The 54674-nt window shown below is 55.8% G+C and carries 62 protein-coding genes and 1 other RNA gene (2 of these 63 running past the window's edge); 28 read left to right on the forward strand and 35 right to left on the reverse strand.

Annotated elements, in window-relative coordinates:
• From Yoon_RS14420 to Yoon_RS14435, 4 genes are all read right to left on the reverse strand, one after another.
• Nucleotides 1-1878 carry the 5' portion of an acetyl/propionyl/methylcrotonyl-CoA carboxylase subunit alpha gene (locus Yoon_RS14420; protein WP_238113105.1) on the reverse strand. 120 nt of this gene lie to the left of the window's left edge, so only the first 1878 of its 1998 coding nucleotides appear in the window; it begins with the start codon at nucleotides 1876-1878; its stop codon lies off the left edge, out of view.
• Nucleotides 1879-1974: 96 nt separating this feature from the next.
• Complete coding sequence (locus Yoon_RS14425) at nucleotides 1975-2175, reverse strand: hypothetical protein (protein WP_113775617.1); 201 nt, start codon at nucleotides 2173-2175, stop codon at nucleotides 1975-1977.
• A 331-nt stretch (nucleotides 2176-2506) separates the two neighbouring features.
• Nucleotides 2507-2869 (reverse strand): hypothetical protein, encoded by a 363-nt coding sequence (locus Yoon_RS14430; protein WP_238113106.1) that lies wholly within the window; start codon nucleotides 2867-2869, stop codon nucleotides 2507-2509.
• A gap of 78 nt (nucleotides 2870-2947) precedes the next feature.
• Nucleotides 2948-4474 carry an acyl-CoA carboxylase subunit beta gene (locus Yoon_RS14435; RefSeq protein ID WP_238113238.1) on the reverse strand — a complete coding sequence of 509 codons (1527 nt, stop codon included), beginning with the start codon at nucleotides 4472-4474 and terminating at the stop codon, nucleotides 2948-2950.
• A gap of 178 nt (nucleotides 4475-4652) precedes the next feature.
• On the opposite strand from Yoon_RS14435, the gene Yoon_RS14440 reads away from it, so the two are divergent.
• Nucleotides 4653-5864: a multidrug effflux MFS transporter gene (locus Yoon_RS14440; RefSeq protein WP_238113108.1), complete on the forward strand. Its 1212-nt coding sequence runs from the start codon at nucleotides 4653-4655 to the stop codon at nucleotides 5862-5864.
• A gap of 52 nt (nucleotides 5865-5916) precedes the next feature.
• A complete protein-coding gene (locus Yoon_RS14445) occupies nucleotides 5917-7317 on the forward strand; it encodes a short-chain fatty acyl-CoA regulator family protein (protein WP_238113109.1) in 1401 nt (466 codons plus the stop codon).
• A 36-nt stretch (nucleotides 7318-7353) separates the two neighbouring features.
• On the opposite strand, the gene Yoon_RS14450 is transcribed toward Yoon_RS14445, so the two are convergent.
• The 5 genes from Yoon_RS14450 to betI all read right to left on the reverse strand — a co-directional run bounded on the left by Yoon_RS14450 (nucleotide 7354) and on the right by betI (nucleotide 12929).
• On the reverse strand, nucleotides 7354-7596 hold the full coding sequence (locus Yoon_RS14450) for a YdcH family protein (protein WP_238113110.1): 243 nt from the start codon (nucleotides 7594-7596) through the stop codon (nucleotides 7354-7356).
• A 93-nt stretch (nucleotides 7597-7689) separates the two neighbouring features.
• Nucleotides 7690-9348 carry a choline dehydrogenase gene (gene betA, locus Yoon_RS14455; RefSeq protein WP_238113111.1) on the reverse strand — a complete coding sequence of 553 codons (1659 nt, stop codon included), beginning with the start codon at nucleotides 9346-9348 and terminating at the stop codon, nucleotides 7690-7692.
• Nucleotides 9348-10799, reverse strand: a complete 1452-nt coding sequence (gene betB / locus Yoon_RS14460; protein ID WP_238113112.1) for a betaine-aldehyde dehydrogenase — start codon at nucleotides 10797-10799, stop codon at nucleotides 9348-9350. The genes betA and betB overlap by 1 nt, the downstream gene beginning before the upstream one ends.
• A 43-nt stretch (nucleotides 10800-10842) precedes the next feature.
• Complete coding sequence (gene betC / locus Yoon_RS14465; protein WP_238113113.1) at nucleotides 10843-12351, reverse strand: choline-sulfatase; 1509 nt, start codon at nucleotides 12349-12351, stop codon at nucleotides 10843-10845.
• Nucleotides 12348-12929, reverse strand: coding sequence for a transcriptional regulator BetI (betI, locus tag Yoon_RS14470; RefSeq protein ID WP_238113114.1), 582 nt, complete (start codon nucleotides 12927-12929; stop codon nucleotides 12348-12350). Before betI ends, betC begins: the two co-directional genes overlap by 4 nt.
• 90 nt (nucleotides 12930-13019) lie before the next feature.
• Here betI and choX point away from each other — a divergent pair, with 90 nt between their 5' ends.
• The 3 genes from choX to choV all read left to right on the forward strand — a co-directional run bounded on the left by choX (nucleotide 13020) and on the right by choV (nucleotide 15862).
• Nucleotides 13020-13943, forward strand: a complete 924-nt coding sequence (choX, locus tag Yoon_RS14475) for a choline ABC transporter substrate-binding protein (protein ID WP_238113116.1) — start codon at nucleotides 13020-13022, stop codon at nucleotides 13941-13943.
• Nucleotides 13944-14015: 72 nt separating this feature from the next.
• Nucleotides 14016-14852: a choline ABC transporter permease subunit gene (gene choW / locus Yoon_RS14480; protein ID WP_238113118.1), complete on the forward strand. Its 837-nt coding sequence runs from the start codon at nucleotides 14016-14018 to the stop codon at nucleotides 14850-14852.
• Nucleotides 14849-15862: a choline ABC transporter ATP-binding protein gene (gene choV / locus Yoon_RS14485; RefSeq protein WP_238113120.1), complete on the forward strand. Its 1014-nt coding sequence runs from the start codon at nucleotides 14849-14851 to the stop codon at nucleotides 15860-15862. The genes choW and choV overlap by 4 nt, the downstream gene beginning before the upstream one ends.
• A 1-nt stretch (nucleotide 15863) precedes the next feature.
• Here choV and Yoon_RS14490 read toward each other — a convergent pair whose 3' ends face one another.
• Nucleotides 15864-16766 (reverse strand): DMT family transporter, encoded by a 903-nt coding sequence (locus tag Yoon_RS14490; RefSeq protein WP_238113122.1) that lies wholly within the window; start codon nucleotides 16764-16766, stop codon nucleotides 15864-15866.
• A 106-nt stretch (nucleotides 16767-16872) separates the two neighbouring features.
• Here Yoon_RS14490 and Yoon_RS14495 point away from each other — a divergent pair, with 106 nt between their 5' ends.
• From Yoon_RS14495 to Yoon_RS14505, 3 genes are all read left to right on the forward strand, one after another.
• On the forward strand, nucleotides 16873-17688 hold the full coding sequence (locus tag Yoon_RS14495; protein WP_238113125.1) for a TIGR00282 family metallophosphoesterase: 816 nt from the start codon (nucleotides 16873-16875) through the stop codon (nucleotides 17686-17688).
• A gap of 48 nt (nucleotides 17689-17736) precedes the next feature.
• Nucleotides 17737-19518, forward strand: a complete 1782-nt coding sequence (locus tag Yoon_RS14500) for an SLC13 family permease (protein ID WP_238113127.1) — start codon at nucleotides 17737-17739, stop codon at nucleotides 19516-19518.
• Nucleotides 19519-19590: 72 nt separating this feature from the next.
• Complete coding sequence (locus Yoon_RS14505) at nucleotides 19591-20340, forward strand: YebC/PmpR family DNA-binding transcriptional regulator (protein ID WP_238113129.1); 750 nt, start codon at nucleotides 19591-19593, stop codon at nucleotides 20338-20340.
• A 3-nt stretch (nucleotides 20341-20343) separates the two neighbouring features.
• On the opposite strand, the gene Yoon_RS14510 is transcribed toward Yoon_RS14505, so the two are convergent.
• Genes Yoon_RS14510 through mgtE form a run of 3 tightly spaced genes read right to left on the reverse strand, consistent with a single transcriptional unit; the run spans nucleotide 20344 to nucleotide 23009 of the window.
• Nucleotides 20344-21054 (reverse strand): leucine-rich repeat domain-containing protein, encoded by a 711-nt coding sequence (locus tag Yoon_RS14510; RefSeq protein ID WP_238113130.1) that lies wholly within the window; start codon nucleotides 21052-21054, stop codon nucleotides 20344-20346.
• A gap of 33 nt (nucleotides 21055-21087) precedes the next feature.
• Nucleotides 21088-21639, reverse strand: a complete 552-nt coding sequence (locus Yoon_RS14515; RefSeq protein WP_238113132.1) for a 5-formyltetrahydrofolate cyclo-ligase — start codon at nucleotides 21637-21639, stop codon at nucleotides 21088-21090.
• Complete coding sequence (gene mgtE / locus Yoon_RS14520) at nucleotides 21636-23009, reverse strand: magnesium transporter (RefSeq protein ID WP_238113134.1); 1374 nt, start codon at nucleotides 23007-23009, stop codon at nucleotides 21636-21638. Before mgtE ends, Yoon_RS14515 begins: the two co-directional genes overlap by 4 nt.
• A 100-nt stretch (nucleotides 23010-23109) precedes the next feature.
• Between mgtE and guaD the strand changes: the two genes are divergently transcribed.
• Nucleotides 23110-24399, forward strand: a complete 1290-nt coding sequence (gene guaD, locus Yoon_RS14525; protein ID WP_238113135.1) for a guanine deaminase — start codon at nucleotides 23110-23112, stop codon at nucleotides 24397-24399.
• On the opposite strand, the gene Yoon_RS14530 is transcribed toward guaD, so the two are convergent.
• The 4 genes from Yoon_RS14530 to Yoon_RS14545 form a co-directional block, all read right to left on the reverse strand.
• Entirely contained in the window at nucleotides 24396-24869 is a 474-nt protein-coding gene (locus Yoon_RS14530; protein ID WP_238113136.1) for a CAP domain-containing protein, read from the reverse strand. The genes guaD and Yoon_RS14530 overlap by 4 nt on opposite strands.
• 9 nt (nucleotides 24870-24878) lie before the next feature.
• Nucleotides 24879-26213 carry an 8-oxoguanine deaminase gene (locus Yoon_RS14535; protein WP_238113137.1) on the reverse strand — a complete coding sequence of 445 codons (1335 nt, stop codon included), beginning with the start codon at nucleotides 26211-26213 and terminating at the stop codon, nucleotides 24879-24881.
• A complete protein-coding gene (locus Yoon_RS14540; protein WP_238113138.1) occupies nucleotides 26206-27015 on the reverse strand; it encodes an inositol monophosphatase family protein in 810 nt (269 codons plus the stop codon). Before Yoon_RS14540 ends, Yoon_RS14535 begins: the two co-directional genes overlap by 8 nt.
• Nucleotides 27016-27086: 71 nt before the next feature.
• On the reverse strand, nucleotides 27087-27458 hold the full coding sequence (locus Yoon_RS14545; protein WP_238113139.1) for a helix-turn-helix domain-containing protein: 372 nt from the start codon (nucleotides 27456-27458) through the stop codon (nucleotides 27087-27089).
• Between the two features lie 278 nt (nucleotides 27459-27736).
• Here Yoon_RS14545 and Yoon_RS14550 point away from each other — a divergent pair, with 278 nt between their 5' ends.
• The gene (locus Yoon_RS14550) at nucleotides 27737-28696 is read left to right on the forward strand and encodes an NADPH:quinone oxidoreductase family protein (protein WP_238113140.1); all 960 of its coding nucleotides are present in this window, start codon (nucleotides 27737-27739) and stop codon (nucleotides 28694-28696) included.
• Here Yoon_RS14550 and Yoon_RS14555 read toward each other — a convergent pair.
• Nucleotides 28686-29558, reverse strand: coding sequence for a LysR family transcriptional regulator (locus Yoon_RS14555; RefSeq protein ID WP_238113141.1), 873 nt, complete (start codon nucleotides 29556-29558; stop codon nucleotides 28686-28688). The genes Yoon_RS14550 and Yoon_RS14555 overlap by 11 nt on opposite strands.
• A gap of 111 nt (nucleotides 29559-29669) precedes the next feature.
• Between Yoon_RS14555 and Yoon_RS14560 the strand changes: the two genes are divergently transcribed.
• The 5 genes from Yoon_RS14560 to Yoon_RS14580 all read left to right on the forward strand — a co-directional run bounded on the left by Yoon_RS14560 (nucleotide 29670) and on the right by Yoon_RS14580 (nucleotide 32977).
• Entirely contained in the window at nucleotides 29670-29897 is a 228-nt protein-coding gene (locus tag Yoon_RS14560) for a DUF1127 domain-containing protein (RefSeq protein WP_238113143.1), read from the forward strand.
• Between the two features lie 103 nt (nucleotides 29898-30000).
• Nucleotides 30001-30777, forward strand: coding sequence for a Bax inhibitor-1/YccA family protein (locus Yoon_RS14565; protein WP_238113145.1), 777 nt, complete (start codon nucleotides 30001-30003; stop codon nucleotides 30775-30777).
• Nucleotides 30778-30913: 136 nt separating this feature from the next.
• Nucleotides 30914-31693 (forward strand): 2OG-Fe(II) oxygenase, encoded by a 780-nt coding sequence (locus Yoon_RS14570; protein WP_238113147.1) that lies wholly within the window; start codon nucleotides 30914-30916, stop codon nucleotides 31691-31693.
• Between the two features lie 115 nt (nucleotides 31694-31808).
• The gene (locus Yoon_RS14575) at nucleotides 31809-32273 is read left to right on the forward strand and encodes a cupin domain-containing protein (protein ID WP_238113149.1); all 465 of its coding nucleotides are present in this window, start codon (nucleotides 31809-31811) and stop codon (nucleotides 32271-32273) included.
• A gap of 194 nt (nucleotides 32274-32467) precedes the next feature.
• Nucleotides 32468-32977, forward strand: coding sequence for a DUF6714 family protein (locus Yoon_RS14580; RefSeq protein WP_238113151.1), 510 nt, complete (start codon nucleotides 32468-32470; stop codon nucleotides 32975-32977).
• Between the two features lie 167 nt (nucleotides 32978-33144).
• Here the strand turns inward: Yoon_RS14580 and rpmG are convergent, their stop codons facing one another.
• The 7 genes from rpmG to Yoon_RS14615 form a co-directional block, all read right to left on the reverse strand.
• Nucleotides 33145-33312, reverse strand: a complete 168-nt coding sequence (gene rpmG / locus Yoon_RS14585) for a 50S ribosomal protein L33 (protein WP_107890459.1) — start codon at nucleotides 33310-33312, stop codon at nucleotides 33145-33147.
• A gap of 117 nt (nucleotides 33313-33429) precedes the next feature.
• An RNA gene (gene rnpB / locus Yoon_RS14590) (RNase P RNA component class A) lies at nucleotides 33430-33824 on the reverse strand.
• A gap of 12 nt (nucleotides 33825-33836) precedes the next feature.
• Nucleotides 33837-34457, reverse strand: a complete 621-nt coding sequence (locus Yoon_RS14595; protein ID WP_238113153.1) for an N-acetylmuramoyl-L-alanine amidase — start codon at nucleotides 34455-34457, stop codon at nucleotides 33837-33839.
• Nucleotides 34458-34516: 59 nt separating this feature from the next.
• Nucleotides 34517-35254 (reverse strand): hypothetical protein, encoded by a 738-nt coding sequence (locus tag Yoon_RS14600; RefSeq protein WP_238113155.1) that lies wholly within the window; start codon nucleotides 35252-35254, stop codon nucleotides 34517-34519.
• A gap of 40 nt (nucleotides 35255-35294) precedes the next feature.
• Complete coding sequence (gene gatA / locus Yoon_RS14605) at nucleotides 35295-36776, reverse strand: Asp-tRNA(Asn)/Glu-tRNA(Gln) amidotransferase subunit GatA (protein ID WP_238113156.1); 1482 nt, start codon at nucleotides 36774-36776, stop codon at nucleotides 35295-35297.
• Nucleotides 36776-37063, reverse strand: a complete 288-nt coding sequence (gene gatC, locus Yoon_RS14610) for an Asp-tRNA(Asn)/Glu-tRNA(Gln) amidotransferase subunit GatC (protein WP_238113157.1) — start codon at nucleotides 37061-37063, stop codon at nucleotides 36776-36778. Before gatC ends, gatA begins: the two co-directional genes overlap by 1 nt.
• A 105-nt stretch (nucleotides 37064-37168) precedes the next feature.
• Entirely contained in the window at nucleotides 37169-37615 is a 447-nt protein-coding gene (locus Yoon_RS14615; RefSeq protein WP_238113158.1) for a nucleoside deaminase, read from the reverse strand.
• A gap of 66 nt (nucleotides 37616-37681) precedes the next feature.
• Between Yoon_RS14615 and Yoon_RS14620 the strand changes: the two genes are divergently transcribed.
• From Yoon_RS14620 to dtd, 9 genes are all read left to right on the forward strand, one after another.
• Nucleotides 37682-38482: a pseudouridine synthase gene (locus Yoon_RS14620; protein ID WP_238113159.1), complete on the forward strand. Its 801-nt coding sequence runs from the start codon at nucleotides 37682-37684 to the stop codon at nucleotides 38480-38482.
• 64 nt (nucleotides 38483-38546) lie between these two features.
• Nucleotides 38547-39365, forward strand: a complete 819-nt coding sequence (locus tag Yoon_RS14625) for a TerC family protein (protein ID WP_238113160.1) — start codon at nucleotides 38547-38549, stop codon at nucleotides 39363-39365.
• A 104-nt stretch (nucleotides 39366-39469) separates the two neighbouring features.
• Complete coding sequence (locus Yoon_RS14630) at nucleotides 39470-40366, forward strand: 5-bromo-4-chloroindolyl phosphate hydrolysis family protein (protein WP_238113162.1); 897 nt, start codon at nucleotides 39470-39472, stop codon at nucleotides 40364-40366.
• A complete protein-coding gene (locus Yoon_RS14635) occupies nucleotides 40363-41553 on the forward strand; it encodes a toxic anion resistance protein (RefSeq protein WP_238113164.1) in 1191 nt (396 codons plus the stop codon). Before Yoon_RS14630 ends, Yoon_RS14635 begins: the two co-directional genes overlap by 4 nt.
• 23 nt (nucleotides 41554-41576) lie before the next feature.
• Nucleotides 41577-42512, forward strand: coding sequence for a DUF2927 domain-containing protein (locus tag Yoon_RS14640; RefSeq protein WP_238113166.1), 936 nt, complete (start codon nucleotides 41577-41579; stop codon nucleotides 42510-42512).
• Between the two features lie 27 nt (nucleotides 42513-42539).
• Nucleotides 42540-43652, forward strand: a complete 1113-nt coding sequence (locus Yoon_RS14645; protein WP_238113168.1) for an SPFH domain-containing protein — start codon at nucleotides 42540-42542, stop codon at nucleotides 43650-43652.
• 66 nt (nucleotides 43653-43718) lie between these two features.
• Entirely contained in the window at nucleotides 43719-44822 is a 1104-nt protein-coding gene (locus tag Yoon_RS14650; protein WP_238113170.1) for a TFIIB-type zinc finger domain-containing protein, read from the forward strand.
• Nucleotides 44823-44840: 18 nt separating this feature from the next.
• Nucleotides 44841-45746 (forward strand): carbohydrate kinase, encoded by a 906-nt coding sequence (locus Yoon_RS14655; protein ID WP_238113171.1) that lies wholly within the window; start codon nucleotides 44841-44843, stop codon nucleotides 45744-45746.
• On the forward strand, nucleotides 45743-46180 hold the full coding sequence (gene dtd / locus Yoon_RS14660) for a D-aminoacyl-tRNA deacylase (protein WP_238113172.1): 438 nt from the start codon (nucleotides 45743-45745) through the stop codon (nucleotides 46178-46180). Before Yoon_RS14655 ends, dtd begins: the two co-directional genes overlap by 4 nt.
• On the opposite strand, the gene Yoon_RS14665 is transcribed toward dtd, so the two are convergent.
• From Yoon_RS14665 to Yoon_RS14675, 3 genes are all read right to left on the reverse strand, one after another.
• Entirely contained in the window at nucleotides 46177-46653 is a 477-nt protein-coding gene (locus tag Yoon_RS14665) for a CAP domain-containing protein (protein WP_238113173.1), read from the reverse strand. The two genes, dtd and Yoon_RS14665, sit on opposite strands and share 4 nt — an antisense overlap.
• 115 nt (nucleotides 46654-46768) lie before the next feature.
• Nucleotides 46769-47467: an HAD family hydrolase gene (locus Yoon_RS14670; protein WP_238113174.1), complete on the reverse strand. Its 699-nt coding sequence runs from the start codon at nucleotides 47465-47467 to the stop codon at nucleotides 46769-46771.
• 63 nt (nucleotides 47468-47530) lie between these two features.
• Nucleotides 47531-47809: a DUF3572 domain-containing protein gene (locus tag Yoon_RS14675; protein WP_238113175.1), complete on the reverse strand. Its 279-nt coding sequence runs from the start codon at nucleotides 47807-47809 to the stop codon at nucleotides 47531-47533.
• A 90-nt stretch (nucleotides 47810-47899) separates the two neighbouring features.
• Here Yoon_RS14675 and Yoon_RS14680 point away from each other — a divergent pair, with 90 nt between their 5' ends.
• Complete coding sequence (locus Yoon_RS14680; RefSeq protein WP_238113176.1) at nucleotides 47900-49282, forward strand: diguanylate cyclase; 1383 nt, start codon at nucleotides 47900-47902, stop codon at nucleotides 49280-49282.
• Here the strand turns inward: Yoon_RS14680 and Yoon_RS14685 are convergent.
• The 4 genes from Yoon_RS14685 to Yoon_RS14700 all read right to left on the reverse strand — a co-directional run bounded on the left by Yoon_RS14685 (nucleotide 49279) and on the right by Yoon_RS14700 (nucleotide 51239).
• On the reverse strand, nucleotides 49279-49752 hold the full coding sequence (locus Yoon_RS14685; RefSeq protein WP_238113177.1) for a periplasmic heavy metal sensor: 474 nt from the start codon (nucleotides 49750-49752) through the stop codon (nucleotides 49279-49281). The genes Yoon_RS14680 and Yoon_RS14685 overlap by 4 nt on opposite strands.
• On the reverse strand, nucleotides 49745-50101 hold the full coding sequence (locus Yoon_RS14690) for a hypothetical protein (protein WP_238113178.1): 357 nt from the start codon (nucleotides 50099-50101) through the stop codon (nucleotides 49745-49747). Before Yoon_RS14690 ends, Yoon_RS14685 begins: the two co-directional genes overlap by 8 nt.
• The gene (locus Yoon_RS14695) at nucleotides 50088-50675 is read right to left on the reverse strand and encodes an RNA polymerase sigma factor (RefSeq protein ID WP_238113180.1); all 588 of its coding nucleotides are present in this window, start codon (nucleotides 50673-50675) and stop codon (nucleotides 50088-50090) included. The genes Yoon_RS14690 and Yoon_RS14695 overlap by 14 nt, the downstream gene beginning before the upstream one ends.
• Before the next feature lie 72 nt (nucleotides 50676-50747).
• Entirely contained in the window at nucleotides 50748-51239 is a 492-nt protein-coding gene (locus tag Yoon_RS14700; protein ID WP_238113182.1) for an EF-hand domain-containing protein, read from the reverse strand.
• 199 nt (nucleotides 51240-51438) lie between these two features.
• On the opposite strand from Yoon_RS14700, the gene Yoon_RS14705 reads away from it, so the two are divergent.
• On the forward strand, nucleotides 51439-51828 hold the full coding sequence (locus Yoon_RS14705) for a DUF983 domain-containing protein (protein ID WP_238113184.1): 390 nt from the start codon (nucleotides 51439-51441) through the stop codon (nucleotides 51826-51828).
• Nucleotides 51829-51850: 22 nt separating this feature from the next.
• Nucleotides 51851-52525, forward strand: coding sequence for an NUDIX hydrolase (locus Yoon_RS14710; RefSeq protein ID WP_238113186.1), 675 nt, complete (start codon nucleotides 51851-51853; stop codon nucleotides 52523-52525).
• Here the strand turns inward: Yoon_RS14710 and Yoon_RS14715 are convergent.
• The 3 genes from Yoon_RS14715 to Yoon_RS14725 are packed head-to-tail and all read right to left on the reverse strand — an operon-like array spanning nucleotide 52522 to nucleotide 54233.
• Nucleotides 52522-53424: an EamA family transporter gene (locus tag Yoon_RS14715; RefSeq protein WP_238113188.1), complete on the reverse strand. Its 903-nt coding sequence runs from the start codon at nucleotides 53422-53424 to the stop codon at nucleotides 52522-52524. The genes Yoon_RS14710 and Yoon_RS14715 overlap by 4 nt on opposite strands.
• Before the next feature lie 18 nt (nucleotides 53425-53442).
• On the reverse strand, nucleotides 53443-53688 hold the full coding sequence (locus tag Yoon_RS14720) for a hypothetical protein (RefSeq protein WP_238113190.1): 246 nt from the start codon (nucleotides 53686-53688) through the stop codon (nucleotides 53443-53445).
• Entirely contained in the window at nucleotides 53685-54233 is a 549-nt protein-coding gene (locus tag Yoon_RS14725) for a lipocalin family protein (RefSeq protein ID WP_238113192.1), read from the reverse strand. Before Yoon_RS14725 ends, Yoon_RS14720 begins: the two co-directional genes overlap by 4 nt.
• 247 nt (nucleotides 54234-54480) lie before the next feature.
• Between Yoon_RS14725 and Yoon_RS14730 the strand changes: the two genes are divergently transcribed.
• Nucleotides 54481-54674 carry the beginning of a GNAT family N-acetyltransferase gene (locus Yoon_RS14730; RefSeq protein WP_238113194.1) on the forward strand. Its footprint extends 250 nt past the window's final position, so 194 of the gene's 444 nt are visible here — the first part of the coding sequence; it begins with the start codon at nucleotides 54481-54483; its stop codon lies beyond the right edge, outside the window.

Here is a 54674-nt window from a genome sequence, read left to right on the forward strand (position 1 = left end):
GGTGCATAGTGCCTGACCTTCTTGGACCTCATCACCGGCAACGACGTCGACTTTGACGATCAATCCCGGCATTGGGCATAGCAGGAATTTCGACGTATCCGGCGGCAGTTTTTCTGGCATCAATTCGGCCAGTTCAGCCTGACGCGGGCTGCGCACATGCACTTTGATATCCGCGCCACGATAACGCACCCGGAACCCGCCCGAGATTTTCGCAACTTTGATCACAAGCGGTGAGCCATCGACGCTTAGGCGCGCAAGCGGATCACCCGGCGTCCAATCGCTTTCAACGCGCAGGGTTTTATCGCCGATAGTGACGTTCGCACCCTCTTGATCTGCATCAATTGTCACCACGTGTGACGCGCCCTGTAAGTTCACGACCCAATCGGTCCCAACCCGGCGTTCATGGTTCCCCATCGTGCCAGAAATACGCGTGCGCCGAATTTCACCAACCCGGTGCATCGCCGAGGCCGCCGCCGCAATGCGCACGCAAGTGTTGTCGTCCAGCGTCACACCGTCGAACCCGTCGGGGAACTCTTCTTCGATAAAAGCGGTGGTCATATTGCCACTGGTGAATTTCGGGTGGTCATAGACTGCAGCGAGGAACGGCAGGTTGTGGCCAATGCCTTCCAGCTCAAACCCATCCAGCGCAAGCCGCATTTCCTCAATCGCGGTGGCGCGGTCAGGTGCCCATGTACATAGCTTTGCGATCATTGGATCGTAGAACATGCTGATCTCACCGCCCTCAACGACGCCCGTGTCATTACGTACGGCGCGGTTTTCAAACGCTTCTTCGGCAGGCGGACGGTAACGGGTCAAACGGCCAATAGACGGCAAGAAGTTGCGATAAGGGTCTTCGGCATAAAGGCGGCTTTCCATCGCCCAACCGTTGATTTCCAAATCACCTTGGGCAAAAGGCAGTTTTTCACCTGCGGCCACGCGGATCATCTGTTCAACCAAATCAACACCGGTGATCAATTCGGTGACCGGGTGTTCAACCTGCAAACGGGTGTTCATTTCCAAGAAGTAAAAGTTGCGGTCGCCATCCACGATGAATTCGACGGTGCCTGCGCTGGTGTAGCCAACAGCCTGCGCGAGCGCGACAGATTGTTCACCCATCGCTTTGCGGGTGGCCTCGTCCAAGAACGGGCTTGGCGCTTCTTCCACGACTTTTTGGTTACGGCGCTGGATCGAACATTCGCGTTCATGCAGATAGACGGCATTGCCATGCCCATCGGCCAAGACCTGAATTTCGATGTGGCGGGGTTGGGTGACAAATTTTTCGATGAAAATCCGGTCGTCACCAAAGGAATTGGCCGCCTCGTTCTTGGATGATTGGAACCCCTCGCGGGCCTCTTGGTCATTCCACGCGATGCGCATGCCCTTACCGCCACCACCGGCGGATGCTTTGATCATGACCGGATAGCCGACTTCGTTGGAAATCTTGACCGCTTCTTCGGCGTCTTCAATCAGCCCCATATAGCCAGGTACGGTAGATACATCAGCGTCTTGGGCGATTTTCTTGGACGTGATCTTATCGCCCATCTTTTCAATCGCGCCTTTTGGCGGCCCGATAAAGGCGACACCAGCTTCGGCCAGCGCCTCAGCGAATTTTGAATTCTCCGATAAGAACCCATAGCCCGGATGCACGGCTTCGGCACCGGTTTGTTTGATGGCGTCCATCACCTTGTCGATCACGATATAGGATTGGTTCGCCGGGGGCGGGCCGATGTGGACGGCCTCATCTGCCATTTTGACATGCAGTGCATTACGGTCGGCATCCGAATAGATTGCAACCGTTTTGATCCCCATCTTGCGGGCAGTCTTGATAACCCGACAGGCAATTTCGCCACGGTTAGCAATAAGGATTTTCTTGAACATTAGCTTTCGCCCCCCAAACAAAAAATCGCCGCCGGGGTTCTGCCCCAGCGACGATCCAAAGATTTTAGACGCACCGGAATGGCACGTGAATTTGTATTAGTTGCAGATGCCCGCGTCATCGCAGAACACGCCTGCGGCTGCGCCGACAGCAGCCGTGCCAACTGGGTCTGTGCCCAGAATTTCAGCTGCGACAAGACCTGCGCCCGCACCTGCAACAGCGCGTTCCCCGTCGGTGTCGATACAGCCTGCAAGGCCAAAAGCTGCGACCGCAGCCAGAAGAAGAGATGATTTTTGCATTTTTTACTGCCCTTTAGAATTGTGTTGTGCGGCCAAGAATTGGCCTCTTTCACAGGTAAAGCAATATGCACAATCGCGTGATATGCAATAACAGACATTTTTTCGCCGATCCTCGGTTTCGGTCCGCCCTGTGAGAAGGCGAACCGAGAAGGGGAAGGATCAGTATGATAAGGTGGGTCGGCGACATCAAAAGAAGTCTGGCTTATCGCACAGCTTATGATGTCGCCAAAAACTGTTGTTGCATACCCGCGTGTTTGATCCCCCCATTTTTGGGAGGATATCCGCTGCCCTTGCCGCGGAGCTAACCTATGATGAGCAACAAGTGTCATATCTACTTTGCAAAAAGCTCTGGGAAACTAACCCGCGCGACATCGATATCGACACGCAGCATGGCTTCGTAATCAGCCGGGTCAAACGGGTCTTCGGCGGGGATCACTTCGCGCCCAAACAGCCAGCTGAGACGCCCCGCATCAAGATTGCCGCGCACGAATGGTTCATCGCCAAAATTTTCTAGCAAAGCCTGCATAAACCCGACATCTGCGCGTTTGTCTGGCGGCCGGCGATCTGGGTAGCGTTCCCGTTCGGTCAGCGCAGTCGCACCGTCTTTATTGGCGCGCCGCAGAACGAATTGAAAATCAGTTCCCGGCAAGCGCCCCGGAAAGCCGCGATGTTTATCCATATATGGCAGGGCCATGTCATACCTCGGTTATTGTGATCCATCGGGTCGCGATAGATCACGCCAGACGCCGTGCGGCCAGCGTGAACACTCCTATTACAGCGGAATATTGTCGTGTTTTTTCCACGGATTTTGCAGTTGTTTACCGCGCAGGCTTGCGAAGGCACGGCAAACCCGTTTGCGTGTCGATTGCGGGCGGATGATTTCATCAATGAAACCTTTCTGCGCAGCCACAAACGGGTTGGCAAAGCGGTCTTCGTATTCTTTGGTGCGTTCCGCGATTTCCTCTGGTGATTTGCCACGGTGGATAATCTCGGTCGCGCCTTTGGCGCCCATCACAGCAATTTCTGCAGTTGGCCACGCATAGTTAAAATCACCGCGCAGATGCTTGGACGCCATCACGTCATACGCGCCACCGTAGGCCTTGCGCGTGATCACTGTCACCTTGGGCACGGTGGCTTCGCCATAGGCAAACAGCAGTTTCGCACCGTGTTTGATCACGCCGCCGTATTCTTGGCTGGTGCCGGGCAAAAAGCCGGGGACATCCACAAGCGTCAGGATCGGGATTTCGAACGCATCGCAAAAACGCACAAACCGCGCTGCCTTGCGCGAGCTGTCGATATCAAGACAACCGGCCAGCACCATCGGTTGGTTGGCAACAACGCCAACTGTCGATCCCTCAAGACGGATAAACCCGGTCAAGATATTCTTTGCGAACTCTTCTTGGATTTCATAAAAATCGCCCTCATCCGCGAGCTTATGAATCAGCTCTTTCATGTCATAAGGCGCGTTGGGATTGTCTGGGATCAGCGTATCAAGGCTGTCCTCAATCCGATCCACATCGTCAAAGAACGGGCGCACGGGCGGTTTTTCGCGGTTATTGAGCGGTAAGAAATCGATCAGGCGGCGGGCCTCGGCCAATGCCTCAACGTCATTTTCAAACGCGCCATCCGCAACGCTTGATTTCTTTGAATGGGTCGATGCCCCGCCCAATTCTTCGGCTGTGACAACTTCGTTCGTGACAGTTTTCACAACGTCAGGCCCCGTCACGAACATATAGCTGCTGTCTTTAACCATAAAGATAAAGTCGGTCATCGCAGGGCTATAGACAGCACCGCCCGCACATGGGCCCATGATCAGGCTGATCTGCGGGACCACGCCCGAAGCCATGATATTGCGCTGAAACACTTCGGCATAACCCGCGAGCGAGGCAACACCCTCTTGAATACGGGCGCCACCAGAATCGTTGATCCCGATCACGGGCGCGCCGTTTTTCATCGCCATATCCATGATTTTGCAAATCTTTTGCGCATGGGTTTCGGAGAGTGAACCGCCGAAGACTGTGAAATCTTGTGAAAACACATAGACCATGCGGCCATTCACTGTGCCCCACCCGGTCACAACGCCGTCGCCTGCGGGGCGCTCTGCCTCCATGCCGAAATCAGTGCAGCGGTGGGCGACAAACATGTCGAATTCTTCAAACGATCCTTCGTCAAGCAGCAGCTCAATACGTTCGCGTGCGGTCAGCTTGCCTTTGCTGTGCTGCGCGGCAATCCGGCGTTCGCCACCACCAAGACGCGCGGCTTCGCGTTGCGCTTCTAGCTCTTGTAATACATCCATCAGATCGCCCCCCAATTCGGTTCTTTGACTACTCCTAGCGCAAAGAAGCTGTTTCACGAAGCACGAATAGGAATATTTGCAAATATTTACATTAGCAAAATATCATTTTTGCAATACTGCAAATCGTATCCATACAATCACAGGGATAGACAACACCAGAGTTGCGCCCTACCCCTAACCCATGAGCAACTTACCCTTCATCCGCTTCCTTGATCGCAGCACCCCGCCACACATCATGACGCTGGTGCTGATCACAGGTATGTCTGCCCTTAGCATGACCATCTTTTTGCCGTCATTGGCCAAGATGACTGCCGATTTCGAAACAGATTATGCGATTATGCAGATCGCGCTTTCGGGGTATTTGGCAGCAACCGCGGTGTTGCAAATTTTCGTTGGGCCAATTTCGGATCGCTACGGGCGGCGGATCATGATCCTCGGCGCACTTTCGATTTTTGTCTTCGCGTCCATCGGCGCAATGCTGTCTCAATCGGTAGAGCTATTTCTATTTTTCCGCATCCTTCAGGCCGCGGTCGCCACAAATATGGCGCTCAGCCGTGCGATTGTACGCGATATCGTTTCGCAAGAAGAGGCCGCATCCTTAATGGGATATGTCACCATGGGCACCGCATTGGTGCCGATGTTTGGCCCGACGATCGGCGGGGTGCTTGACGAAGCATTTAGCTGGCACGCGACCTTTGCATTTCTTGCACTTGCCGGGTCCGCCACGTTGGTCCTCGTCTATTTGGACCTGGGCGAAACCGTCGCCAAGGGCGGCATCAGCTTTCGCGACCAGATCAAAGGCTACCCAGAATTGTTTCGCTCGCCGCGGTTTTGGGGCTATGCGCTTTGCAGCGCCTTTTCATCAGGCACGTTCTTTGCGTTGCTAGGCGGCGCGTCCTTTGTTGGCAGCACAATCTTTGGTCTTTCCCCAATGTGGAGCGGGGTCGCACTTGGCGCGCCCGCCGTTGGCTATGCTGTCGGCAACTACCTGTCGGGTCGGTTTTCGGTCCGCATGGGTATCAATAAAATGGCCATCATCGGCACGGGGGTGACTATCGTCGGGCTTAGCACATCCGCCATCCTTACCATGTCAGGTGTCGCACATCCGCTCAACTTTTTCGGATTTTGCGTGTTTTTGGGCCTTGGCAACGGGATCGCATTGCCAAACGTCATGGCAGGGTCCATTTCAGTACGCCCACATTTGGCAGGCACCGCAAGCGGGCTGAGCGGTGCGATTATGATCGGAGGCGGCGCGGCGCTGTCGCAGTTTGCGGGCGGCATGCTGACGGTTGAAACGGGCACCTTGCCGCTACAACTGCTGATGCTGGGCACCGGCGTGCTTGCGTTGATTTCAGTCCTGTTTGTGGTGTGGCGCGAATCCCGCATCACTTGACCGTAGGTTTGCAGCAGCTAATCTAACCTAGCTAAGTTGCAAAAGGTGCGTGATGGCCGTTCAAAAACTTTATGCGGGGGCTAAGCTGCGCGAATTGCGCGGGCGGCTGTCACTGACCCAAAAGGATTTCGCCGCTAAGCTGGGCGTGTCCTTGCCCTATTTGAACCAAATGGAAAACAACAACCGCCCCGTATCGACAGCTGTGGTGTTGGGACTAGCCCAAGAGTTCGGCTTTGATGTCACCGAATTACAAGCCGGGGACGAGGCCCGATTGGTGAGTGACATGCGCGAGGCGATGGCCGATCCAGTACTGGCGGGCCCTGCCCCCGCGCTTGCTGATTTGCGGTTGGTCGCGGCCAACGCCCCTGCCATAGCCCGCGCGTTTTTAGATTTACATAGCGCCTATCGCCAAACCCATGAACGGCTTGCATCACTGGACGAGGCACTGGGCCGCGAGGATGTCCGCCTGCAACCTAGCCCTTGGGAAGAGGTGCGTGATTTCTTTCATTATTGCGACAACTATATCGACCCGGTTGACCGCAGCGCGGAACGATTTGCGGTCCAGCGCCAACCGGATGAAACAATAGCCCAAGCCGCCATGCGCGCGCTATCCGCGCACAATATCACCGTCACTTTTACCAATAGCAAAACGCTAAGGCATTATGATCCTGCCAGCCGTACCCTGTCGATGTCGCGCGACAGCCACCCTGCGACCCAATGCTTTCAATTGCTATTGCAGCTGGCCTTGATCACCCAAAGCGATCTATTGGACGCGACGTTAGATCTGGCCCGGTTTCAATCACCCGAGGCCCGCAGCATCGCCAAGGTTGGGCTGGCCAACTATTTTGCAGGGGCCGCGCTGATGCCTTATGGCGCGTTCCTAGAAGCCGCCCAATCCGACCGCCATGATCTAGAGCTGCTGGCGACCCGGTTTGGTGCCTCGATTGAACAGGTCGCGCACCGCCTCTCCACGTTGCAACGCCCCGGTGCAAAGGGCATCCCGTTCTTTTTTGTGCGGGTCGATCAGGCCGGAACGATTACCAAACGCCATTCAGCAACCACGCTGCAATTTGCCCGATTTGGCGGCGCTTGCCCGCTTTGGAACGTGCATCAGGCCTTTGCTAACCCCGGACAGTTTTTACGCCAGCTTGCCGAAACGCCTGACGGGGCGCAGTATTTCTGTCTGGCGCGCGATGTCAGTAAATCCGGCGGCGCCTACAATGTCCCGACGCGGCGCTACGCAATTGGGCTTGGCTGCGAGGTCAAACATGCGCCCGCCCTTGTCTACGCCGATCATATGGATTTGGGCGCGCCAAGCGCCTATGCGCCAATTGGGATTTCATGCCGCATTTGCGAACGGCGCGATTGTCATCAGCGCTCTGTCCCGCCGCTTGAACGCCAGCTTAGCGTGGACCCGAACACCCGTGGTGTCCTGCCCTACCAACTGGATTGAACGGCAAGGGCGCGCACGCCCCTGCCAAACTGCCGCTTAGGCCGCTTTGGCCAAAAGTCCGGCAATTTCATCCTTGAGCACCATGCGCTGTTTGCGCATTTCAGCCATATGCACATCATCGGTCGGTTCAACATCGGTTTCGGCACGGTGAACCGCCCGGTTCACAACGTGATACTCTTCATACAACTTCGCAAAATGGGCATCGTTGGCCTTAAGCGCAAGCATCGCATCATGCTGATCTGGAAATTCTTCGAGCAGTTCGTGCGGGGTATGTGACATCTTTGTTATCCTTAATTTGCTGTCTTGGCCAAAGCTTAGGATGCAGGGAATCGCACCGCATTGATCCCGATCAACAAATGGATTTTCATGTTCCTATCGCTGCGCAGTTTCCCAATTTGGATTGATCCACGGCTCCACGTTTTCAGCAGGCAGTGGATGACGTTGCAGCACAAAATCCGCAACTTTTTCACCGACCATGATCGAAGGGCCATTCAGATTACCATTTGTAATCCGTGGAAAAATCGAACTATCGGCCACACGCAGACCTTCGACCCCGATTACCCGCGCCTGTGGATCAACCACGGCCATCGGATCATCGGCCGCGCCCATTTTACATGTGCCGCATGGGTGATAGGCGCTTTCGGCATGGTCCCGAATGAAATCATCCAAGGCCTCATCTGTTTGCGCGGCCTCACCCGGCTGAATTTCATGCCCACGATATTCGTCAAACGCCGCCTGGCCAAAGATTTCACGGGTCAAGCGGATGCATTTGCGGAAATCCTCCCAGTCGCTGGGATCAGACATATAGTTGAACGCGATTTTCGGGTCTTCGTTGGGATCACTCGATTTCAAAGTCACGGCACCACGCGACACAGACCGCATCGGGCCAACATGAGCCTGAAACCCGTGCCCTTCGGGCGCGACTTTACCATCATAGCTGACCGCGATGGGCAAGAAGTGGAACTGAATATCGGGATATTTCACCCCTTTATCAGAGCGAATAAACCCGGCGCTTTCGAACTGGTTGGACGATCCTAAACCGGTCTTCCAAAGCAACCATTCGAGCCCAATTTTTGCCTTGCCGCGCAGATTCCAATAGGAAAACAGCGTGACCGGTTTTGTCGCAGCTTGTTGGATATAAAGCTCAAGATGGTCTTGCAGGTTTTGCCCGACCCCCGGACGGTCCGCGACCACATCAATACCGTGTTCTGCCAAGTGATCTGCCGGGCCAACCCCCGAAAGCATCAATAGCTTTGGCGAGTTGAGCGAAGAGGCAGCCACGATCACTTCGACGTTTGCCTTGATGATTTCGACCTTATTGCCGCGGCTGATCTCTACACCAACAGCGCGCCCATTTTCGATCACAATGCGCCGCGCAAAGGCACGGATGATATTGCAATTAGGCCGTTTAAGCGCCGGACGTAAATAGGCCGATGCCGCAGACCAGCGGTGCCCCTTGTATATCGTCGCATCAAACGGGCCAAAGCCTTCTTGTTGCTGACCGTTATAGTCACCGGTGACCGGATACCCGGCTTCTTCGCCTGCTTTGACAAAGGCGCGGGTCAGCGGGTTTTTGCGCGGGCCGCGCGTGATATGCAGCGGGCCGTCTTTGCCACGCCAATCGGCATCGCCGCCATGGCCACCTTCGTGCCAATGTTCCATCCGTTTGAAATAGGGCAGCACATCGGCATAGGACCAGCCCTGTGCGCCGCTTTCGGCCCAGTGATCGTAATCACAGGCATGACCGCGCACATAAATCATCCCATTGATCGAAGAGGACCCCCCGATCACCTTGCCGCGCGGGGTTACCAGCGAACGCCCCCCAAGATGCGGTTCAGGTTCGGTCTTGAGCCCCCAATCATACATTTTCATGTTCATTGGATAGGACAAGGCCGCGGGCATCTGAATGAACGGCCCCCGGTCTGACCCACCGTGTTCGATAATCAGCACTTGCTTGCCAGCTTCGGCCAGACGGTAGGCCATTGCACACCCTGCTGATCCGGCCCCAACGATGACATAATCTGCCTCCATTAAAACGGTGCCTCCACATCGCTCATCGCGACATAAACACCTTTGATTTGGCTATAGTGTTCGATGGCGGCTTTTGAATTTTCACGCCCGACGCCTGACATTTTAGAGCCGCCAAAAGGCGCTTCGACAGGTGCAAGGTTATAGGTGTTGATATAGCAGGTGCCTGCTTCGAACCCTGCGGCCATCCGGTGCGCGCGGGTCAGGTCAGCGGTGAACACGCCCGCAGCAAGGCCAAAATCAGTGGCATTTGCACGCGTCAGCGCCTCTTCTTCTGTTTCAAAATCAAGCACCGACATAACCGGGCCAAAGATTTCATCACGCGCGATCGTCATATCATCGGTCACATCCGCAAAGACGGTCGCTTCGAGGAAAAACCCGTCACCATCCACGCGTTTACCGCCCGCGACCAGCGTGGCCCCTTCTTCCATGCCTTTCGCGATGAAACCTTCGACAATATCGCGTTGGCGTTCTGACACCATCGGGCCGTAGTTCACGTCGGGGTCTTGCGGATCACCCATTTTGATCCCGGCAAGCCGTTCTGTCAGGCGCTTGAGAAAAGCGTCTTTGATACCTTTTTGGACGAACACACGGGTGCCGTTTGAACAAACTTGGCCAGACGAATAGAAGTTGCCCAAGATCGCGCCAGACACAGCGTTTTCCAAATCCGCATCATCAAAGACAACCATTGGGGATTTGCCGCCCAATTCCATTGTCACGTGACGCAGCCCTTCGGCTGCGGCGGCATAGACTTTTTGCCCTGTCGGCACAGACCCGGTCAGTGATACCTTGTCGACCCGCGCATCTGTGATCAGCGAGGCACCTACGGCACCGTAGCCTTGAATGACGTTATAGACACCGGCGGGTGCGCCTGCCTCTATCAATATTTCTGCGACTTTCAACGCGCACAGCGGCGTGGTTTCTGACGGTTTAAACACCATCGCATTGCCACAGGCCAAAGCGGGTGCGCCTTTCCAGCAGGCGATTTGTGTCGGGTAATTCCATGCGCCGATCCCGACACACACACCCAAAGGTTCGCGACGGGTATAGACAAAATCATCACCTAACTGGATGTGTTCGCCCGTGATGCTCGCGGCCAGACCACCGAAATATTCCAACGCATCGGCACCCGAGGTCGCATCTGCCACAGATGTTTCTTGATAGGGTTTTCCCGTGTCATATGTTTCCAAGACCGACAGGTCATGGTTACGCGTCCGCATGATGTCAGCCGCTTTGCGCAACACGCGGCCACGATCCGTGGCGGTCCAGGCGGCCCATTCTTTTTGCGCGCGCGCGGCTGACGCAATTGCACGGTCCACAATCGCAGGTGTGGCAGCGTGCAAGGTCGCGACAACCTTACCTGTGTACGGGTAGATCACCTCGATCGGCTCTCCGGCGGTATCTTCGACATATTGGCCATCGATGAAATGGCTAGCTTTGGGTTGTGTGGTCATGGCGGCGCCTCCGGCGGGAGTATTTTGTGGAAAAAAGAAAGGGTTATTCGCCACGCGGAAAGCGTTGGCCGTCTTCAAGGATGTTCAGGTCCATGTGATTACGCATATAGCGTTCAGACGCTTTTTGGAGCGGCTGGTAATCCCACGGGTAATAGTTGCCGTTGCGCAGGGCCTCGTACACGACCCAACGGCAGGCTTGGGAATGGCGCACATCAGCGTCGAATTTGTCCAAATCCCAGCGCGCTTCGGATTTGGCGCGCAGTTGAGTGACAGTGCCTTGGTGGGCGGGAACGTCAGCAAGGTTGGTAAGCTCGTGCGGGTCCGCATCCATATCAAACAGCTGATCCGCATCCAGCGCGCAGCGGTTATATTTCCATTTGCCATAGCGCAGGGACACGAGCGGGGCATAGGACCCTTCGGCGGCGTATTCCATCGCCACGGGTGTATCACGCGTGCCACCCTGCCCCAAAGGCACAAGGCTTTCGCCGCTGGTCCACGGCATCACATCCGACATATCAACCTCCGCCAAATCGCAAAGCGTCGGTGTCAGGTTAATGGTGCTGACAGGTACCTGAACCAGCCCAGGTTCCATATCCGGGCTCGCGATCATCAACGGCACGCGCGCAGACCCTTCAAAGAACGACATCTTGAACCACATGCCACGTTCGCCCAGCATATCGCCGTGGTCAGATACGAACACGATTGTCGCCTCTTGGCGGCTGTCCTTGAGCGTTTGCAGAATTTCGCCAATCTTATCATCAAGATAGCTGATGTTCGCAAAATATGCCTGACGCGCCCGGCGGATATGGTCGGGGGTTATATCAAATTTCCGGGCATCCATCGCATCATAGAGACGCTTGGAATGCGGATCGAGATCATCATAAGCGATCTCATCCACGACCGGATCAAGATGGGCGCAGTCGTTGTATAAATCCCAATACTTCTTGCGGGCGACATAGGGGTCATGCGGATGCGTAAAGCTGACGGTCAAACACCAAGGCCGCGCATCATGGCCACGTGACAGGTCATAGATTTTGCGGGTCGCATGATAGGCGACCTCGTCATCATATTCCATTTGGTTGGAAATCTCGGCCACGCCAGCGCCAGTCACCGACCCCATGTTATGATACCACCAATCAATCCGTTCACCGGGTTTGCGATAGTCTGGAGTCCAGCCGAAATCAGCCGGGTAAATATCCGTGGTCAACCGTTCTTCGAAGCCGTGCAACTGGTCTGGACCGACGAAATGCATCTTTCCCGACAGGCAGGTTTGATACCCCGCCCGGCGCAGATGATGCGCATAGGTTGGGATGCTTGAAGCGAATTCAGCGGCATTATCATAAACGCCATTGCGGCTTGGCAATTGGCCGGACATGAATGCCGCCCGCGCAGGCGCGCAAAGTGGCGAGGCCGTGTAGCTGTTTTGGAAGCGCGTGGACCGCGCAGCCAGTGATTTCAGGTTGGGCGCGTGCAGCCAATCAGCAGGACCATCAGGGAACAATGTGCCGTTCAATTGATCGACCATGATTATCAGGATATTGGGCTGGCTCATGATTGTCCCCGCAGTTCAGCGCGTAACAACGCAAGCACATGTTTAGTGGCGTCGCGCCCTGCGTCGTCGCTTTGGTCCAGCCCCCGCCGCAAGTAAAGCCCGTCGATAAGACCCGCGATTCGTTCCGCCGCACCTGCTGCACGATCAGCGATCAACGGGCGTAAATTGTAGATCAGATTACTGCGCAAGCGGCTTTGATACACTGTCAGAAGGCGGCGGGCTTGTGGGCTGGATTGCGCGAGAACATAGAAATTCAGCCACGCCGCAACAATCTCGCGGCGGAAGTTAGAGGTCGTAAAGCCCGCACGAATAATCGCCTCTAGGCGCGATTCGGGATTGTCTGCCATGATTAGCGCACCGCGCACCTCTGCCCCATAAACCGTAAGCGTATGGCGCATTGCAGCCAAGAAAATCTGATCCTTACCACCAAAGTAATGGTGCGCCAGCGCCGATGACATGCCCGCCCGCTTTGCGATCTTACTGACCGTGATATCCAACGTCCCCGATGCCCCGATTTCATCAATCGTTGCTTTCACTAGGGCCGCGCGGCGGATAGGTTCCATCCCAAGCTTTGGCATCAAAATCTCACTGTAAGGTTGCCAAAGCAGATTAGATCGTTCTTTATTGACTCGTCAATCAAGAAAAACGCGACCAACACGGAGATTACCATGAAACTCAGATCTACTCTTTCTGCCCTCGCCCTATGCGCGGCATCACCAGCATTGGCTGACTGCGACGATGTTACCTTTTCCGATGTGGGCTGGACCGACATCACGGCAACCACCGCCGCAACCAGCGTTGTGCTAGATGCGCTTGGCTATGAAACCGATATCAAAGTCCTGTCAGTTCCGGTCACTTATATTTCGCTTGCCGAAGGCGACGTTGACGTCTTCTTGGGCAACTGGATGCCAACAATGGAAGCCGACATCGCACCATACCGCGAAGCAGGCACAGTTGATATCGTGCGCACCAACCTTGAAGGCGCAAAATACACATTGGCTGTGAACAAAGCGGCAATGGAACTGGGCATCAATGACTTTGCGGATATCGCGGCCCACGCAGACGCGCTTGATGGCGAAATCTACGGGATTGAGCCAGGCAATGATGGCAACCGCCTGATCCAAGACATGATCGACAGTGATGCGTTTGGCCTGTCCGGTTTCGAAGTTGTCGAAAGTTCTGAGCAAGGCATGTTGGCGCAAGTTGACCGCAACTCATCACGCGATGAGCCAATTGTCTTCTTGGGCTGGGAACCGCACCCAATGAACGCCAACTTTGAAATGGGTTACCTGTCAGGCGGCGATGATTATTTCGGCCCTAACTTTGGCGGCGCGGTTGTCGATACGAACACGCGTGCGGGTTATGTCGCGGAATGTCCAAATGTCGGCAAACTACTGACAAACCTCGAATTCTCATTGTCGATGGAAAATGAAATCATGGCAGCGATCCTTGACGATGGCGAAGATGCAGACGTCGCGGCGACAGCTTGGCTTGCCCAAAACGCAGATGCGTATACCGCATGGCTTGATGGCGTGACGACCAAAGACGGTGGCGACGCTGTCGCGGCGGTGACCGCAGCTGTCGCTGAATAATCAGCGCCCAAAAGACGTATCGCCCGGCGCAAACCGTCGGGCGATGCCACGCCCTACAAGGAACCTGCCGCGATGCTAGACTGGCTAACTGAAACCAAAATCCCTGTCGGGAAAACCGCGAAAGCCGCGTTTGAGTGGTTGCGCGACAATGCGCAGTGGCTTTTTGACGGCGTCGAGAACGGGGCAAACGTTATGATCGACAGTGTCCTAGCCGTGTTTCAATACCCGCACCCGTTGATTGTGATCGCTGTTTTTGTCGCGATCACATGGGGATTGCAGCGCAATTGGAAAACCTGCGCCCTTGTCGCGCTCGGATTTCTATTCGTCGTGAACCAAGGCTATTGGGAAGAAACCACCGAAAGCCTGACCCTGATCTTTTTTGCCTGTGTCAGCTGTATGGCCATTGGCGTGCCCATTGGCATCGCTGCGGCCCATCGGCCCAAATTATACCGCGCGATCAGCCCTGTGCTGGATTTGATGCAAACCCTGCCCACCTTCGTCTATTTGATACCAATGATCGTACTCTTTGGGATCGGCATGGTCCCCGGCCTTGTGGCGACCGTGATTTTTGTGCTGCCTGCGCCGATCCGGCTAACCCATTTGGGGGTTTCATCAACCCCGCAAGCCTTACTTGAGGCGGCTGAGAGCTTCGGTGCCACGCCGCGTCAGACCCTTTTCAAAGTCGAATTGCCCTATGCATTGCCGCAGATCATGACCGGGCTGAACCAGACGATCATGCTGTCGCTATCGATGGTCGTGATTGCAGGCCTCGTCGGTGCAGACGGGCTGGGTGTGCCAGTTGTGCGCGCGCTTCAGCAGGTCAATGCGGCCAAAGGGTTTGAAAGCGGATTGGTGATCGTGGTTGTCGCGATCATTCTGGACCGTATGTTGCGGGTGAAAACACAATGAGCGCTGTAGAATTTGACAATGTATCCATCGTTTTTGGTGACAAACCGGAGACCGCCCTGCCCCTGATGGACGTGGGCCAAGACCGGGCCGAGGTGCGCGCAGCCACCGGCCAGATCCTTGGCGTTCACAATTGTTCGCTCAATGTCGAAGAAGGCGAGATTCTGGTTCTCATGGGGCTGTCGGGGTCTGGGAAATCGACGCTATTGCGGGCGGTGAACGGGCTGAACCCTGTGGCGCGCGGTGATGTGCGCATCAAAACCTCTGAAGGCATGACCTCTGTCACAAATGCCGACAAAGGCACGCTGCGTGCCTTGCGTCTACGCGATGTGGCGATGGTATTTCAACAATTTGGCCTGCTGCCGTGGCGCACCGTGCGCGACAATGTTGGGCTGGGTTTGGAGCTAGCCGGACAAAACAATGCGACACGTAATCAACGCGTCACTGAAGAACTAGCGCTTGTGGGCCTTGATGACCGTGCGGATGCGATGGTTGGTGAATTATCGGGCGGGATGCAACAGCGTGTCGGGCTTGCGCGCGCCTTTGCCACGGATGCGCCCATCTTGCTGATGGACGAACCGTTTTCGGCACTTGACCCATTGATCCGCACCAAGCTGCAAGACGAGTTGCTGGACCTGCAACGCGACCGCAACCGCACGATTGTCTTTGTGAGCCATGATCTTGATGAGGCCTTTAAGATCGGAAATCGCATTGCGATTATGGAGGGCGGGCGCATTGTGCAATGCGGCACACCGCGTGATATTTTCACAAACCCGGTCAATGACTATGTTGCGGAATTTGTCGCCCATATGAACCCGCTTGGGGTACTGACGGCCCGCGACGTAATGGTGGATGGGGTCTGCGACGGCCCGCAGGTTGATATCGAAACCCCCGTCAGCGAGATAATCGCGCAGATCGACGCAAGCGCGCTTCAGGTCATGCAAGATGGCACGCCTGTTGGGCAGGTCACGCAGGCCTCTCTCTTGGCAAGACTGGCACCGCAGGCGGCTTAGGCTAAACTTTGGTGGCGAGCGGCGTAGGCGTGACTTGTCTGCGCGCGACTGCCTCGCGCCATGTAATAAAGCTGACTGAGGCCATAATCACAGCGCCGCCAAAGACGACCCAGCCGTCTACGGCCTCTCCAAAGACGACGGCCCCCAAAATCACAGCCCAAACGAGCTGCAAGAAGGTGACAGGCTGGGTCACTGTCAGCGGAGCGGCTGCAAAGGCGAGCGTCATCGCGTAGTGCCCAGCCGTCGCAAAACAAGCGACCAAAAACAACCAACCAAGCTGCGCCAACGTCGGTGTTACCCACACAGCCAAGGCCGCAGGCGCAAGCCCAATTGTCACTGTGATAGATAACATGCCCACCACCACGGCAGCAGAGACCTCACCCGAAAGCTGCTTCGCGATAAGATAGCCAATTGCAAAAAAGACCGCCGTGCCAAGCATCGCAATATGCCCCGGCTCAATTTCTCTAATCCCCGGACGCAAGATAATAAGCGCGCCGATCAAGGCAATAATCACAGCGGCCAAGCGGCGCGGCGGCAAACGTTCCCCCAAGAACAATGCAGCCCCGATTGAGACATAGATTGGCGACAGGTAATTCATCGCGGTCACTTCGGCGATGGGAATGCGGGCCATCGCAAAAAACCATAGGATCGTCGCAAAGGTATGAACCAGACCGCGCAGCGCAAAAAACTTGATCTGTCGGCGTGTCAAATGCGCGTCCAAAATCGGCTTGATCATCGGTATCAGAAACACGGAACCCAAAAGGAACCGCAAAAATGCCGTTTGGGCCGCGGGCAAATCGCTGCCCACGTGTTTGACCACGGCCGTGACGCAGACAAACATCACCCCGGTAAACATCATCCAGCCAACCCCGATCAAAGGGCGCGATTGCGTCTGTTTTTCCATTGCAACTGCGTCGCAGCTTGGCGGGGTAATGGCAATAAGGGTCAGCGATGATTTTTAGCTAAAAATTATCTGGTGGAACCGTCGCGATCCGCATAACAACGTGTGCATGAAAATACTTTTCCTTGGCGACGTCATGGGCCGCGCTGGCCGTGCCGCAATTACCAGAGACCTTCCGCGCTTGCGGGCGGAGTGGCAGATCGATTTTGTCATTGTAAACGGCGAGAATGCGACCGCAGGGATGGGGCTTTCAGGCGATCACGCCAAGATCATCCTTGATGCCGGGGCCGACGTGGTGACACTTGGGGATCATGCGTTTGACCAAAAAGACATGCTCACGTTCATCGCAAATGAGCCGCGCATCATCCGCCCGCTGAATTTCTCCAAATCGGCGCCCGGCGTTGGTGCACGTGTGTTCAACGCACCGGGTGGACGCAAGATTTTGATCGCGCAGGTCTTGGGTCAAGTCTTTATGAAGCGCCCTTTTGACGATCCATTCTCGGCGCTTGATGGCGTGCTCAAACAATTTCCGATGGGCGGTCAAGTCAACGCCAGCCTCGTTGATATCCACTGCGAAGCCACGTCTGAAAAAATGGCTACTGGGCATTTTTGTGATGGGCGTGCAAGCATCGTGGTCGGAACCCACACACATGTGCCCACGGGCGACGCAATGATTTTACCCGGCGGCACGGCTTATCTGTCTGACGCGGGCATGTGCGGCGATTACAATTCGGTGATTGGCATGGATAAGGCCGAACCGATGCGCCGCTTTATCACTGGCATGCCGAAGGCCCGGTTCACCCCTGCAGCAGGCGATGCTACCCTATCCGGGCTGTATGTCGAAACAGATGATCGTACGGGCAAGGCAACCCGCGTAGAAATGGTGCGCCAAGGCGGGCGGCTAGCACAATCTGGACCTGCATGAATGCGCAAACGCTTGCGCCCCGCGCGTTAACCCGCAAGACTGTAGTGTATGGGTAATTTTATTCTTCTCAGCCAAGGGCAATCTGCGGTTTTAACAATGCTCGTCGTCGTGGGCATGTTCATCATGTTCCTGCGCGAGGCTTATCCGACCGAAGTTGTCGCGATGATTGGCGTCTCAATCCTGTTGATTTCAGGGGTGCTTCCTTATGAAAACGCGGTCGCGGTTTTGGCGAACCCTGCGCCTTGGACCATCGCGGCTATGTTTATTATCGTGGGCGCGCTCGTACGCACGGGTGCGCTGAATGCAATGACCCAAGTAGTTGAAAAACAGGCCAAGATCAGCCCAGCCCGCGCCATTGGCGGCAGCCTGATTTTCGTAGCCTTTGCCAGCGCGATCATGAACAACACGCCCTTGGTCGTCGTTATGATCCCGGTTTTTGTGCAGCTCGCACGCACCTTGGGGACATCGGCATCAAAATTGCTAATCCCGCTGTCATATGCCGCCATTGTCGGCGGCACGATGACCCTGCTGGGTACATCAACCAACCTTTTGGTTGATGGGGTCGCCCGATCATCCGGGATGGAACCTTTTGGGATCATTGAAATTCTGCCCGTCGGCCTTGTGGTTGTCGCCTGGACATTCGCCTATCTTTATTTTGCGGGTCCCCGGCTTTTGCCGGATCGTACCAGCATGGCGACGATGCTGTCAGACCGATCCAAAATGCGGTTCTTTTCCGAAGCCGTCATCCCCCCAGACAGTAACCTGATCGGGCGCGATGTCACCGGGGTTCAGCTGTTCAAACGCGAAGGCGTGCGCCTGATTGACGTGGTCCGCGGTGATACATCGCTGCGCCGCAACCTCAAGGAAGTAACGCTAAAGGTCGGTGACCGCGTTGTGTTGCGCACCGCGATGGCAGAGCTGTTGTCACTGCAAGCCACCAAAGACCTGCGCCGCGTTGATCAGCTTTCTGCAGTGGAAACCACCACGGTTGAGGTCTTGATCACCCCGAACTGTAAAATGGTCGGGCGTAGGTTGGGCACATTACGGCTGCGGCGGCGGTACGCAGTCTATACGCTGGCGGTGCACCGGCGTGACACCAATCTTGGGCAGCAGCTCGAGGATATGATCGTGCGCGTTGGGGATACTTTGCTTTTGGAAGGGGCACCCGAAGACATCCAGCGCCTTGCCGAAGATATGAACCTTGGCGATGTGTCTAAGCCGTCACAGCGTGCCTATCGCCGCCGCCATGCACCGATTGCAATTGGGGTTCTACTGGCCGTTGTCGCGCTCGCCGCGATGGGTGTTGCGCCAATCCTTATGCTGGCGATGATCGGGGTCACGCTTGTGCTTGCCACAGGCTGTATTGATGCGGACGAGGCGTTTTCGACCATCGACGGGCGACTGCTCGCGCTGATTTTCGCGATGCTTGGGGTTGGGTCCGCGCTGCAAAGCTCTGGTGCGGTTGCGATGATCGCAGATACACTTTCGCCGGTGATGCTGGTGCTGCCACCGTTCTTCATCGTTCTGGCGGTTTACCTGCTGTCGTCCACATTGACCGAACTTGTTTCCAATAACGCGGTGGCCGTCGTGATGACACCAATCGCGATTGGGTTGGCGGGGGCTTTGGGCGTTGACCCACGGCCCTTGGTTGTTGCAGTGATGGTCGCTGCAAGTGCGAGCTTTGCCACGCCCATTGGTTATCAAACCAATACGCTTGTCTATGGGCCGGGGGGGTATAAATTCGCAGACTTCCTCAAATTCGGCATCCCACTGAACCTGTCGTTGGCACCGATTGTTTCCTTTGTGATCCCCCATATCTGGCCGCTTTAGCCAAGGGTTGCGGGGGCACGTCCCGATGCCGTATAGAGACCCAAATTCAGATCGATAAAGACGAGGTTTCCAATGGCTGGCCACTCCAAATGGGCGAATATTCAGCACCGCAAAGGGCGTCAGGATAAACTGCGCTCCAAGCTGTTTTCAAAGCTTGCCAAAGAAATCACCGTGGCCGCCAAGATGGGCGACCCCGACCCCGATAAAAACCCACGTCTGCGGATGGCTGTGAAAGAAGCCAAATCCAGCTCTGTGCCCAAGGATGTGATCGACCGCGCGATTAAAAAATCGCAAGCGGGCGAAGGCGAAAACTACGATGAAATCCGCTATGAAGGCTACGGCCCCGGTGGGATCGCCGTGATCGTCGAAGCGATGACCGATAACCGCAACCGGACCGCCTCAACCGTGCGTTCTACGTTCTCAAAGAACGGCGGGAACTTGGGCGAAACCGGTTCTGTCGGGTTTATGTTCGATCGCACCGGCGAAGTGGTTTATCCCGCATCTGTGGGCGACGCAGACACCGTCATGATGGCCGCGATTGAAGCGGGTGCGGACGATGTGCAAAGCGACGAAGAATCCCATGTGATCTATTGCGCTGACACTGATTTGAATGACGTGTCCACCGCGCTTGAGGCCGAATTGGGCGAGTCAGAATCGACCAAATTAATCTGGAAGCCGAACATGACCACAGAAGTGGACGTCGAAGGGCTGACCAAATTGATGAAGCTGATCGACCTGCTTGAAGACGATGACGACATCCAACGCGTCACCGCCAACTTTGAAGCCTCAGACGAGGTGATGTCCGCATTTGCTGAAGCGTAATCTTTAGCAAACCACCATCTCAGGTTCATATTCCACAATAATGTCCCGGCCGCGCAGCAGTTCATGTTGGGCGGCCAATGCATCTTCACCCCAAGGTTCGGCTGTACCAACGCGTTTAAGGCTTCTGACCTGCAAAAGCGGCGTTAAATCTGTCACGGGCGCATAGGCTATCTCAAGCGTTTCTAGCGCGCGGTGCCCCCGTAACGGCCCCAAATCTGCAACATCCGAGCGCGAAATATCAAGGTTCTTGAGCTTCGGCAGGTTACGCACAAAACTGATATCGGTCAGACTATTTTCGCCAATCGCCAGTTCTTCAAGATTGTGCAATGACGTCAGGCTACCGATATCGGTGAAATCCGTGTTCTGAATGTGTAGCAACCGCAGATTTGGAAAGTTGGAAAGCGGGGTTAAATCGCTCACATTTGTCGATCCGATGTGCAGTTCTTCCAGCCCTGTCAGCCCGGCGATATCATTCAAATCGCTGAAATCCGTGTAGCTGATCATCAGCACCTTGAGGTGGGTCATGTCGTTCAACACGGTATAGTCAGCGATGCCCGTGCCATCCAAATCTAGTGTTGTGCACTGCACGGCGGCGCAATCCGTGACCTTCGCCATCGCTTCTTCGGCGCGTTGTGCAGCGCGCATTTCGGCGGTCTCTTCTGGTTGGCAAGCTGCTAAAAATAGGACCGCGCCCAATAGGGTCAAATATCGCATCTCAAATCCTCGCATCAATAATATGCAGGGATATTAGCGTGAATCCGGCGTGATGATACCTTTTTCGGTGACGATCAGGTCAAGCGGTTGGTCTGTGGGCTCAAGCGGCAGCGCGCTATCCTCTTGTGCTGCATAGGCAAATCCGATGGCCATTGTCGGGCGTTGGGCGCGCAACTGTTCCAATGTCCGGTCGTAAAATCCACCACCATAGCCCAGCCGCCCACCGTGCGAATCAAAGGCCACCAGCGGCACGATTACGATTTCGGGCTGCATCCATGCCCCTGTTTCAGGGATTTGCGCGCCAAAGGCCCCTTTAACCATCGTGCTGTCGGGTTCCCACAGCCGAAACTGTAATGGCTGGCCATCTGCGATGATCACGGGGACGCCAATAGGCCCATGTGCGGCGGCTTCGTCCATTGCGGGCAGCGGGTTGATCTCAGTACGCATTGGCATGTAGCCCGCCAACGGCACGCCCCGGTAGCCAGCCAAAACTTCGCTTAGATACCCTGCACTTGCCTTTGCGTCAGCGTGGGCTTTCTTGCGCCGCGCAAATGCGGCCTGACGGGCGGCGGTTTTATCCATCATAGCAACCACATCGCAGCAAGTCCGAGAAAGGCAAAGAACCCGACCACATCGGTTACGGTCGTCACAAAGGCACCAGAGGCCAAGGCAGGGTCAATGCGAAAGCGTTCCAGCATCACTGGTATCACTGTACCCGCAAGCCCTGCGACCACCATATTGATGATCATCGCCACACCAATCACCGCGCCAAGCATCGGCGACCCAAACCACAAAATCCCAACCGCGCCCATCACCAGCGCGAATATCAGCCCGTTGATCAGCCCCACTAAAACCTCACGTCGGATCACCCGCCAGACGTTGGCAGCGGTCAAATCGCGGGTAGCAATCGCGCGCACCGCCACCGTGAGTGATTGCGTGCCCGCGTTCCCGCCCATCGAGGCGACAATCGGCATCAAAACGGCCAGCGCAACAAGCCCGGCAATCGTATCTTCGAACAATGAAATCACCAGCGATGCAAAAATCGCCGTGACCAAATTCACAGCCAGCCAAGGGAACCGCTGTTTGGTCGTTTCAATCACCCGGTCAGACAGTGACCCTTCGCCGACACCCGCAAGGCGCAAGATATCTTCTTCGGCTTCTTCTTCCAAAAACGCCATCGCATCATCAATGGTAATCACCCCGACAATCCGCCCGTCGTCATCGACAACAGGGGCGGTAATCATGTGGTAGTGGTTGATCGCTTGGGCCACGTCTTCGACGTCTTGTGTGACATGAAAGGTGCGGAATGTGTCTTCGACCAAATCGACCAAGGGCACATCGCGCGCATGGCTTAGAATACGACCCAGCGTGACATAGCCGACCGCCTTGAGCCGCGCATCGACCATAATCACGTGGTAAAACTGATCGGGCAGCACAATATCCGAACGCATATAATCGATCGCTTCGCCAACCGACCAATGTTCAGGCACACGCACCAATTCGGATTGCATATGCCGCCCGGCAGATTCTTCGGGGTAGGACAGCGCCTGTTCGACGACCACCCGATCACCAGCGTCAAGCGCCTCTAGCACGGCCTCTTGCTGGTCATCACCCAGATACTCGACCAGATCGACGACATCATCGCTTTCCAGGTCGCGCACCGCATCGGCCAATTCGGCGGGCGCAAGCTGCTCTATGACTTCTTCACGCAGGCTTTCGTGCAGTTCCGACAGGGTATCCCCGTCCAGCCCACCTTTCCACACCGTGATCAGATCGCGCCGGTCACGGCTGTCGATCTGTTCAATCAAATGGGCGATATCGGCCGGGTGTAGCGGGTCAAGCAGCGCATCAACGGTTGGCGCATCTTTTGCCTCAACCGCTGCAAGAACATCGGCCAGCAAACGATCGGTGATACCAAAGGTTTCGTCTTCGGAGATATCGGTTTGCTCTGCCATGATCTGCCCTCGCTACCGCGTTCAACATAGCCGATCACGACCAGTCCGCAATGTCATTTCAGCGATTTACCCGGCTCTGGCGCGCCCTTATGGTTGGGCCATGACAAAACAACTTCTTCTTGGCCAAACGCTTGGCTTTTCGGGTAATCCTTTGACCGGGGATTGGCGCGATGCGGTGAATGTCGACAGCGCGGGTGCGGTGCTGATCGAAGGCGACCGGATTGCGCAAATTGGCCCCGCCAGCGCCCTACGCGCTGCCCACCCTGATGCCCCTGTCACCGATTATGGGGATGCGCTGATCAGCGCGGGCTTTGTCGATGCGCATATGCACTATCCCCAAACAGGAATGATCGCGAGTTGGGGCAAACAGCTGATTGATTGGCTGAACACCTATACTTTCCCCGAAGAGGCGCGGTTCGGCGATCCGGCTTACGCTGATGAAATTGCGGGGCGCACGCTTGATCTGGCACTTGATCATGGCACCACCACGCTCACCAGTTTTTGCACCATCCACCCTGCAAGTGTGGATGCGTTTTTTGGGGCCGCATCCGCGCGCAATATGGCCGTGATCGCCGGCAAAACTTGTATGGACCGCAACGCACCTGACAACCTGCAAGACACGCCGCAATCGGCCTATGACGATAGCAAATCCCTGCTTGAGAAATGGCACGGCGTCGGGCGCGCGCAATATGCGATCACCCCGCGATTTTCGCCGACATCTACGCCCGAACAACTCGTGGCCTTGGGCGCGCTTTGGGCAGAGCACCCCAATTGCCTGATGCAAACGCACCTAAGCGAGCAGCTCCCTGAAATTGAATGGGTGCAAGGGCTATTCCCGGAAGCCCGTGATTATCTCGATACCTACGAATCCTATGGGTTACTGGGTGAAAGGGGGCTGTACGGCCACGCCATCCACCTAACGCCACGCGAGATTGACCGCTTGCGTGAGGTCGGCGCCGCTGTGGTGCATTGCCCCACGTCGAATACATTTATTGGGTCGGGCCTGTTTGATCTCATGGGGTTGGCAAAGGCTGGATTATCGATTGGCCTTGCGACAGACACCGGTGGCGGATCGTCGTTTTCTATGCTGCGGACCATGGCTGCCGCCTATGAGATCGGGCAATTGCGCGGCATGGCGCTGCATCCTGCACAGCTGATGTGGTTGGCCACCGAAGGGTCCGCGCAAGCGCTACATATGTCTGGGAAAATCGGCCATTTGGGTGCCGGGGCCATGGCCGATATTACCGTGCTTGATCTGGCATCAACACGCGCAATCAGCCAACGTCACGCGCGTGCGACAGATATTTGGGACGCCCTGTTCCCGACCATTATGATGGGCGACGACAGGGCAATCCGCGATGTATACGTAGCTGGAAAACGGCGGGCTTAGCAGCCTGCCGCAAAGACAGTAACCCAGGTATTACCTGCGCGGCCAAGGCCGTAGCGAATGTAGCGGTTGCCTAACATGTTGGTGCGGTGACCCGCTGAATCGCGCCATGCGGCAAAGACGCTTGCGTCAGTTTGTTGGCCCTGCGCAATGTTTTCAGCGGCGGCACCCGGGCGACACCCACCAGCACGCATCCGTTGCGACAAGGTCGCCCCATTGGGGCCGCCGGGCGAGGCATGCCCAAAGTAATTGCGGTTGACCATATCTTCGGCATGGGCTTGCGCAATCGCAGTGAGCATCGCGCTCGCATGGATTTCAGCAACGCCATTGGCCGCACGGAACTGATTCAAATCACTGTGAAATTGTCCTGATACAGGCGCCGACCGGGTCGAAGCCGCAGTGGTTGGTGCAGAAACAGTACAGGCCGCAAGCGAGGCAACGGCACATGCCAACAACAATTTTTGAATAAGCAATGCACTCTCCTAATCTAGTAGCTTTCGCGCCAAATCGTTTTGACGGCGGATCATCGCGCCCAGATTAACGGTTGTCATTTGACCATCTGACACGACTTGTTTGCCTTCTACAAACAAATCACGGGTTTTTTGTGGCCCTGCTAAGACAAGTGCGGCAGGGTCCCAAGACCCTGCATTTTCAACGGTTTGTGCATCCCAAAGTGCGATGTCCGCACGCATACCTACCGCAATCTGGCCACAATCATCACGCCCTAAAACCTGCGCGCCGCCACGCGTCGCAATTTCAAGCGCCTCGCGCGCTGACATTGCGTCGGCCCCGTTTTGCACCCGCTGCAACAGCATGGTTTGGCGGGCCTCGCCTATCAGATTCCCGATATCGTTGCTTGCAGACCCGTCAACACCCAACCCAACATTTACCCCCGCATCACGCATCGCGCGTACCGGCGCGATGCCAGACCCAAGCCGGCAGTTAGAGCACGGACAATGCGCGACGCCCGTGCGACTGCGGGCGAACAGATCAATCTCTTGCCCGTCAAGCTTCACGCAATGCGCGTGCCAGACGTCATCCCCTGTCCAGCCAAGGTCTTCGGCATATTGGCCGGGACGACATCCAAATTTTTCAAGGGAATAGGCAATATCTTCATCGTTTTCGGCCAGATGCGTATGCATCATCACGCCCTTGTCACGCGCCAAGATCGCCGCATCGCGCATCAGATCACGGCTGACGGAAAACGGGCTGCAAGGGGCCACGCCCACGCGCACCATCGCACCGGGATTGGGGTCGTGAAACGCGTCAATGACCCGGATACTGTCTTGCAGGATGGCGTTTTCATCTTCGACCAAACTATCGGGTGGCAACCCACCATCGCTTTCGCCAATGCTCATCGCGCCGCGCGTCGCGTGGAACCGCAAACCGACCTCTTGGGCAGCGGCAATCGTGTCATCCAACCGCGACCCGTTGGGATAAAGATACAGGTGATCAGACGTGAGCGTGCAGCCCGACAGCGCCAATTCGGCAAGGCCAACTTGGGCCGACACAAACATTTCCTCGGGCCCGAAACGCGCCCAAATCGGATAGAGCCGTTGCAGCCAGCCGAACAGCAGCGCGTCTTGCGCGCCGGGTACAGCACGGGTCAACGTTTGATAAAGATGATGGTGCGTATTCACCAGCCCCGGCGTCGCGATCGCGCCACTGGCGTCAACGGTCTGGCCTTGCGTTGATAGACCCTGCCCGACCGCCGCGATCACAGCGTCTTTGATCAAAATATCTGCGCCTTTTAATTCGCGGCGCGCATCATCCATCGTCAGAATGACGTCAGCATTTTTGATCAGCGTTTCAGTCATCGATTGCTTCCTGCAATATAGCCAGTGCTTGCGCATGGATTTCCCGGTTCGCAGCTGCCAGCACCTGACCACCTTGGTGCGCAGGCCCGCCTGCCCAATCGGTGACAATCCCGCCTGCGGCGTGGATCACTGCAATCGGGGCTTGGATGTCATAAGCGTTCAGGCCTGCTTCGATTACCAGATCAACTTGCCCTGCGGCCAACAGCGCGTAGCCGTAACAATCCATTCCGTAACGGGTCAGCTTGGCGCGTTTGGCAACGGTGTGAAATGCGTTTTCTTCGGCCTCAGTACCCACTTCGGGGAAGGTAGACAAAAGGATCGCATCAGACAGTTCGCGCGCGGGCAAGGTCGCAAGCGGTTGGGTGCCCATGGGCCCATCAACTTCGGCGACACCAAAGCCACCAGCAAAACGTTCGCCAATAAACGGCTGATCAATCAACCCAAACAAGGGGCCGTTTTCATCTGCAACTGAAATCAAAACTCCCCAAGTCGGGGTGCCACTAATATAGCCGCGAGTGCCATCGATTGGGTCCAAGACCCATTTCAGCCCAGATGTGCCAGAGGTTGCACCAAATTCTTCGCCTAATATCGCGTCATGCGGGCGTTCAGCCTTAAGGATCGCGCGCATCGCTTGTTCAGCAGCACGGTCCGCAACCGTAACGGGATCAAACCCTTGCACGCCCTTATCTTGCGCAACCAATCCGGGCGTTCGAAAGTGCGTTAGAGTTTCAGGTCGGGCCGCATCCGCAAGCAGATGTGCGACGCGGATCAGCTCGGCCTGAAGGTTACTATCAATCGTCATATGATCTGTCCCGCCTGCAGCTTGTGTTACCAAAGCGGTAACGCGCTGCAGATGGGCAGGTCAAGGCGGCTTTAGGCCGCTTCGCTAAGAACGCGCGCTAGGTCAAACAGGCGACGGCGCTGGTTTTCAGGAATTGCATAGTAAGAACGCAACAATTCAAGTGCTTCTTTATCTGTCAGAATATCGCCGGGCATATTGCCGTTCGCCGTGTCAGCATCAGATTCTTGATCAAGTCCTTCAAAAAAGAAAGAAACAGGCACGTCCAGAACATTTGCGATATCCCAAAGCCGCGACGCGCTAACCCGGTTCATACCAGTTTCATATTTTTGGATTTGCTGGAATTTGATCCCAACATTTTCAGCCAATTGTTGCTGTGTCGTTCCGTTCATCCAACGGCGATGGCGAATGCGCTTGCCAACATGTACGTCTACCGGGTGTTTCATCAATCGTTCCTTCGTGCGGTTTTCTGCGGCAAATCACTAACCGCGTTATGAGTTTGGAGCGCAATGCGTACGAATGAACGCCCACATTTTGTCTCCGATACCCATGCATTGCACCTTCAAACAAGAACACGCAACGGTTGCAGCCCCTATCCTGCCCTTAAGGACAGGTTCAACCAGAAGAATTAGTTACCAAATGGTAAAAAATTGAGCGAATTGAAGAGAGCTCCTTCGGTCTGATAAGCAAGATTTGTTAGTTCATGGGAGTGATTCGAAGTCAGATGCGTGCTTTTCAGGTCAATTCACACCAACAACCGCCACAAATCGCACAAATCCCTGTGCCGACACCACAATCTGGTGAGGTTTTGCTCGATATTGCGGCTTGCGGTTTGAATTTCGCCGATCTGTTGATGGCAAAAGGTACTTATCAAGACACCCCCACCCTGCCGTTTACCCTTGGGATGGAAGTTTGCGGTACCGTCATTGCCCATGGTCCCGGTGTCACCAGCCCCGCCATCGGCACCCGTGTTGCCGTATTTGGTGGTGCGGGCGGACTGGCTGAAAAGGGTGTCTTCCCGGCACATCTTTGTACACCGATCCCAGATGCAATGCCGTCCGAGGTCGCGGCAGGGTTTATGGTTGCCTATGGCACATCCCACCTTGCGCTGACCCGGCGCGCCCAATTGCAAGCCGGGGAAACGCTTTTGGTACTTGGCGCGGCTGGTGGCGTTGGGCTCACTGCGGTTGAAGTTGGCAAAGCAATGGGCGCGACAGTTATTGCCGTGGCACGCGGCGCAGATAAATTGCAGGCAGCACAGGATGCCGGGGCCGATCACCTGATCGACAGCACATCAGATGACATCAAAGAAACCGTCAAAGCGCTTGGCGGTGCGGATGTTGTCTATGATCCTGTCGGTGGCGATCTTTTCAAAGCAGCCCTTGGCGCCTGCAACCGCGAGGCCCGGATCCTCACCATCGGATTTGCGAGCGGAGAGGTCCCCCCTATCCCCGCCAATATCTTGCTTGTCAAAAACATCAGCGTCATCGGGTTTTACTGGGGTGGATATCTCAAATTCAATCCCGAAGCGTTGACAGACAGCCTGCGCACCCTGATGGCGTGGCAGATCGCCGGGCGGCTGAAACCGCATATCAGCGATGTCCTGCCTTTGGCGCAAGCAGCGGATGCGCTTGATTTACTGCGCACGCGCAAATCCATCGGCAAGGTTGTCGTTACGCCATAACCGGCGCGCGCATTGCCGCAAATCCGTCGCGTATGAACCCCGCGAGATCCCGGATGACAGGTCCATCATCAAGGCGCGCCTGATACATATTGACGTTCATATTGCGTAAGGTAGGCAAGCTGCCTTGATGATTGATCTGTTCGAAATGACGCGGTTGTGTGCCTTCAAGCATGGTATGCACGGCCATATCGGCGCTGACGGTTGCTTCAATCGTGCGGCTTGAATTGCTTTCGACAACCATATCCCAAGGGATTCCGGCTTCGTCCAGACGGCGCTGCACGAATTTGCGGAAAATGCAGTGTTCTTCATAAGCGAGCCGCAACGGCCGTTGCTTCCAAATCTGTCCGCCCGGCGCGCCAACCCAAATCAATGGGATTTGCGTCAATGTTTCGCCGCCCGCGTCCACGGTGTCTTCAGTGGTCAAAATTACATCGACCTTACCTTGCTTAAAATTGGCCACCAATTCGCGGGTGAAGGACGATACAAGATGCACACGCACGCGGGGGTAAGCGGCTGAAAACTGCTTCAGAACCGTCGGAATGACCGGGTAGACAATATCATGTGGCACCCCAAGCGTAATTTCGCATTCATACTGCGTGGCGGTCAGCTTCCCGTATATCTCGTCGTTCAGCGTGAGCATCCGCCGGGCGTAGCTGAGCAACAACTCGCCCTGCGACGTCAACCCAATGGTGCGTGCAGAGCGGTCCAATAGGGACGCATCAAGCGATTCTTCAAGCCGCTTGAGCTGCATTGAGACAGCAGATTGTGTCAGGTTTAAAAGCCCGGCCGCCTTTGTCACCCCGCCGGTATCAGCCACAGCAACAAACGACCGCAACGCCGTCAGATCAAGATTTCGCGCCATATCAATTTCCTTGATGTGTTATAACTCAAACATTCATTTTCATAATGCACATAGAGCGGGTACTCATCAAGCATAGAAATACAAACACCGCCAAACATCACGAAAGGGCATATGATGTCACACGCACTGAACCACACCGCCACATGCCACCCGCGCCAACGTGTTAGCCTGCTGGCGCACATCATCACCGCCTTTGGGGTTGCACGCCAACGCCACCAGCTGCGGAATCTTGACGATCGTCTGTTGCGCGATGTCGGCATTTCCAGGGGCCAAGCCATGCATGAAGCCAGCAAAGCACCATGGGACGCGCCGCAAAACTGGAAAAATGGCGACATTTAATCCTGTGATTGTCCGGCATTGCCCTTGAAAAATTGTGCATAGCTGCCAATATTGCCAGCAACGGCTCTATTCCCCAGAGCCTAGACATTATTTGGAGGCCACCATGGCAGAATACGATTGGGCAAATGCCGGCGCACAGACGCGCAGCAGCGCGATAGACGAAGGTCTTCGCGCGCATATGAACAAAGTTTACGCGACCATGTCCATCGGCATGGTTATCACAGCTTTGGCCGCTTGGGCGATTGCTGGGCTTGCGGTCACAACTGACCCGACCGGTGCACAGGTTGCATTGCGCGAAGGTCAGTATCTGACTGAACTTGGCCGCCTGATCTACACAACGCCGTTGCAATACGTGATTATGTTCGCGCCATTGGCATTCGTTTTCGGCCTGAGCGCAATGATCAACCGTATGTCATCTGCGACAGCGCAGCTTGTGTTTTACGCATTTGCTGCGGTGATGGGTATTTCGCTGAGCTCAATCTTCCTCGTCTACACTGGCGCGTCTATCGTGCAGATCTTCTTGATTACAGCCATCGCATTCGCGAGCCTCTCGCTTTATGGCTACACCACCAAGAAAGACCTGTCAGGCATGGGTACGTTCTTGATGATGGGTCTGGTCGGGCTGATCGTTGCGATGGTCGTCAACATCTTCTTGCAATCCCCTGCGATCATGTTTGCGATTTCTGGTATCGGTGTTCTGATCTTTGCGGGTCTGACAGCCTATGACACGCAGAAAATCAAAACGGATTACATCGCACATGCCGCCCACGGCGACAGCGAATGGTTGGCCAAGGCCGCAATCATGGGTGCATTGAACCTGTACCTTGATTTCATCAACATGTTCATCTTCTTGCTGCAGCTTTTCGGTAGCCGCGAGTAAGTTCAGATACATATATTGAGCAAAGGGCTGGCGGAAACGCCGGCCCTTTTTTGTATGTTTTGCACCGCGTTTTTTGCGTTCCCTTCTTGTGATCGCGTCGCCATAATTGAATGGACCGCAAGAATAGGAGCAACACATGCGCATTGCAGAAATAGTCGATTTGGACGCTTATCCGCTGAATGATCTCGCGTTCCTTGACCGCTGCAACACGACCCTGAACGAGCTGGGTGTGCTTGTGCTTGCGGATTTCATTCGCCCCGATGCGCTGTCAGTTTTGGTTACTGAGAGCCTCGCAGGTCAAGATCAGGCCTATTTTTGCGCCCAAGACCATTCTGTCTACCTGACACCGCACAACCCCGTCTACCCGGCAGACCACCCGGCGAACAAACAGGTTGTCTCGTCCAAGGGCTGTATCTGCGACGATGTGATCAGTCCGACATCGCCATTGCGCACCCTATATGATGACCCGTCGTTTCGCGCTTTCATTAAACACGCCACAGGTGAAACAGCCCTACATCCCTATGCGGACCCATTGTCATCTATCAACATCCACTACGCCAATCGCGGCCAAGAGCTCGGGTGGCATTTCGACAACTCATCCTTTGCGACCACGCTGCTGATCCAGAAACCCGATGCGGGCAGTCGTTTTGAATATATCAAAGACCTCAGGGATGCCGACGCAGGGGAAATGAATTACGATGGCGTGGCCGCGTTGCTTGATGGCGCGGTGCAGCCAGAGGTTCTTTCGATGGATCCGGGCGCGCTTGTGCTATTCCGCGGGCGCAACGCAATTCACCGGGTCTCTCCGAATGAAAGCGACAGAACACGCATGCTGGCCGTGCTTGCCTATAACGCGGAACCAGATGTTGCCTTATCTGAAAGTGCGCGCATGACCTTCTATGGGCGTCTTGATTAGTAACAGCCCAATTTGGTGGCCAACCACGCAGCGCCCTTAGGGCATCTGTGATATCGTTTTCATGATCAACGGGCTGGCGGAAACTCTGGCTTTTTCCATTTGCAAAGGTCCCTACATGCCCATCATCCGCGCAGCCAAGGCCACGACAGAGCAGCCTGATCATCCCCACCCAGTTCTGGGCAGCTACACTGCCAAACTGTTCAGCGATAGCGGTGGGTTGGACCAGTTCGGCGCATTCACAGAAACCCTGCCGCCCGGTTCGAAATCATCGCAGCGCCACTGGCACGCCGCCGAGGATGAAATGATCTTTATGCTGTCGGGCCTTGTCATCGTGCACGAAGGCAATACGGCCAGCCCGCTGCACCCCGGCGACAGCGCCACGTTCAAAGCGGGGGTGCCTGTGGGGCATTACCTCGAAAACACCAGCGCAGACGACGCCACCTATCTGGTCATCGGCACCCGCGCCAATAGCGACGTCGTCACCTACCCCGACCATGATTGCGTGCTGCACTTTGACCGGACGACCGGAGAAAGACGATATGTGACGTTAGATGGAAAGCCGACGGTGTCACCGTATTAAGTCTGGATTTCACTAACCCGCGCCCGAACCTCGCGTTCTGATACGCGGCATGCGCGGGTATCAGTTGATGCAAGCTGAAACGAATGTCAGCTTCGAGCCCAAATCTACTTCCCTCAGCAGCTATTCTTCTATCGTCTCGGTCTGCCACACTAGACATTTTGTAGCGAAACTTCGAAGATGAAAGCATGTGTAAGATGCGAGACCCCCAGAGCAAGTCAGAACTCGTTCGCGACATAAGGAAAGTGTTTGGCCTAGACATACCTCCTAGTCTTCCCAATGGCTGGGAAAGGCTGACGGATGACATTAGCTCAGCAAATTACTCGGAAGCGATTGAAGAAACCTATCGGTTCTGGGGAAAAAGTTGGTCTGAGTTAGAGATGGCGGATTTTGACGAATGTACATGTGTATTTTCATTCTTGCCTAGAGAGCATATTCCCTATTTCCTTGGCGCTCTTATGGAGCTTTCTTTGAGAGAAGAGCCGTACTCTTATAACCTCCTTGAGTTGTTCACTCTGTTCGACCCTTCCATTGCTAAGGGAAAACAAGCGAAGCAGTTTCTGGCATTCAACAATAGTCAAATTGCCTCTCTCGAAGAAAAACACTTCCGCACAATCGTAGCCTTCTTACAGTTTTTGGCGGCGTCTGGACTCGAAGATGAACGCTCGGACTACATGCAGGAATTTCTTCGTGAGCAACTAAGCTAGGGTGCTTTGCCACTAGAAGAGAGCCATGTAAACAGGGAGTACTATAACAAAATCTCTTGGTAGTTGAGCGGCAGCTTCGTCCTCAAGAGTGGACATCAAAAACCGTGTACTAAACGAAAAAGGCCACGCGATTGCGTGGCCTTCAATTCCGTCAAAGGGGCGATCAATTACTTGATTTTGCCTTCTTTGTAATCCACGTGCTTGCGCACAACGGGGTCGTACTTTTTGATGACCATTTTTTCGGTCATTGTACGTGCGTTCTTTTTCGTGACGTAGAAGTGCCCGGTCCCCGCAGTGGAGTTCAGGCGGATCTTGATGGTGGTAGGCTTCGCCATGTCTCATCTCTCCTGGTTGCGGGCCATCATTGGCGCTTCGCATAAATCTATTGAAGCTGCCTTTTACGCCAGCCGTGCCCCGAGTCAACCGCAAAGACGCCGAAATCAGGGATGAATATGCGCGGACGGCCTATAAGCCGGATTTTGTCCTTTGGGTTGCCCCAAATGGATGACCATTCATCTAGACCGCCTGTTACCAGACCGTCTCTAGCTGCCAACCCGGACTGCTCGGGCTCAAGCCCCCCTGCCTTGCGGCGCGCAGTCCCTATTTGGCATTGCTCCCGGTGGGGCTTGCCGTGCCGCTTACGTTACCGCTCGCGCGGTGGGCTCTTACCCCACCGTTTCACCATCACCTTGGCTGTGACGAATGCGCACCATAGATGCGACCAAGGCTGTCTGTTCTCTGTGGCGCTATCCCTAGGGTTACCCCCGCCGGGCGTTACCCGGCACCGTGCTTTTTGGAGTCCGGACTTTCCTCGGACGTTACCGCCCGCAGCCATCCAGCCATCCGCGCAAGCCCGCAATTAGGCCCAAGCAGCGTTCACGTCAACGGGGAAACGGCGGGCAAGGTCGGTGATCATCCCTGCGTCGATCTCATCAAGCGGACCCATGACCCAAGGTCGGAACCGCATCCGAAACACCGACAGCAGCAAATCAGGATCATCGCTGGCCGTATAGCCAAAGGCCCGCATTTGCGGCACGAACTGCGCGACACCTTGCGGAGGGGCGTTTCGTGGCCATACCGCATGCCCCAAACGCGCGAGCCGCAACCAGTCAAACCGCGCACCCGGATCGATCTTGCGCCCCGGCGCCATGTCTGAATGGCCAATCACCCGTTCAGGTCGGATCCCCCAGCGCGCCTTTATCCCGTCAAGCAAGCTGCAAAGCGCATCCATCTGCGGCGCAGCAAAGGGGCTAAACCCATCATTCGCGATCTCGATCCCGATGCTATGGCTGTTCACGTCTGTGACCGCCCCCCAGCGCCCCGCACCTGCATGCCAAGCGCGCAGCGCCTCTGGCACCAAAGACATCACCTCGCCGTCTTCCGCGATCAAGTAATGTGCCGAGACTTCGTTTGCCGGGTTGCACAGCGTATCGCGCGCGGCCACGGCCGATTTCATCGCCGTATAATGCAGCACGACCATATCGGGGCGTACGTCACCCCGTCTTGGCCCGCAATTGGGCGAAGTATAGGTTGTCAGTTTCAGTTGCCAAAGGCCGATTTGAACGGTGCCGGGTCCCAGCCACAGGCGAAACCATCGCCATCCGGGTCAATCCCGCGCCGGTCACGTTCTGGGCCACCGCGTGCCAAGAAATCGCGCTGCGCATCATCAGCGGTCGCGTAATCGGCACAGTTCCGGCGATACCGATTTTCACCCGATAGCAAGGACCGACTGTACCATTCCTGCCCCTTCACATTTGGCGCATTCACCGCATATTCAACGATGTTTGGCCCTGTGTTGGCGGGGCGCTCTGGCACGGCTGTCGCGGCAATTTGTTCACGTGCGGCGGCTTGCGCCTCGCGGCGCGCAGCATCACTTTCAATGGTCTCGCGACCTGACACAGCGTCAAAGTTTTGTTCGTCTGAAATACCCGTGTTGTTCGTCGGCGCGACCGGAGTTACCGCTGGCACTGTCGTCGGGAAAGGTGTGACCCCCTGCGTGGGAGCAGCTGTCGTCTCGGGCTGTGCCTGACCAATCCCGGCATTGGCTAAATCAGTCGATGAAACCGTAGGTGCCGTTGGGGTTGGTCCGGGAATCACATTCACGCGTGCGGGTGGAATGATCGATGTCTGGCCTGAGACCAAAGCCGCTTCGCGTTGCGCGCGTTCCAATTCGTAGCTTGAATAATCATCAAAGCCGACGCCGCGCGCGCGTGGCTCATTCGACGTGCATGCACTTAATACCAGCGCGCCCAGCGCGATTCCGACGGCTATTTTCATTGATGTTTACCTGCTACTTAGCGTCTTCTTTTCTTGATACTTACCACCACTTGTTCGGTTTGGCTACAAAGCCTGCCGATTGCTCAAGGCTATATGCCACATTCAGCAAATCGGCCTCTTCCCATGGGCGGCCAATCAACTGCAAACCCAGTGGTAAACCACTGGCATCCGTGCCTGTTGGCACGGCGATACCGGGCAGACCTGCAAGGTTCACGGTGACTGTGAACACGTCGTTCATATACATTTGGATCGGATCGGCATCTGTCATTTCGCCCAAACCAAACGCCGCCGAAGGCGTTGCCGGTGTCAAAATCGCATCGACCCCGTCAGCGAAAGCTTGATCAAAATCGCGTTTAATCAATGCCCGCACACGGCGCGCACGGTTGTAATAGGCGTCATAGAACCCGGCAGACAACACATAGGTCCCAACCATTACACGGCGCTGCACCTCATGGCCAAATCCTTCGGCGCGGGTTTTTTCGTACATTTCGGTAATGCCATCGCCCGCAGCCAATTGGGCGCGGTGTCCAAAGCGCACGCCATCATAGCGCGCCAAATTCGAAGACGCCTCAGCAGGTGCGATCACATAATAGGCGGGCAGCGCATATTTGGTGTGCGGCAGGGTGATATCTTTGATCACAGCACCAGCATCTTTCAGCATCGCAGTGCCGTCTTCCCATAGCTTTGCGATCTCGGCGGGCATGGCGTCCATGCGGTATTCTTTGGGAATGCCGATCACTTTGCCTTTGATATCGCCTGTCAGAGCCGCTTCGAAATTCGGCACAGCCAGATCGACGCTAGTGCTGTCTTTGGGGTCATGCCCGCACATTGTTTCAAGCATAATCGCCGCGTCGCGCACGTCTTTGGTCATCGGACCTGCCTGATCAAGCGAGGACGCAAAGGCAACAACGCCCCAACGCGACACGCGGCCATAGGTTGGCTTCAGCCCCGTGATGCCCGTAAAGGCCGCAGGTTGGCGGATCGACCCGCCCGTATCTGTCCCCGTGGCTGCAAGGCAAAGATCAGCGGCCACAGCAGAGGCCGAGCCACCAGATGAGCCCCCCGGCGTCAACGCACGGTCATCAACCTTCCATGGGTTGACCGCATTGCCATAAACAGAGGTCTCGTTCGACGACCCCATAGCAAATTCATCCATGTTCAGCTTGCCCAGCATCACGGCGCCCGCGTCAAACAGCTGAGAGGTCACGGTTGATTCGTATTCGGGTTTGAACCCCTCAAGAATACCAGATGCGGCCTGTGACGGCACACCTTTGGTGCAGAACAGATCTTTGATGCCAAGCGGGATGCCGCACATGTCAGGCGCATCGCCTGCTTTGATCCGTGTATCGGCGGCAACGGCCTGTGCCTGCGCAATCTCTGGTGTGTTATGTACAAACGCATTCAACGCGCCCGCCCCTTCGATTGCAGACAGGCAAGCGGCGGTGATTTCCGCGCTAGATGTTTCGCCTTTGCGCATGGCGTCGCGTGCGCCAGCAATGGTCAGCTTTGTCAGATCAGTCATTATTCTACCACCTTCGGCACGGCAAAGAACCCTTCACGGGCATCGGGCGCATTTTTCAAAACGGCCTCTTGTTGATCACCGTCGGTGACGACGTCTTCGCGGCGTTTCAAGCGCTGCGGCGTCACGGATGTCATCGGTTCAATGCCGTCAACATCGACTTCGTTCAGCTGCTCAATAAAGCCAAGGATCGCGCTGAATTCAGCGGCCAAAGCAGGCAATGCATCGTCTTCCACCTGAATGCGGGCAAGTTTCGCCACGCGGCGGGCGGTTTGAGTGTCAATCGACATGGAACGCTCTCCGGTAAATCTTTCACCCGCGTTTATCGCTACACGCCACAGGTCGCAAGCAATGCCCGCGAAATAAGGTGCCAAAGTTGTGATGAAACATTGCTGTTATCGTCTTGCGGCAAAAAAATCGATCAAAAGCTGCTCAGCGGCCTGCGCAGCGATCCCGTCATAGACTTCGGGCCTGTGGTGGCACTGCGGATGGCTGAACACGCGCGGCCCTTGGGCCACACCGCCTGATTTCGGATCCCCTGCCCCATAATACAACCGCGCAATTCGCGCATTACTGATGGCCGCCGCACACATTGGGCACGGCTCCAACGTCACATAAAGATCGCAGCCACCCAGTCGTTCTTGACCCAAAGCAGCACAAGCGGCACGGATCACCAACATTTCGGCATGGGCGGTTGGATCATTTAATTCGCGCGTCCGGTTTCCGGCTTGCGCAACCACCCCATCAGGCCCGACAATGACCGCACCAACAGGCACTTCGCCACGGGTAGCAGCAGCGCGGGCCTCAGTCAGCGCGATATCCATGTAACTGCGAAAATCCATGCCAATGTGATGCCCCGGCAATGCACCCACTGGCAAGGGGCGATCAAAGCGGCTATGGGCAAGGGTATGACCAATGACACACCTTCAGGCGACCGGATCGCCAAAACCCTTTCACGCGCAGGTATTGCAAGCCGGCGCGAAGCTGAACGCATGATCGCCGAAGGCCGCGTGACCGTGAACGGGAAAACCATCGACAGCCCTGCGCTGAACGTGACCGCTGCTGATCGAATCACAGTGGATGGCAAGCTGGTGGGCGAACCTGATCCGCCGCGCATCTGGCTTTATCATAAGCCCGCAGGCCTTGTGACAACAGAACGCGACGAAAAAGACCGCCCGACAGTCTTTGGCGCGCTGCCCGAAATCATGCCGCGCGTGATGTCGATTGGGCGGCTTGATCTGAATTCCGAAGGGCTGCTGCTGCTGACCAATGATGGCGGCGTGAAACGCAAGCTGGAATTGCCTGCAACGGGCTGGCTACGCCGGTACCGCGTGCGGATCAACGGATCTGTGAGCGAAGCAAAGCTGGACCAGCTGCGCGCCGGGATCGTGGTCGATGGGATCAAATACCAGCCGATGATCGTGACCTTTGACCGTCAGCAAGGGGCAAACGCTTGGCTGACCGTATCAATCCGCGAAGGCAAAAACCGCGAAATCCGCCGTACAATGGAAGCCATTGGCGTGACCGTGAACCGGTTGATCCGGGTCAGCTATGGTCCGTTCCAACTGGGCGACCTGAAACAAGGTGAGGTTGAGGAGCTCAAGCAGCGCGTAGTACGCGACCAATTGGGTATTTCGGGCAAACCCACGCCAACGCGGGTCCGCAAACCGGTCAATCGGCCATCTACAGGCAAAAATCGACACAGGTGAGCCCTTGTTCTGTTACAACCGTTGTGCATGTTAGGGGCAGAGACTTTTCTAGAGGACTTTTGCTTTGACCGACCTGCTGACGCTTGAAAACGCGACGAATTTGCTCATGCTTTGCTTTTTGCAGGCTGTTTTGGGCTTTGATAACCTGCTTTATATCTCAATCGAGAGCCAACGCGCGCCTGTTGCGCAGCAAAAATCTGTACGCACATGGGGCATCATCGTCGCCGTAGCACTGCGGGTTGTGTTGCTGTTTGTGATGATCAAACTGATTGATGCGCTGTCCGCGCCGTTTTTCATCATGGATTGGGTTGGTGTTCTTGAGGGCGGGGTGAACTTTGCGACCATCGTGTTTGTCGTTGGTGGCATTTTCATTATGTATACGGCGGTCAAAGAAATCGCGCACATGCTGTCGATGGATGACCTTGGTCATGATGTCAGCGGCAAATCCGGTAAATCGGCAACCCAGGTTGTGATCATGATCGTGATCATGAACTTGATCTTCTCGTTCGATTCGGTGCTTTCGGCGCTGGCGATCACAGATGTCTTCCCGATCCTTGCCTTTGCGATCATCCTGTCTGGGCTTGCCATGCTGTTGCTCGCTGACGGCGTGACCCGTTTCTTGGAAAAGAACCGCATGTACGAAGTGCTTGGCCTGTTCATCCTGTTGATTGTTGGTGTTGTGCTTTTGGGCGAAGCTGGCCCTGCTGCCGCCCACGCTGTGCATGATGACACGCTCAACATCAAAGTATTTGGCAAAGACATCATTCCCATGTCCAAATCCACATTCTACTTTTCAGTGTTGGTCTTGGTCGCGGTTGAAATCATTCAATCTGGCTACAGCCGCAAACTGGCAGCCCAGCGTCATGCCGAACAAAAACACTAATCGATCAAGGACAGCCTTATGCCCCAGACCTTCAAGCGTATCAGCTACATTGTCCTGCTCATTTTGATGTGCGGCGTGACCTCTGGTCTTTTGGGGGCGGCGTAATGGCGAAACGGTTTGGTGGAAAACATAGCCCCGATGGCACCAACGACGCCCCACACGAAGCCGCGCTTGACGTGCGCCAAGCGCGGGCCGCCAAATCGCCAGCGCGGCTGTTGTTTGTGCCCGGAGTCATCTTGGTCATCACCTCGTTAAACAACGGGCCGCAGACCTTGGTCATGGCCTTGATCGGCGGGGCAATTCTGACGCTGGCCGCATGGCTATTACAAGAAGGGCTGGTTGCGCAGGCGGCCTATGACGCCCGCAAAGTGGCCCGCCGCCCCGCCATTCCACGCAAAATGATGGCATCCGCCCTGACAGGGATCGGGATCGCGATTGCCGCCTATACGGGCGACAGTGGGATCATCGGGTCTGTACTTTACGGTCTGGCTGCTTTGGGTCTGCATGTCGCCGCCTTTGGGATTGATCCGCTGACAGACAAGCGTATGGACGGCATCGACGATTTCCAACAAGACCGGGTCGCGCGGGTCGTTGACAAGGCCGAGGCCCATTTGCAAACCATGCAAGAACAGATCGATATTTTGGACGATCGTAAACTGACAATGCGGGTCGCGGCCTTCCAAACGGTCGCACGCAAAATGATCCGCACCGTCGAAGAAGACCCACGTGACCTATCAGGCGCGCGCAAATTTTTGGGCATCTACCTGCAAGGCGCACGTGACGCGACGATCAAGTTTGTTGATCTTTACGGGCGCAAACCTGACAGCGATGCCCGGACAAATTACGAAGCATTGTTGGACGATTTAGAGACCAACTTTGCAGCGCGGACGGACACACTGATGCGCGACGACCGCAGCGATATGGATATTGAAATCAACGTATTACGTGACCGCCTCCAACGCGAAGGAGTCGCCATGCAAAACAAAGGAACTGACACATGACCGAGACCACACGCCAAAAAGCCGAAGCCGCGCTCGCGGATGTCGCGAAAATCACCGCCGTTGTTTTGCCCGAACCAAAGGGCGAGCTAGTGACATTGGAAGCCGCAGATGCGCCCACAAGCGCAGAAATCACCCGCCGCATAGCTGAAATCGATGTGACTGACACGAATTCAATTGTGTCATTTGGGTCATCAGCACAGGCCGAATTGCAAGTCATCAGCCAAGAGATGCTCGCAGGTGTGCGCAACAAAGACGTTGGCCCCGCAGGTGACAGCCTGCGCAACATCGTAACTACGATCCGTGGCTTTTCGATCTCTGAACTGGATGTCCGCCGCAAACGCAGCTGGTGGGAAAAACTGCTGGGCCGCGCCGCGCCGATGGCCAAATTCGTCGCTCAATTCGAAGACGTGCAAGGCCAGATCGACAATATCACTGACGATCTTTTAGGCCATGAACATGTGCTGCTCAAAGACATCGAAAGCCTTGATGTGCTTTATGACAAAACGCTGCAATTCTACGATGAACTCGCGCTTTATATCGCCGCGGGCGAGGCCAAGATCGCTGATCTAGACGCGACAACAATCCCTGCAAAAGAAGCCGAAGTGCAAGCCGCACCAGAAGACAAAGCAGTGATGATGGCGCAAGAATTGCGCGATATCCGTTCAGCGCGCGATGATCTTGAACGCCGGGTGCATGATCTGAAACTGACCCGTCAGGTCACGATGCAATCGCTGCCGTCGATCCGGTTGGTACAAGAAAACGATAAATCACTTGTCACTAAGATCAATTCGACTCTCGTGAACACTGTGCCACTATGGGAAACGCAATTGGCCCAAGCCGTCACAATTCAGCGATCTTCTGAGGCCGCCGAAGCCGTGCGCGACGCCAATGATCTGACCAATGAATTGCTGACTGCCAACGCACAAAACCTCCGTCAGGCCAACCGCACAATCCGCGAAGAAATGGAACGCGGCGTGTTTGATATTGAGGCCGTGAAAGAAGCGAACGCCAATCTTATTGCGACCATCAACGAAAGCTTGGAAATCGCGGATGAAGGCAAACGCAAACGGTCTGAGGCCGAAGCTGAGATGAAAAAGATGGAAGCAGAGCTCAAAGATACGCTTGCCGCCGCCAAGGCCAAACAAACAGGTCTGGGCGACAACGTTGGCACTGCGGTTAGCGATTAAATCAAATGGGGCTTGGGGGCATCATGCAGCGGCTTGGCCTGCTTGCCATTTTGGCAGGTACGTCGGCCTGCGTGACGCCCCCGCCCGAACCGACCCCTACGCCGCCAGTTGTCGAAGCCCTGCCCCCGCCGCCAGTTGCAGCGGAGCCCAGCGCCGATAGCCAGAGGCTCGCGGTATACTACAAGCGTCTTCAAAATGATCTATTGACCCAAGGCCTGCTGCGTGGCGATGGCGGCGGCCCGGACACCACGTTCACCGACACGATCCTTGCGCGCAATTTCATCCGTATCGCACTGTTCAATGAATACCGCGACGATAGCGATTTTCGAAATGCGCAAAGCACCGTATCCAACCTGCGTCGCTGGGCAAATCCGATCCGCATGAAGATTGAGTTTGGCGACACCGTCCCCTATCCTCAGCGCGCCCAAGATACCGCCAGTGTCGAATCCTACGCCGCGCGCCTTTCGCGGGTGACGGGCGTCCCGATTTCTTTTGACCAACCGCGTCCGAACTATCACGTGCTGTTCTTGGGCGAGGATGACCGCAAAGCGATAGAGCCGCGACTGCGTGAATTAATCCCCACAATTTCGACGGCAACGGTGCGCGCCATTGTTGACCTACCCCGCGATCAGCTTTGCGTCGTCATCGGCACCTTTGATCCCGGCGAATCCACCTATAGCCAAGCCATCGCAATCATCCGGGCAGAGCATCCAAACCTGATGCGCGCGGCCTGCATCCACGAAGAATTGGCCCAAGGCATGGGGCTTGCCAATGACAGTCCCGGTGCCCGCCCGTCGATCTTTAACGATGACGAAGAATTCGCACTACTGACGACGCATGACGAAATGCTATTGCGTATGCTTTACGATCCACGGCTTCAGGCAGGTATGGACCCTGCGACAGCCGCCCCAATTGCACGCCAAATCGCACGCGATATGATGGCCCAAGGGGCCAGTTAAGACTTATAACCACGGAGACCATAACAGATGGGCATTTTTGATTTTCTAACCGGCGAATTTATCGACGTCATTCACTGGACGGACGATACCCGCGATACAATGGTCTGGCGGTTTCAGCGCGAAGACCATGAAATTAAGTATGGCGCAAAGCTGACAGTGCGCGAAGGTCAAGCCGCCGTGTTTGTCCACGAAGGCCAACTGGCTGATGTGTTTACGCCCGGGCTTTATATGCTTGAAACCAACAATATGCCGATCATGACGACGCTGCAACATTGGGACCACGGGTTCCAAAGCCCGTTCAAATCGGAAATCTACTACGTCAACACGACCCGGTTTTCGGACCTAAAGTGGGGCACCAAAAACCCGATCATGCTGCGCGACCCTGAATTTGGGCCGACCCGCATCCGAGCCTATGGCACCTATACGATTAAGGTCGCAGACCCTGCCGTGTTCCTGCGCGAAATCGTGGGCACGGATGGTGAATTCACGATGGATGAAATCAGCTATCAAATCCGCAATATCATCGTCCAAGAATTCAGCCGCGTGATTGCGTCTTCGGGCATTCCGGTGCTGGATATGGCGGCCAATACTGCTGATTTGGGTAAATTGATCGCTGCGGCGATTGACGAAACGATGAAACAATACGGGCTGTCCATCCCAGAGCTTTACATCGAAAACATCAGCCTGCCCCCGGCGGTCGAGGCCGTGTTAGACAAACGCACCTCGGTAGGGCTTGCTGGAGATTTGGGCAAATACACGCAGTTTTCTGCAGCAGAAGCCATGACAGCCGCCGCCAATAACCCCGCTGGTGGCGGGATGGCCGCCGGATTGGGCGCGGGTATGGGATTGGCCATGGCCGGGCAAATGACCCAAGGTCCTTGGGGTGCGGCACCCGCTGCAGCCCCTGCCGCAGTGGCACCACCGCCGCCACCCGTCGAACATGTCTGGCACATTGCGGTTGCTGGCGAGGTATCAGGCCCGTTTTCAAAGGCCGCAATGGGCCGCAAAGTCACCGATGGTAGCCTGTCACGCGACAGCATGGTCTGGACACAAGGCCAAGACGGCTGGAAGGCAGCGGGCGATGTGACGGAACTCGCCCAGCTGTTCACAATTCTGCCACCGCCACCGCCGGGTGCATAATAACTTTGCGCGGCACGGTTTCGTGTCGCGCATTTACTCTTTTGACCGTTCATCTAAGAAACCCAAATGACCGCTGATTTACCTTCCGAGACAGAAACACGCTTTCCTTGTGACACTTGTGGGTCAGACTTGCGGTTTGATCCGGGCGGTCACCAGCTTATTTGTGACCATTGTGGCAATGTCGCGCAGATTGACGCGGGGCAGTCAAAATCTGGTGGGCTTGCTGAGCTCGACTTTGAAGACGCGCTGCATCACCGGCTTGCGGATGCAGAAATCGAAGAAACGCGCGTCGTCGCCTGTCCGAATTGCGGGGCGCAAACCGAATTCGATGGGGATACCCACGCAGCCGAATGCCCATTCTGCGCCACCCCCGTTGTGACCGATACAGGCACCCACCGTCATATTAAACCGCGCGGTGTTTTGCCCTTTGAACTTGACGAAGGATCCGCGCGCGGGGCGCTGACCGATTGGCTTGGTAGCCTGTGGTTCGCGCCCAATGGGGTCAAAGACTACGCACGTAAAGGTCGTAAAATGAACGGTATCTACGTGCCGTACTGGACCTTCGACGCTGATACCAAAAGCAAATACACGGGCCAACGCGGCAAGCATTATTACGAAACCAAAACGGTCGTGCGTGACGGAAAACGCAAAAAAGTCCGCGTGCGTAAAACCCGCTGGCGTCCCGCATCGGGGCGCGTAGCGCGATTCTTTGATGATGTTCTTGTGCTCGCGTCAAAATCGCTACCTAAAAAATATACGGACGGGTTAGAGCCATGGGATCTTTCGTCGCTTGAACCTTATAAACCGGAATATCTGGCAGGGTTTCGGGCCGAAGGATATCAGGTCGAGTTGCGCGACGGCTTTAAAGAAGCACGCGTATATATGGATCGAATGATCCACCGCGACGTGAAATACGACATTGGCGGCGACGAACAGCGGGTTACTTCGGTCAATACAGCAGTCAGTGACGTGACATTTAAGCACATCCTTTTGCCCGTTTGGCTCGCAGCCTACAAATATCGCGGGAAAACGTATCGTTTTGTCGTCAATGGCCGTACCGGCAGGGTGCAAGGCGAACGCCCCTACTCTGCCTGGAAAATCACAATTGCCGTCTTTATCGGAACCCTCCTTGCACTTGGCATAGGATTTGTTATCGCTAACAGTCAGTAATTATCTCGGAGAATCCCCATGATCATCTGCTGTGGCGAAGCCCTTATTGATATGTTGCCCCGCCAGAGTGACGCGGGCGAACCCGCGTTCGCCCCCCATGCTGGCGGCGCTGTGTTTAATACGGCTGTGGCATTGGGACGGCTGGGCAGACCTGTGCAATTTTTTTCGGGGATTTCTACGGACTTATTTGGGGACATTCTACGTGATCGCTTGGCAGAATCGCATGTCGATGCCTGCCCGGCGGCGTTATCAGATCGTCCAACAACGTTGGCCTTTGTCACTTTGACCGACGGCCATGCCTCATACGCGTTTTACGATGAAAACACTGCCGGGCGGATGCTTTCCATCGATGATCTGCCTGCATCGGGTGCAGATGCATTATTTTTCGGAGGCATCAGCCTTGTGGTTGAACCCTGCGGTGCCGCCTATGAGGCGCTTATGCTGCGCGAGGCCCCAAACCGCGTCACCATGATTGACCCCAATATCCGCCCCAGTTTTATCACCGACGAAACCCGCTATCGCGCGCGATTGACCCGCATGTTGGGCGTTGCGGACATCATCAAGTCATCCGACGAAGATCTGGAATGGATCACCGGCAATACCGATGGGCCTGCCCTTCTGAAAGCCACAGGCGCCAAAATCATCCTGCTGACGCGCGGCAGCGAAGGTGTGACGGTTGTGACAGCGACGGACCAAATTGACGTGCCCGCGCAAAAAGCCACGGTTGTTGACACCGTCGGCGCAGGCGACACTTTCAGCGCTGGGTTCTTGGCCGAACTGGATAGGCGCGGGCTTTTGACCAAAGAAGCGTTGAATAGCGCCACAGGTGACGACCTAAAAGCCGCGACCGCCTTTGGCGCGCGGGTCGCTGCGATCACCGTCAGCCGCGCAGGTGCAAACCCACCCTGGGCGTCCGAGCTATGAGAGCGCTGATCCAGCGCGTTACCGCAGCATCGGTGCGTGTTGCAGGCGAAACGATTGGGGAAATTGACCAAGGGCTGCTTATCCTGATCTGCGCAATGCAAGGGGATGACGCGGCAAAATCAGCGCAAATGGCGGCCAAGATCAGTAAACTGCGTATTTTTACCGATGACGCTGGTAAGATGAACAGATCGCTGGTCGATACAGGCGGTTCAGCCCTGATTGTAAGCCAATTCACTTTGGCCGCAGATACATCACGCGGCAACCGCCCCGGATTTTCGGCTGCGGCGCGCCCTGATGAAGGCAAAGCGCTTTATGAACAATTCATTGACGACATGGGCGCATTGGGGATTAACACCGCTACGGGCGCATTTGGGGCCGATATGGCGGTGAGCCTCACCAATGATGGACCAATAACAATCTGGCTGGATATTTAGCAGCGTTTTGCAACGACCATGACCCAATAGGGGCCGTTTTCGCCTTGGGAAATGCCAATGCCGAATTCTTCGATACGCGGGTGCAACATGATCTCGCGGTGACCAGCCGATTGCATCCACTCACGGATAATACGCGCCGATTCCGGGTATCCCCAAGCAAGGTTTTCACCCACAAGACATTGCCGATATCCGGTATTTTCAACCCGCACCAAAACAGTTGATCCATCCGTTCCTTGATGGTCAAAGAAATCATGTTCCATCATATCACAGGCATGTGCAGCCGCAGCCCGGCCTAATCGCCGGTTCATCCGCAACGCGCTTTCACCGTTTGCGCGCCGCGTGGCATTCACGCTTGCCGCAATCTCATCCACAAGCGCATCCGCGTTTTCAGGCACGGCACAATTACTTGCCGAGGCAGAATGCCCAAATAGCGTTAGAAAAAGGATGCTGATTGCGCGGAGAAGATTCGTCATTTTAGATACCTTAGAAGTCCTGATTGGCCTTATCATAGCAATCAACCGGGCATGATCATGACGAAGACGTGGCAATTCGCGACACACGAACACTCTTCAACGCCTTACCAGAATGTCAGATCAGCCGTTCAGCACGCAACCATCCGGGAATCGCACCAATGTCAGGCAGTACAACATCAGCAAGTGGCGCCAACTCAGCCTGCGGCGCGGGCCCAGTGAGCACGCCAATCGTTTTCATGCCCGCCGCGCGCCCCGCGACAAGGTCGTGCGTGCTATCGCCGACCATTGCGCATTGCGCTGCGGCAATCCCCGTTGTCGTGCAAAATGCGTCCAATTGGCCCGGTTCTGGTTTTGCGCCAAATCCGCTGTCATAGCCCGCGATAAAATCGAAATAACCGTTCACGCCAGCCTGTTCCAAATGTTGTAGCGCCGGGGCCTCTGCATCATTTGTGGCGATGCCAAGCTTCAGATTCAATCTCGCGAGCGATGCGAAATATGCGGCCAGCGGCACCGCCTCTTGCTGCGTGACCTGCGCCGCGCCCGTGTTCATACGCGCGATCAATGCGCCCTTGTCCACATCCCCCAAAACCGACAAGATATGGTCCGCCACGATATCTACGGTCGAGGCGATCACGATGCTGCCCGGCACAAACCGGTTCGCCTGCGCATCATATCCTAAGACATCGGCCAACGCGTCAAACTTAACGTGATCACCGCCTGCTTCGGCGGCAAGCATCTGCTGCGTCCAAGCGCCCCATGTCGCGTTAAAGTCGAACAAAGTCCCGTCTTTATCGAAAATGATACCTTTGATCATGTGCCGCCCCTTTGGGTGATTTCCGCCAGATCACTCTGGCCAGACAGTAAAGTCAATCGGGGATTAGGTCCAATGCACGGCCTCGGCACCCGGCAGTGCATAACGTGCGTGCAACGGCATTTCATATTTTAAATCAACACTGTCGCAAAAGGCTACGACCCAAGTATCATCCATTGTGATGAATTCCAACACGGCTGCCAAAAAGGCCGGATCGCCCGCGCGAGCACGCAGATCGTCGATGGACCCGCCTGTTGCCCCCAAGAACACTGGGCAAAGTTCATCATTGCCTACCAACCATGCCAATGCTTGCAACGCGATGACCTGTGCCTGTTCGTGATCCATCTGCAATCCTTAATCCTACAGAAACTGTTTCTTAACCAATACCGTTCAAATTGTCTGCATGAAATGGGCGACCTCATGGAGGATTTGAAAATGCCAGGACGTATATTGATCATCGATTCTGTTGCGACCAATCGTATCGTGATGAAGGTTAAAATGTCCGCCGCGCAATTTCGCGTCAACACATGTGCCAACCGGACCGAGGCCGATGCCCATATTCTCAAACACCGCCCCGACCTCATACTGATTAGCTTTGGCGACCCCGCGCTGGATCTAGAAAGCTATTGCAGCGCGTTGAAATCAAATCCGGACACGCAAAACATCACAATCATCGCAATGGGGGTAACCGACACAAGCCAAGCCCGTTTCGCAGCGCTTGATGCCGGAGCCGATGATGTCATGCCGCGGCCGGTGAATGACGCGCTTTTGCTGGCGCGCATCCGTAGCTTGTTACGGGTTCACAGTACCCATCAAGAATTACAGCTGCGCGAAGGGACCAGCAGCGCCCTTGGCTTTGAAGAGGCGACCACCCCCTTTGAGACTGCGGCAAATGTCGCGCTTTTGTCAGCGACCCAACAGCCCGATGGCGCTCTTTTGGCGGCATTGACCCATGGTTTGGGCCACGTTGTGCGTGCCATGGACCCCGACCAAGCCCTACGCACGCGCAAGGCGCAGCCGTCACATGCGCTTTATGTCATTGACGCAAGCACCCATATGACGGCACCAGCACGTTTTTTCGGGCTTGTATCCGACTTGCGGGCGCGCCCAGATACCCGCCAATCAACGCAGCTCATTATCGTGCCCGACGACGCGCCTGATATGGCGGCTATGTTCTTGGATTTGGGGGCTGATGACGTTGTGATGGTCTCTGCATCGGGTGATGAAATCGTTTTGCGGGCGCGCAAACTGATCAAACGTAAGCGGTTGCATGACCGATTGCGCGATACGGTGCGCGATGGCCTGCAAGCCGCCGTGACCGATCCGCTGACCGGGCTTTTCAACCGGCGCTACGTTGACCCGCATTTGGCGCGCATGGCGCAACACGCACAGATTTCTGGGGACGCTATGGCGGTGATGATGGTCGATATTGATCACTTTAAATCCATCAATGACACCTATGGGCACGCTGCGGGCGACAAAGTGCTTAAACAATTGGCGAAGCGGCTTAAGGATAACATCCGCGCGGTTGATATGGCTGCGCGCGTCGGCGGCGAAGAATTTCTAGTCGCACTGCCGGGCACCACGGCGCCGCAGGCACAGACGACTGCAAATCGGCTTCTGGCCCTGATCAACAGCACGCCTTTTGACATCGGCGAAGCCTATCCGCCGTTGCCCGTCACGATATCGGTTGGGGTCGCCATCAGTCGCGACAAACAGGCAAAAGACGCGCGCGCTGATACGATCTGCGCCCAAGCGGACGCCGCTTTATACGCGGCAAAATCCGCAGGGCGCGATCAAGTTGCTATGGCCAGCTAGTCGCGCTTGGGGCGCTCACGTAGGTTCACAAGCTCCGCTTCGAAACGATCTGCAAAACCTGCGCGCTCATCAGCGGTCATTGCCGCGATGTGGTTGATGAAAACATCTTGGGCCACGGTCTGAATTTGCCTGCTATGGCGCGCCTGTTCCTCGACAAGACGACGCAAGCTTTCGGGTTCAAATGGATCGACGCGCAAGGTCGCAATCATCAACGAAACCTGTTGCCGGGGATTGTAGTCCCCCATGGGGCGGGCTTCACGTAGGTGCGCACCGATTTCGCGCCGATCTTCGGGCGCCAAAGCACGTGCCATCGGGCCAATACCAAGGTCAAAGCTCCGCGGTGGTCCATCGCCCACCCGTCCCGAGGCAAACGATCCAACGACAAGCCCAGCCACCGCAAGGTTTAACGCCAAAGACGTCACCAGCACGATGCGCATGACGCGCCCGTTTTTTGTTTTGTCATCAGCCATCGAAAAAATCTCCCGTCGCGAAAATCGCTTCCTCACTAAATAGGCTCACGCTGATTTCATCGCCAAAATAAGTCGCCGTGTAATCTTGCACGGACTCCGGTGGTGAAACCCCGATCCAGACCCCAGCGCAGGTCGCTGTGACCAATCCGCTGACAGCCGTCCAACCGCCCAAAATGTCCAGCACTTGCTGACCCAGGCTGCGGCGCGGCGCGGGTTGTGATGCCACTTGCGGCACCGGAACCCCGGCCATCACCCGCGCGATCAAATCATCTGACGGGGTCGGCGCAACCGCACGAGCCTGCGCAAAAATATCTTCTAGGATGTCGTCATTACGATCAGTCATCATCATACCCCAGTTCTGCCTTGCGCCCTGCCATGATTGCAGCAAGCGCCCGTTTCCCGCGTGCCGTCAGGCTTTCGACTGACCGCACATTTGTGTCCATAATTTCTGCGATCTCAGGGTTGGACAGCCCCTCGAGATGCCGCAAGGATACGGCCTGCGCCTGACGTTCGGGCAAAGCCGCGAGCGCGTCTGACAGCGCCTGCATCCGCGCGTTTGTTTGCATTTGTTGCACCACGCTTGGTGCGCCGTCTGTTGGTTCCGCGATCTGGTCCAGCGAGACCCCACCGCGTCGTTTTCGCAAAATATCTGTGCACAGGTTTGACACAACACGGTAAAGCCATGTGCTCACCTGTGCTTCGCCTTGCCGCCAATCGGGGGCCTGCTTCCACAAGCGGATCATCGCCTCTTGCGCGACCTCTTCGGCCTCGGCCTGAATGGCTAACATCCGCGTCGCTTGCGCCAGAACCCTAGGCAATAACCGTTCGGTCAACGCCTGCGCAGCCTGTGCATCACCATTGGCAAATGCAATCAGTAGCGCCTCGTCGGGGGCGCCTGCAAAAAGGTCGGGCATCGCGTTCATAAAGTCTAGTGCTACCGATATTTACAGCGTTTCGCAATTGGCGAGGGGAAGCCCCCCGCCAAAGCAGTTGGTTTAGTTGTTGTCGCGACCATGGCCGTCGCCATGACCTTGGCGACGTTCACCGCGTTCTTGCATCTTTTCTTGCGCAGCTTCGAATTCTTCCGCGCTAATTGTGCCATCTTCGTCGGCATCCACGCGCTCGAACATCCGCTCCATGTTACCTTCGCGGCGTTCGCCACCGCGGGGTTTCATTTCGTCGGCTTGGATAAGACCATCGTCGTTCTCATCCATACGTTCGATCATACGGGCCACGCGTTCTTCAGAGCGTGCGTTCGCTTGGGCGGTCAGCTCTTCAGCGCTCAATGCGCCGTCGCCGTCAGTGTCAGCATCTGCAAAGCGCGCTTCGCCGCGTGCTTGCAGTTCTTCCATTGTCAGCGCACCGTCGCCATCAATGTCGAGTGTCGCGAAATCTGGGCGTTCACGTTGTTCCGGCTGTGCCGAAACCGCGCCTGCAGTCATCACGACGCCTGAAAGAAGTGCTGCCATCAAAATAGTCTTTTTCATTTTCATTCCTCACTTAAGGTTTAGTGCGACAGTTCTCTGCCGCAGACCCTTCTTCAACGCAGGCACAAATCATTTCCGTCGCAAAACCGTAAGAAATCTCTTTTGGGGCTGCGTGACACGGCGCCGCAACCCGCCCTAAACCCCTTTTCAAAGGGGCGTGAATAGACGATGTAATTGTTGAAACTCTGGAGCAAGCCCAATGTCTGACGCACATTCTTTCCCGATGGAACGCCCAAGCAAACCTGCAATTCTGCGCGGGCTGCGCTGTAAATGCCCCAACTGTGGTGAAGCCAATATTTTCGACGGCTATCTGAAGGTTGTCGACCATTGCCCGCACTGCAATGAAACCTTGAGCCACCACCGCGCGGATGACGGCCCCGCCTATCTGACAATCTTGTTGGTGGCACATATCATCGGCTTTGCGATCCACTTTATGTGGGTCATGTGGGAACCCAGCCCCATGGTAATGGCCACCACGCTTTCAGTTGGTGCGATTGCTTTGTCGCTCTTTCTTTTGCCTCGGCTCAAGGGCATGATCGTGGCAATTCAATGGGCACGCCGCATGCACGGGTTTGGACAAGATAGCTAAACCCCGGCCAAACGGGGATAAGATGGATAAAAGCAACATCCGCGATGCAGCCACGATTGTTGTGCTGCGTGACGCGCGCACGACGCCATCTGTGCTGATGGGGCAACGCGGCGCGTCGGCGGCATTTATGCCCGGTAAATTTGTTTTCCCCGGCGGCGCGGTTGACCCCGTAGACGCGCAGGTCCCCGTCACATTGCCGCAAACGGAAGCCGCCCGGCTTGCGCAAGACAGCACGCGCCCACCTGCGGCGCTAGCCGCCGCAGCGATCCGCGAGCTTTGGGAAGAAACCGGACATATCTTAGGACAGCGCGCCGATTGGGCCAATCCCCCAAAGGGCTGGCGCGGGTTTGCCGCCTCTGGGCATCAGCCCAACGGCTCGGCGCTGCAATTTTTGTTTCGCGCCATCACCCCACCTGGCCGCCCACGCCGGTTTGATGCGCGGTTTTTCTTGGCCGACGCGGATGCGCTCACCACCGATCTAGATGATTTTAGCAAGGCCGAAGATGAGCTGGCCTTTCTTCAATGGGTGCCACTGCACCAAGCGCGCAAGTTTGATCTGCCCTTTATCACCCAAGTCGTACTGGCCGAACTAAACGCACAAATCGCATCGGGAGAGCGCGCTGCAACCGTCCCTTTCTTTCGCAACAATGATGAGGCAAGATTGGTCAGCCGTTTAGGTGGAAAACCCCCACTTTAAGCGACTAATACCAGAACCAAGATGCTCACCCCCAAAAACACCATTCCCTGCCATTCGCGCCGTGATATTTTTTCGCCAAAGGCAAGCGACCCGATGGCCAGCGACAAAAGCAGTTCCACCTGCCCCAGCGCGTTCACATAAGCCGCCGTCTGCAGCGTGTAGGCATTGAACCAGCAGATCGATCCCACCATGCTGGTCAGCCCAACCAACCCGGCCACCCGCCACGCCCGAAACACGCGGGTTATTTCACCCCTTTCGCGCCAGACGAGCCAGATCGCCATCGTGACCGTCTGCAACGCCGTGACGATCGCCAAAGTCACGATGGCGCGATAGAATACATCGCCCGCATCCAATGACAGCGACGCGCCACGATATCCATTTCCAGACACGCCAAACAGCAGCCCGGCCCCAAGCCCCAATGCCGTTGCTTTGTTGAAAATTCGTTGGTGCCAAGCCCCCGTCGCATTGGGTGGATCAGAAAGTAAGATCACGCCCACTAGCCCGATCAGCATCGCGCAAATCGCCCATCCCGTGACCACATCGCCCAAGATCACAAAGCCAATCAACGCGCTCAGCAGGACTTCGGTTTTCTTAAACGTTATCCCGACTGCAAAATTGCGGTGACTGAACAAGGCCACCACGCACATGGTTGCCAATACCTGTGACGCGCCCCCGGCGATTGCATAGGGCCAGAACGCTGCTGGCAATTGCGGCACACCCTGCCCGGATGTGCGCGCATAAATCACCGCAATCACCATGACCAATGGCGAAGAATAGATAAACCGCGCAAAGGTCGCGCCCGCCGTAGAAAGCTGCATCCCGCGCAGATGTTTTTGCAGCATAAACCGCAACGCCTGTGCGGTCGCAGCAGCCAGCGTGATCGGGACCCAGAGTTCCATTACCGGGTTAACTGCGCATTAACCCTGCGCAGTAGGATGACTAAATTCATCCGCAGGCACCGGTTCGCCGCGCACAGACGGATCACAGGCGACCATCGGGCTGCCTTGGTCACGTATGATCAAACCGCCACGGGCGCGACACTGTTCGAATGTCATGCGATTGCCGATCACCAGATGCTCTTGCATGCCGGGGCTTCCGCCCATCGCGCCGCCGGTTTCACAGGCACCCAAAAACATCACACATCCCAAAACAAGCTTCTTCACGGGGTAATCTCCATCAGTTGACTAATATCATAGCCATTAAATTCCAAAATATCACGCGCAGCGCGTAACCTATCAGCGGGTATCTCAGGATCGCGGTTCAAAATCCAGCCCGACGTGCCATTTGGGCTGCCAACAACGGCGGTGCGGTAGCCTTCGTCGACCCAAAGCACCCAGTAATCCGCTGCGACAAACGGCACCCCATCAAAGCGCACGATGAAGCGCCCCGGCCCAACGACCTCGGTACTGCCTGTAATCCGGGTGCGTTCTGTACCATCTGCATTGCGGCAAATATTCAACACTGACAGGCTTCCGTCAGGTTGCACGCCGTAATCTGCCGTTGCCCCTGCGCAGTCTTTTTGAAAAGACACCGGGAACCGGGCCACTTCGTGCCAGCGCCCGGCATAGCGGGCGGGTTCAAAAAGCGCCGTTGATGAGATCGGCGCCGTTGCATCACGGTAAACAGTCGGAGCGGCGCACCCTGCCAAGGCAAAGAGCAAAACCACAGCACGCGGCACGCAAACAGCGCGAGTCAACTTAAGTAGCATCGTAGGCTCCGTGTTATAATTGCGCAGACAGTCTCGCAAATGTGGTGCGGCGGCAAGGCACAAATCTTGACAAAGCGCCCTGTCATCCGGCAAGGCTGCCCTATGGATACGCGCAGTCAAATCGCAGCCCCTTATTACCCCGGCCCCATATCGCGGCGACCGGGTCTTTTTTGATATAGATACGGACACGCCCGCAAGGGTGTCAGGAAATATTGTCCCCTTGCGGCACACGCAATGGACAAATCCAATGATCACGATCACCAACGTTACACCAACCGACCTCCCCCCGCTGCAGGATATGATTTGCGCGCTTTGCGCACATCACGGCGACACATGCGTGCGTGGGGTCGCAGACATTCACGCGCAATTCATTGATGGTCCGCTGATGGGGCTCATTGCGCGCGAAAATGACATGCCTGTCGGGTTTGCGACCCTCGTGAC

The sequence above is a fragment of the Yoonia sp. I 8.24 genome (assembly GCF_022096995.1).
Classification (GTDB): Bacteria; Pseudomonadota; Alphaproteobacteria; order Rhodobacterales; family Rhodobacteraceae; genus Yoonia.

Excerpts from the sequence above, each read along its gene's own strand:
- betI (WP_238113114.1), bottom strand. The coding sequence starts at position 12,929 with ATGCCAAAGCTTGGGATGGAACCTATCCGCCGCGCGGCCCTAGTGAAA.
- Yoon_RS14640 (WP_238113166.1), top strand. The coding sequence starts at position 41,577 with ATGCAGCGGCTTGGCCTGCTTGCCATTTTGGCAGGTACGTCGGCCTGC.
- Yoon_RS14490 (WP_238113122.1), bottom strand. The coding sequence starts at position 16,766 with ATGGAAAAACAGACGCAATCGCGCCCTTTGATCGGGGTTGGCTGGATG.
- Yoon_RS14595 (WP_238113153.1), bottom strand. The coding sequence starts at position 34,457 with ATGGTCGTGCTGCATTATACGGCGATGAAATCGGCCGTGGCCGCGCGC.
- Yoon_RS14705 (WP_238113184.1), top strand. The coding sequence starts at position 51,439 with ATGTCTGACGCACATTCTTTCCCGATGGAACGCCCAAGCAAACCTGCA.
- Yoon_RS14565 (WP_238113145.1), top strand. The coding sequence starts at position 30,001 with ATGGCAGAATACGATTGGGCAAATGCCGGCGCACAGACGCGCAGCAGC.
- gatC (WP_238113157.1), bottom strand. The coding sequence starts at position 37,063 with ATGTCGATTGACACTCAAACCGCCCGCCGCGTGGCGAAACTTGCCCGC.
- Yoon_RS14655 (WP_238113171.1), top strand. The coding sequence starts at position 44,841 with ATGATCATCTGCTGTGGCGAAGCCCTTATTGATATGTTGCCCCGCCAG.
- Yoon_RS14630 (WP_238113162.1), top strand. The coding sequence starts at position 39,470 with ATGGCGAAACGGTTTGGTGGAAAACATAGCCCCGATGGCACCAACGAC.
- Yoon_RS14600 (WP_238113155.1), bottom strand. The coding sequence starts at position 35,254 with ATGAAAATAGCCGTCGGAATCGCGCTGGGCGCGCTGGTATTAAGTGCA.
- Yoon_RS14515 (WP_238113132.1), bottom strand. The coding sequence starts at position 21,639 with ATGATGGATAAAACCGCCGCCCGTCAGGCCGCATTTGCGCGGCGCAAG.
- betB (WP_238113112.1), bottom strand. The coding sequence starts at position 10,799 with ATGACCACACAACCCAAAGCTAGCCATTTCATCGATGGCCAATATGTC.
- Yoon_RS14425 (WP_113775617.1), bottom strand. The coding sequence starts at position 2,175 with ATGCAAAAATCATCTCTTCTTCTGGCTGCGGTCGCAGCTTTTGGCCTT.
- betA (WP_238113111.1), bottom strand. The coding sequence starts at position 9,348 with ATGGAGGCAGATTATGTCATCGTTGGGGCCGGATCAGCAGGGTGTGCA.
- Yoon_RS14445 (WP_238113109.1), top strand. The coding sequence starts at position 5,917 with ATGGCCGTTCAAAAACTTTATGCGGGGGCTAAGCTGCGCGAATTGCGC.
- choX (WP_238113116.1), top strand. The coding sequence starts at position 13,020 with ATGAAACTCAGATCTACTCTTTCTGCCCTCGCCCTATGCGCGGCATCA.
- choV (WP_238113120.1), top strand. The coding sequence starts at position 14,849 with ATGAGCGCTGTAGAATTTGACAATGTATCCATCGTTTTTGGTGACAAA.
- Yoon_RS14580 (WP_238113151.1), top strand. The coding sequence starts at position 32,468 with ATGCGAGACCCCCAGAGCAAGTCAGAACTCGTTCGCGACATAAGGAAA.
- Yoon_RS14650 (WP_238113170.1), top strand. The coding sequence starts at position 43,719 with ATGACCGCTGATTTACCTTCCGAGACAGAAACACGCTTTCCTTGTGAC.
- Yoon_RS14540 (WP_238113138.1), bottom strand. The coding sequence starts at position 27,015 with ATGACGATTGATAGTAACCTTCAGGCCGAGCTGATCCGCGTCGCACAT.
- Yoon_RS14680 (WP_238113176.1), top strand. The coding sequence starts at position 47,900 with ATGCCAGGACGTATATTGATCATCGATTCTGTTGCGACCAATCGTATC.
- Yoon_RS14690 (WP_238113178.1), bottom strand. The coding sequence starts at position 50,101 with ATGATGATGACTGATCGTAATGACGACATCCTAGAAGATATTTTTGCG.
- Yoon_RS14615 (WP_238113158.1), bottom strand. The coding sequence starts at position 37,615 with ATGGATTTTCGCAGTTACATGGATATCGCGCTGACTGAGGCCCGCGCT.
- Yoon_RS14710 (WP_238113186.1), top strand. The coding sequence starts at position 51,851 with ATGGATAAAAGCAACATCCGCGATGCAGCCACGATTGTTGTGCTGCGT.
- Yoon_RS14495 (WP_238113125.1), top strand. The coding sequence starts at position 16,873 with ATGAAAATACTTTTCCTTGGCGACGTCATGGGCCGCGCTGGCCGTGCC.
- dtd (WP_238113172.1), top strand. The coding sequence starts at position 45,743 with ATGAGAGCGCTGATCCAGCGCGTTACCGCAGCATCGGTGCGTGTTGCA.
- Yoon_RS14555 (WP_238113141.1), bottom strand. The coding sequence starts at position 29,558 with ATGGCGCGAAATCTTGATCTGACGGCGTTGCGGTCGTTTGTTGCTGTG.
- Yoon_RS14700 (WP_238113182.1), bottom strand. The coding sequence starts at position 51,239 with ATGAAAAAGACTATTTTGATGGCAGCACTTCTTTCAGGCGTCGTGATG.
- Yoon_RS14670 (WP_238113174.1), bottom strand. The coding sequence starts at position 47,467 with ATGATCAAAGGTATCATTTTCGATAAAGACGGGACTTTGTTCGACTTT.
- Yoon_RS14725 (WP_238113192.1), bottom strand. The coding sequence starts at position 54,233 with ATGCTACTTAAGTTGACTCGCGCTGTTTGCGTGCCGCGTGCTGTGGTT.
- Yoon_RS14645 (WP_238113168.1), top strand. The coding sequence starts at position 42,540 with ATGGGCATTTTTGATTTTCTAACCGGCGAATTTATCGACGTCATTCAC.
- Yoon_RS14535 (WP_238113137.1), bottom strand. The coding sequence starts at position 26,213 with ATGACTGAAACGCTGATCAAAAATGCTGACGTCATTCTGACGATGGAT.
- Yoon_RS14570 (WP_238113147.1), top strand. The coding sequence starts at position 30,914 with ATGCGCATTGCAGAAATAGTCGATTTGGACGCTTATCCGCTGAATGAT.
- Yoon_RS14635 (WP_238113164.1), top strand. The coding sequence starts at position 40,363 with ATGACCGAGACCACACGCCAAAAAGCCGAAGCCGCGCTCGCGGATGTC.
- rpmG (WP_107890459.1), bottom strand. The coding sequence starts at position 33,312 with ATGGCGAAGCCTACCACCATCAAGATCCGCCTGAACTCCACTGCGGGG.
- Yoon_RS14510 (WP_238113130.1), bottom strand. The coding sequence starts at position 21,054 with ATGCGATATTTGACCCTATTGGGCGCGGTCCTATTTTTAGCAGCTTGC.
- betC (WP_238113113.1), bottom strand. The coding sequence starts at position 12,351 with ATGAGCCAGCCCAATATCCTGATAATCATGGTCGATCAATTGAACGGC.
- Yoon_RS14675 (WP_238113175.1), bottom strand. The coding sequence starts at position 47,809 with ATGGATCACGAACAGGCACAGGTCATCGCGTTGCAAGCATTGGCATGG.
- Yoon_RS14560 (WP_238113143.1), top strand. The coding sequence starts at position 29,670 with ATGATGTCACACGCACTGAACCACACCGCCACATGCCACCCGCGCCAA.
- Yoon_RS14620 (WP_238113159.1), top strand. The coding sequence starts at position 37,682 with ATGACCAATGACACACCTTCAGGCGACCGGATCGCCAAAACCCTTTCA.
- guaD (WP_238113135.1), top strand. The coding sequence starts at position 23,110 with ATGACAAAACAACTTCTTCTTGGCCAAACGCTTGGCTTTTCGGGTAAT.
- Yoon_RS14575 (WP_238113149.1), top strand. The coding sequence starts at position 31,809 with ATGCCCATCATCCGCGCAGCCAAGGCCACGACAGAGCAGCCTGATCAT.
- Yoon_RS14665 (WP_238113173.1), bottom strand. The coding sequence starts at position 46,653 with ATGACGAATCTTCTCCGCGCAATCAGCATCCTTTTTCTAACGCTATTT.
- Yoon_RS14440 (WP_238113108.1), top strand. The coding sequence starts at position 4,653 with ATGAGCAACTTACCCTTCATCCGCTTCCTTGATCGCAGCACCCCGCCA.
- Yoon_RS14450 (WP_238113110.1), bottom strand. The coding sequence starts at position 7,596 with ATGTCACATACCCCGCACGAACTGCTCGAAGAATTTCCAGATCAGCAT.
- Yoon_RS14695 (WP_238113180.1), bottom strand. The coding sequence starts at position 50,675 with ATGAACGCGATGCCCGACCTTTTTGCAGGCGCCCCCGACGAGGCGCTA.
- choW (WP_238113118.1), top strand. The coding sequence starts at position 14,016 with ATGCTAGACTGGCTAACTGAAACCAAAATCCCTGTCGGGAAAACCGCG.
- Yoon_RS14685 (WP_238113177.1), bottom strand. The coding sequence starts at position 49,752 with ATGGCTGATGACAAAACAAAAAACGGGCGCGTCATGCGCATCGTGCTG.
- gatA (WP_238113156.1), bottom strand. The coding sequence starts at position 36,776 with ATGACTGATCTGACAAAGCTGACCATTGCTGGCGCACGCGACGCCATG.
- Yoon_RS14500 (WP_238113127.1), top strand. The coding sequence starts at position 17,737 with ATGGGTAATTTTATTCTTCTCAGCCAAGGGCAATCTGCGGTTTTAACA.
- mgtE (WP_238113134.1), bottom strand. The coding sequence starts at position 23,009 with ATGGCAGAGCAAACCGATATCTCCGAAGACGAAACCTTTGGTATCACC.
- Yoon_RS14545 (WP_238113139.1), bottom strand. The coding sequence starts at position 27,458 with ATGAAACACCCGGTAGACGTACATGTTGGCAAGCGCATTCGCCATCGC.
- Yoon_RS14550 (WP_238113140.1), top strand. The coding sequence starts at position 27,737 with ATGCGTGCTTTTCAGGTCAATTCACACCAACAACCGCCACAAATCGCA.
- Yoon_RS14505 (WP_238113129.1), top strand. The coding sequence starts at position 19,591 with ATGGCTGGCCACTCCAAATGGGCGAATATTCAGCACCGCAAAGGGCGT.
- Yoon_RS14430 (WP_238113106.1), bottom strand. The coding sequence starts at position 2,869 with ATGGCCCTGCCATATATGGATAAACATCGCGGCTTTCCGGGGCGCTTG.
- Yoon_RS14715 (WP_238113188.1), bottom strand. The coding sequence starts at position 53,424 with ATGGAACTCTGGGTCCCGATCACGCTGGCTGCTGCGACCGCACAGGCG.